This is a genomic window from Nitrosospira sp. Nl5, from assembly GCF_900102495.1.
In the GTDB taxonomy this organism is placed as follows: domain Bacteria; phylum Pseudomonadota; class Gammaproteobacteria; order Burkholderiales; family Nitrosomonadaceae; genus Nitrosospira.
In genome coordinates this window covers 57,672-114,720 of the sequence record NZ_FMVQ01000010.1, presented here as the reverse complement: position 1 = coordinate 114,720, position 57,049 = coordinate 57,672, and the positions used below count along the sequence as shown (strand labels likewise).

Here is a 57,049-nt window from a genome sequence, read left to right as displayed (position 1 = left end):
CCATCGAAGTCGTAAAGCCATGCTCCTTCGCCCCGGGCAATCGGAATGAGTGGCACTATCTCATGCTGTTTCATTTGGGTGCATGGGTGCCATACCGCCCTCAGGCTGCGTTCCTGGAGGGGAACTGACGCCAGTAGAATTTCAGAATCGATACCAGACATAGAATATTTACCAGTACATACGCGTGAATTTAGTGCAATTGAGGTTGAGAGCCCGTCTCAAATAACGCGCAAATCTTTGTGCCGGGGAGAATTAATTGAAACTGCTTGGGAAAGGGCCATGACTCGCTTCACGATCCTGAGCTGAGGTGTAAGCAAGCTAAATCTGTAATCGGGAATTCTTGAGCAGTTGAATTATGAGTATTGTCACATTCTTTTACGCGCCACGATCACCCCATCACGGGTCGGATTGATAAAGGCGTCGAATTCGGGGTCGTTAAAAATCCGCTGATTGTGCTCAAGAATTGCTTCAGTCCAACCGGGGACGATATCAACATAATTTTCCACCGCCACCCGTCCATGCCAGAGTACATTATCAGCAATATAAAGACCGCCAGGGCGAATCCGGTCTTTTGCCATTTGCCAGACTTGCGGATAATCCCCTTTGTCGACGTCGTTGTAACAGATATCGAATGAACCTTGCGTCTGCGCAAATATCTCCTGGGCGAGTCCAATGCGAAAATCGACTCTCCCCGATAAGTCTGCGGAACCGAGATACCGCTCGGCCTTCTCCTTATTGAAAGGGTCTCCGTCGCTGCAGATCACCTGTCCATCGGCGCCTACCGCTTTTGCAAACCAGTAAGCGGAATAGCCGTAGCCGCTGCCGAACTCGAATATGCGTTGAGCATTTATCGTCTTCGCCAACGTTTCGAGAAAAACACCGACTAAACGGCCGACGATGGGAAAGTTGTTTTTCTCCGCGACAACTTCCATTTCTGTCAGCACCGGATGATCAGTTCGGCTTGTCAGACTGCGCATGTAATCTTCGATGGCTGGGTTGACCGGGGTTAAAACGGCAGGGTTTAGCATCGTTGGTGATTGCATAGTAGTCATTAGCTCCTCAAGAAAAAAGTCGGGAACCTCTCTCTATTTTCCGACTGTACGCCCATCGCGGTAGCGGGTCAATCCCAGCTGGCGCTTGGTGATGCCAGAGTAATATTCGCGTCGTTTAGTGTAAAATTGCACTTCTTCCTTTCCAACCGGCTTAGCTCTCACTTCTTATTGCAGGCTATACTGATCAAGGCTGCTCAAGTCACGCGCCTGCTCCCTGGCTGTTGCCGGCCCGACAAGCAGGCGGTGAGGAACGGAGCCGCATGGCTTTGAACTCTGGTATCGCGCTGGCATTAGGTTCGAGCGATATCGTTCTGTTCGCGGAATATTCATCCGGATTTAATCGAAAACTTGAAAACGAGGCTAAGATGAACAGCACACCGCAAATTATACTGACGTCCCAAGATCTGGACCGGCTTGAAGCTTTGCTCAAGTCGCTTCCGGCAAATGCTTTCCCTGGCAAGGAAGCACTGCGAGCGGAGCTTGACCGCGCTGAAATTGTCGAGCCCGAGCAGATCCCTCCATCCGTGGTCACCATGAATTCAACCGTCCGCTTCGGCATCGACTCCTCGGACGAAGATTTTTGCCTGACCTTGGTATATCCCAAGGATGTTGACGGTGCCGGAGATAAAATTTCCATTCTTGCACCAGTAGGTAGCGCGCTCCTTGGTCTCTCTACCGGAGATGAAATAGAATGGCCTCGTCCGGGTGGCGGCACTATAAAGGTGCGGATTGTGGAAATCGTCTCTCAACCAGAACGCGAAGGAAAATTTTACCGTTAGGAAAGAATCTTCGAGAAAGAGAACCGGATATCCGGAATCGAAGCAAAAGAGTGACTGGGTGAAGGCGATTCTAAGGTGCTCCGAGATTCAAAATTGGCATGATTCTGGTATAATTGCGGGCATTTTTTACCAGAAAACCCACAGGACTTAAGCCATGAATCCGCCCCGTCCCCTGCCTGCTCGCGCCATCAGTGCCCGCTGTCAAAATACACCTTCCGCACGGACGTGTGGATCACTATTAAAGTTATGCCTGGGGGCAGGGGCACTTGGCCTGGCGTTCCATGTTTTCGCGGCGGAACCCGCGCCTGGCGGCAACACCGCAGGAACTGCGGCGGGTGCAGCGGCTCCAAAGGCAGCCGCCCAATTTGACTGGTCAAAAGTTCCCCCCGTCACCGCTCCCTCCCGCCCCGGCATGTTTACCATCCCTCCATCGGGACCGGGATACTACTCCCTGTGGGATCATGTCACTGGCAATAAGCGCGAAGCGCCGCCGGTTTCCCCCAACGCGCCCTATGCCCTCATGACCACCCCCGCGTTTGAGGCTGATTACCGGTATCTTGAGAAACCGGGGCATGAAAAGGATGTGTTTGATCCCATCAAACGCATCCCCATGGGGGATGATTTTTTACTGTCTTTCGGCGGCAGCTTCTGGTATCGGTACATGCGGGAATCCGACGCCCGTTTAACCAACACCAGCGATAATTACCATTTAATCCGCAGCCGTTTCCACGCCGATCTGTGGTTTCGCGACAAGGTGCGGCTATTTGCGGAGTTTCTGGATGCACGCAGTTTCGGACAGGGTCTGACACCGGCCCCCACCGATGTCAACCACACTGATATGCTGAACCTCTTTGCGGATATCAAGCTGGCCAATATCAAGGATGGTCCGGCTTATCTGCGCATCGGCCGCCAGGAATTGCTCTACGGCTCGCAGCGTCTGATCTCCACCCTGGACTGGGTCAATACGCGGCGCACCTTCCAGGGCGCTAAAGCCTTCTGGCGCACCCCGACATTTGACCTGGATGCTTTCTGGGTACGCCCGATGATTACGGAAAAAGACAAATTCGATAACTGGGATCACAAGCAGGAATTCTTTGGTTTATGGGGAACTTACAAGCCCAGGAAAGGCCAGCTTGTCGACATGTATTTCCTAAGCCTGGACGACAATCGCAACCGGGCGTTAGGCAGCAACAATATCCTGGGCCATGCGATCACGCACACCATTGGTAGCCGGCTTGCCGGCGATTACAATCAATTCCTCTATGAATTGGAAGGGATGTACCAGTTCGGCCAGTTCTCCAATCAGGATCTCTCCGCCTTTGCGGTGGCCTCTGGTGCCGGATATCACTTCAAGGGGACGCCCATGAACCCCCAGTTCTGGCTCCGTTATGACTTTGCCTCCGGCGACAACAATGCGAATGATGGCAGCCGCAACACTTTCAACCAGCTCTTCCCCTTCGGAAACTATTACCTGGGCTGGATCGACCGCGTGGGAAGGCAGAATATCCACGACTTCAATGCCCAGATCAACCTTCATCCGCAACCATGGGCCACATTTACTGCCCAATACCACCGCTTCTATCTGGCGAATAAGCAGGACTTTCTATATAACGCCGCTGGTGCCGCTACCCTGCGGGATGCTACCGGCCAGGCAGGCAGTTATGTAGGTGACGAAATTGATTTCCGTTTGAACCTTCACGTCAACCGGCACCAGGATATCCTGGTCGGATACTCGAAGCTTTTTGCCGGCAGTTTCCTGAAGACCGCGGCGCCAGGAGTCTCGCCGGATCTCTTCTATGTCCAATACAACATGCGTTTTTGATGGCCGCTTTGGATAGGTTGTCAGGGGATGGGTGATCAGGGAAATACAAGCTGTTCGTTACTTCTGCTCCGGCTTTTTTCTGATCAATCACCAGAAAAGCGCATAATCCCGCCCGATTGTCCCGCAAGACGGTTTAACTGCCTTGCGTACAAGCACAAAACCCACACAAGCTCGTAGACGACCAGGGCGCTATCGTACCTGCAAAAGTTGCTGGAAAATCTATTCTGGTTTATCCTTTGCGCCCCTGGCGATTCCGGCAGGAAATTCTTCAGATGGAGAGATGGCCGAGTGGTTTAAGGTACACGCCTGGAAAGCGTGCGTACGGCTTCAACCGTACCGAGGGTTCGAATCCCTCTCTCTCCGCCAAAAAAGTTTGTAAGCGATTGATATATAAGGAGTTAAATAATATAACTTGTTTTGCATACGTTTTGACCTGCATTGACGATTTCTTAATCGAAGCCTCATGGAGTAATCAGAGAAATTTTGATCTGCCGGATTGGACTCAACTCGTATCGCTCATAAACGTTTCCAATCTCAATGCTCCACGCTAGCTTCCGATCTTCGCCTATCCTGAGCGATTAGTGGCGATATAGCAAAGCCTGATACGACCCCCAGCAATTTGCATTAGAACCCTCGGCCAACACTGGAGGATACCCCTAGCCTAGCAATACTGCCACGGAAAGACGATCTTTCCGTCAAGTCGAAGCCGTTATTCCTTCTTTCCTAATCAATACCGGGTGAAGTGGAAGCGATACGCAGGTTCGTTACCAGTAGGCCCCAATTGGTTTGCGTTCGTGTGTTAGGAGTACATGGTTTGATATCGCGTTAAACTACCGACTTTCCCATCACCAAGAACCTAGAGCCGTAAAAGCCTCAACACCAACCAACGATACGTCCTTACTATTGAAAAAATGCTAAGTGTTAGTCGTTATTTACCAGCTGGTAAAGCTCCGAACTGATGCGCCGAATAATACCCGCTCCGGTACTGTCTGTTTGCGTTGAAATAATCTCTCGCCGAGAAAGTCACGCCACTCTCGACAGTCTTTTCACTTATGCAGGCGCTACCGGTGATCCACCGCCAGGAAGTAAAGCGGTAAAGGCTTTAGAGTGGCTTCGAATAACAAATAAAGATCAATCTGTGCAGCCGCTCGACGTCTTGGGCCGATTGATAGAAAATTACATGGAAATCCAGTTCGACCGGAACGCCTCTTCTGATGAATCATTTTTCAAGGACCAAGAAAAAATAGCGAAGATTCTCGGCGAATATGAACTCCAATACCTCAGGGGCGGTAAGATTCTGGGGGTACTGGGCATACCTTCGAGAACGTTGGGAGAGTTTATCCGCGAGGGGAATATTACTGCCATCGACATTGAGTTTAACCGCGCGCTTTCAAATGTCGAATTGAGTCCGAGAGAAGCCGTATCGGCCGCGAGTAACATCTTGGAATCCTTGTGCAAGCTCTACATTGACGATGAACATCTAGTCAGTCCTGCTAAGCAAGACCTGAAGCCTGTCTGGCTCATCGTTCGTAAGCACTTGGGTTTCGACCCCAGCCAAGTTGAAGATCAAGACCTTCAAACCATTCTCACAGGACTGATCTCGATTGTTGATGGCGTCGGTGCACTGAGGACTCACGCCAGCTCAGCTCATGGCTCCGGGCGCAAGAGTTACAAATTGGAACCTCGCCATGCGCGCCTCGCAATCCATTCAGCTCATACAGTTGCACTATTTGTTCTTGAATCATGGAAAAAGAAGCAGCAACGTGGCTGATTTTTAATCCTCCACCTTGGACGCGAAGTAACTTTAATCAATCGTCGTTTACATTTGGACGGCGTCTATTTTCTTGGCCGAACACCGCCGTGTAAAAGCAAGCTGTTCCCTTCATTCGACTCCCGAGACTCAGTAACAACATTGGAAGAGGCAGGCTGCCAGAATTGTGGAAGGTAGTCGAGGTAACTGCAGTCACCTACCTATTCAACCTCATTCCATTTAAATTCGCTCCAAACACTCAGTAGATGAAAGGACCATCTATGCCGAAAAAAAGAACCCCGACAGCTAAATACCTGATGGCTGAGCCTCCCCAAAAAGAAGGAAAGCTTTCCGGTCGACATCTAGAAGTTTCACATACCGTTTTGTTCGACGATATATCTGACCTCGACGCTGAGCTAGAACGATTAATGGAGCTGGGAAGCAACTTAGCCAAACATCCAGATCTTTGGCAAGCTCTGGTCGAAGAACTGGATTATCTTAAGGGCCGGCTAATCCAAGCCTATATCGAGTACGAGAGGGATTGGCAAAAGCCGGAGTGGCAACCGGAAGAAGACCTTGATCTTATGGCGTGCCTGCAAAATCACCAGAAGATGCGTGTTCGCGTGAAATTTCACAATTTCAGAGCCCCTAGAGACGAGGATGGGAATTTTCGGAAGCGTCAACGTTACCTACGCTATTCACCGGCACAATTAGCGTGCGCCAACTGCCTTTACCTTCTACTTCTATTTGAGCAGTCACCGTGCACCAAGAAGGCAATTCATGCTCGACTCAAGAAATTGGAATTTCAACTCACCCGTTATACTGCTGCCTCGCTAGCCGACTACCTCAAACGATTAGCCGTTTTCGCCTCAAGCAAAGCCAAGGACTCTTCGAAAGGCTTGCGTAAGCTTATCGCAATGCTTATTCGTGAGCATGGGCTGTTGGACAATGAAACCTTATGGAAATGCCTGAAAAGGGAATCCAACCCGCGCGAGGCAATTATGAAAAATAGCCCAGTGAGAGTGCAATACGTAGATGATTACAGTGACGACGATGAGCCGCGAATCGACTATTGGAATGGCGAGAAGCAAATGAGCTTAACCAAGCGTAGAGTGCAGAACATACTCTCGCGCCTCTACACCGGCAGCAGGCATCCACCTTTACAATATTTGAAATCAGTCTTCTCCCGAGATCCATCAATGGAATTTCCTCAGTTTTGGGGGGCAATACAGGCCGAATGCGAGGAGCGCACAATTAGAGACTTTGCATCTGTTCAGCTGGTCTGTGCAGACGATGAACAGCTTGTTTATCGTTTCAGAGTTAAGGAGTTCCGCGTAGCGAAAAGGGTCGTCTGGCACAAATTTCGTATATTTAAACGAAAAAAATAAATTTTGCAGGGTATGCACGCCTCCGAAAACGTGCATACCGGCCCTGTTATCCTCCTTTACATCAATGCGTGCTGCCCTATGACACCGCATTGTGTTTTATTAATTTACGTAAAGGAGGCGGAATGAAAAACAATCCCCAAACGATCCCGACATATGAGATTTACCGGATGGGCGCAGTAACGCGGCTCACCGGCTTGTCACGCTCGTCTATTTACCGACTTGAGGCTGCCAATCTGTTCCCAGCCAGGATCAAGCTGTCTGCATCAGCAAGTGGCTGGCATAGTAAAGACGTGCATGAATGGATATCAGATCGCCCTCTGGCCGCCAAAGCAAAGGGGGCGAAATGAGAACCCTATTTTCCGCGCCCAGTGCGCTGCTTTTGATGCTTCCATCTGATAAAAGAATTGGAATCGACCATTGCCCCTGTTTGAGCCTGCTGCAAGAAATAAGGGAACGGGAGATACAATTATGAGCGAGTATGAAAAAGTGCCTCGGGGCAAGACGCTTCTGGAAGTGCTGGAGGAAAAGCACAAATTGCCCGTTACTATCTTCAAATATACCATCTGTGCTCCCTGCCTGAAGCCTCTTTCAAGGACGTTTCGGCCTTCCGTAGTGCTTCAGGCCGCGCGTGATAACTGGCGGCTCCCAGCCCTTTTCTTTTGCCCCCTGTGCAAGACCTGCGCGGCTAAATATCACCGCGGCGGACGAAACAAGTCCACGGTGGTAAACGCTTTTTGGGAATTCATAGAAAAGGAGGCGGCGCAATGAGCCCTTTTCTACCCACTGCACTGGTTGATTTCATGCACCAGCATCAGTATTGGCCAGAACCATTAAAGCAGAGTGGAGGCGGTTTTCTTCGTTTCCCGGCAGGCAAGGAAGCCAACGGAGATACTAGCGGTTATGTCAAACTTTCCCCCGATGGCAATAGCGCCGTCTTTGGCGACTTTATATCCGGAACACAGATCATCTGGAACGTCAGAGATGAAAAAACCATTTCCTCAGCCGATCGGGAGGCTTATCGGGATTGTCTCGACGAGACGCGCCAGCAGATAAAGGAAGAGCGCTGTCGGCGTCAGGCGATAGCAGCAGACAAAGGCGCGGAGATCTACAAAAGCGCAAAAGCTCCCCAAGCTCATCATCCCTACCTCGTACGGAAAGGCATACATCCTTGTGGCGGCATCCGGCAGTTGGGAAACCAACTGCTCGTACCCGTCTATATTGAGGGCAAGCTTACGAGCCTGCAATTCATTGACGAGAATGGGAACAAAAGATTCCTCAGTGGAGGTGAAATCAGCGGCGGATATTGCCTTTTGGGCGCGCCTGTCGACCTCGTTTGCATTGCTGAGGGTTATGCTACTGGTTGCAGCATTCACGCCTCCAGCGGCAACGCTGTGGCGGTGGCGTTCAATGCAGGCAACCTCATGCATGCGGCTCTGGCCATTCGCAGGCAATACAAGGAGGCCACCCTTATTCTGTGTGCCGATGATGACCAATGGACAGAGGGCAATCCGGGCCTGACCAAAGCTACGCAAGCAGCGCTAGCCGTGGAAGGACTACTAGCGCTGCCGGACTTCTCAGAATGTAATATGAGCAGCAGACCCACTGACTTCAATGATCTCCATACATTGTCGGGACAAGACGCGGTAACACACGCCGTCCGGGCGGCAAGGAAAGCGGGTAGCTGCAAGCCTACTTCAGAACTTCGATCTAGCCCATATCCGAAGCTAGACCAGAAGCTGCAATTAGTTGGCAGCCGAGTCGAGGCAGATGATCCAGACTTCAATCCCCACGCCAAAACAAACGTGCAAGCTGCGGCAACGCCAGTGGCAATGGAGATAGAAAGGACTGGTGAGGTACCAAAAGGCAGGATAAGCCAAGTCGACGGGAGCGGCCTCAAAGCCATCAAACGGGAAGATGCGCCTCGAAATAAGAAGTCGGACGCCCCGTTGGCCCCGCCTACCATGCCGGAGGTCGGGTTTCCTCCACTCATTCGTGACATTGTCGAGGTCGCCTGCAACAGCAGTGAAGCTCATCCTGTGGCAGTCGCAGCAAATGTCCTGGCTTATTTTAGCGCGACGATCGGGCGAGTCGTCTTTCAGCGTATCGGCGATGCCGTGATCCACTGCCGGCCCTTTCCGTTGATCGTCGGCAAGAGCGGAAAGGCACGCAAAGGCACAGCAGAATCAACCGTACGCAAGATCTTTAAGCGCGTTGATGCAATCACTAGCAAACGGCGAGGCGTCGAGGAACATTTACGCTGCCATACCGGTGGCCTCTCTACAGGGGAAGGCATCGCTTGGAATATCCGTGATCCGGTTGAAGCCGACGAAAAGGGGAGAGGTGGCGATCCTGGGGTAATGGATAAAAGATTGCTTGCCATCGAGAGTGAATTTGATAACGTCCTCTCCCAGTTGCGGCGCGACAACAACACTTTGTCCGCCACTATCCGCAATCTCTTTGATGGTCGCGACATAGAACCGCTGACGAAGAACAGTCCCACAAGGGCTACCCGGCCTCACGTGTCGGTGTTAGGGCACATTACGGGCTATGAACTTCGCGAAAAAGCCACTGCAACCGATGTGGCAAACGGACTGTTGAATCGTTTCCTCATGCTCTATGTTTATCGGCCCAAGCTCGTCGCTTTGCCTCGCCCTACTTCAGAGGCGAGGATTGAGGAGTTGGCGCAGCGGGTAGCCGATGCAATCATGGTTATCACCGATGGCAACCTCCACGCTGATAATATATATGAGGTTAACTTCAGCGATGCTGCCCGCGACCTGTGGGTCGAACAATACCCGTCCATCACGCGCGATCGCGAGGGCAAGGGCGGTAGCCTGTTGGCCCGCTCAGAGATGTATGCACGGATGCTTGCCATGATCTTCGCTGCAATGGATAGCAGACTCATCATTGAGGAGTGGGATCTTCATGCTGCTATTGCCTGGGTGGAATATTGGAATGCAAGCGTAAACTACATATTCAATTGCGGAGACGATGAGGGAACGCTTGATCCCGAAGCTGCAAAGGTGTTTGAAATTATTAAGGCCAAACCTGGCATCAGCCTGAGCGAACTGCAGTCACGCTGCAACAATAAGGCTAGCACGAAGGTGACGGACGCTTTAAAACTGTTGTTGGGCCTAGCTCCGCCGCTGATTGAGGAACATAAGCGGGAGACCGCGGGGAGGCCAGCCCTCACCTATTTCGTCCATGAAAAAAAGTAAGATAAGGTAGAAAAGCACATCCATGCGGGATGCAGCAGATGGTTAACGGTAGAAAAAGGGTGAGAAAAGGTAACTACAGAAAAGACCAACTTTTTATCCGTACCTTAACTCACCTTATCTTTACCTTTTCAATTGGGCTAGAAACCAATAGCCATGCCTTTCTTGCCTTATTTCCCTTTTCCGGCCGTATACATATATATCTTCACTTGGAGAGGAAATGAGTCACAGCTTTCGCAAGGGGGTGGGTGGGTCAAAAGTCATGACTTTTGAGATGGAACCCGATTGCTTAGGCAATAATAAGCGTGCGCGAAATTGGGAGGGGGGGTAGAGAATCGCGCAACTTAATCCCGGAAGTACGTGTAGCAGCTGTCATTCGGCTGGCATGTCGACTCCCCTGTAAGCTGTTTTTTTTCGGCGGAGGCAAGCCAGGGCTTAAGTTTGAATACAGGCGGAAGCGGACCAAGGACTGTACTTTTACCTGAGGAGGTCATAAAGTACATGAAAGTACACCCGTTAACTATTCTTCTGGTCGTTGGCATCATCGCCTCACGAGCGTTACGACGCTTGCCCGCATAATTCTTCAGGAAAACGTATTCAAGCCCCCGCTCATAGGTAAAACTAATGGAAAAATATCAAAGGACACTGGCTGAGCTGAGAACCAGCTCCGTTCTTCATTGGCCAACCGACATTCTCCTCGAGGCTGGTGAGACAAGCGTACTGCCGGTCTTGCTACAAACTCAGGAAGCGTTTATAAGCCTGTTAAAAATAGCTAATAAAGACCCTTCGGCATGGAAAAATGTACTTGATAGCAATACCGAGCTGACTGGGCCACGCTTTTTGAAGCATCTTATGGTATTGACTGACCTAGGCGGTGAAGCGCTGAATAAATTACCCCCTTTGTCTAATCATTTTCCTGATGGGATAATGAGATTTACGTGGAACGGTAAAGAACATGAGTATAAATTTACCGTAATTCAGGAGAAATGCGCTTTAGGCAATTCTTCCCTAAAGGTAGACGCAAAGAGTCTCCTTAAATCTAATAGTTTAACGGCCAAAATGGTCGACGTCGCCATGCTTCTAATGTTCGGATCCACGTCAACGGACGATGCTTTGCCGGTGGAAATTAAAGAGAAATGTTGCGTAGGTGCATTAATGTCCGCGGGCGCGGACCTTGACCAGTTCGTCAGAGAAAATTACCTGCGTGTGAGCAGGCAAACAGGGGGTGCTACATCAAACGCCCTTGGTCAGTTGGCTCAAAATTTCGTAGTCAAAAGATTAAAAAACGCCCTTCCAGCAACTTGGGAAGTGATACGCAATAGCACATTACCAGGGGTCGTCCACAAGGACCTTGGAGAGGGCACCAACTTCGATGTGGTCGTGAAGTCACCTAGCGCTAAGTACTTCGGAATCGAAGTAAGCTTCCAAGTAACGACAAACAGTACCATTGAAAGGAAAGCTCGCGCGGCGAGGGAGATGCATGCAGCAGTGAGCAAGGCTGGGCACAAGCTTTGCTATGTTATTGGCGGCGCGGGGAACATCAATATTAGGGTAAATGCATCAGAAACCCTTTGTACGTACAGCCATTGCACGGTATCTTTATCTGCCGAAGAAATGCGGGTGCTTGCGGAATTCTTTTTGAGGTGTGAAGAACCTGAGGGATTGGGATGCTGAAATTCGTCGATCTGTTTGCGGGGATAGGGGGAATTAGGGAAGGCCTTAAACTTGCATTTCAACGCCGCAGCATCGCATCTGAATGTGTCTTTTCTAGTGAAATTGACAAAAAGGCGCAGGAAACCTACGAGCTAAATTTCGGCGAGACCCCAGCGGGTGACATTCGGCTTGTTGAAGAGCTGCCCGACCACGATATCATGCTCGCAGGCTTTCCATGCCAAGCCTTTTCCTATGCAGGGAAACAGAAAGGATTTGCTGACACGCGTGGAACGTTGTTTTTTGAGATTGAGCGACTCCTTGGAAATGCAGAAAACAAACCGAGATTGTTGCTCCTTGAAAATGTGCGCGGCCTTACAACGCACGATGGGGGACGGACTTATGCCGCTATTCTGCTGAAGCTGGAAAGGCTTGGCTATGGTGTCTGCTCGTTGTTGCTCAATAGCTCGAATTTCGGCGTTCCACAGAATCGAGTGCGACTCTACCTAGTTTGCTCTCTAGGTCGGGTTCCTCGATTGTCGATTAAGTCCGATTTGGGTGCACCCGACTCCCATAAATTCAAACGGTCGCTGCTCCAGGACGGGTTGTTCCACAGCAATATAAAGTATCCGCGTGTTTCAAATATTTTGGAGGAGCATGTCGATAAAAAGTATTTATGTACCCCTCTTTTTGTTGAGAGGTTAACAAGGGCACTAAAGGGAAAGCCCTTAGAAAGCTTGCATGGCGTAAGGCTGATCGACTATAGAGGGGGGAACTCACTGCATTCGTGGAATTTAGGCATGAAAGGCATTTGTGCCGAAAACGAGATCGCTTTAATGGATGCCCTTATAGTGAACCGCCGGAAGAAGTACTTCGGGTCTCACCAAGATGGGAAGATGTTAACCATGGAGCAGATCAGAACGTTTTGGCCGCATCAAGATGTTGAGGAAACACTGGCCTCACTTGTCCAGAAGCGCTACTTAAAATCGGCGGGCGGCAAATACAACCCTGTGTGCGGAAATATGTCTTTCGAGGTGTTCAAATTTCTCGATCCTTCAAGTATTGCAATTACCGTGGTCTCAAGTGATGCACATCGTCTGGGTGTCGTTCAAAACGGTGTGCCCAGAAGGATCACACCTCGAGAATGTGCACGATTGCAAGGATTCCCAGATGAATTCGCTCTCCACCCTGACGATGCATCGGTGTACCGCCAACTTGGTAACTCTGTTTCAGTGCCTACGGTAGCGGCAATCTTTGAAGACTTGATTATGAATAATGAGCTCCCGTTTGATCGGCATCTACCCCGAAAATCTTCATGCAACCTATTATGTGAAGCAAGTTAATTCTCCCCCCAATAACATGGATGTTGTTGCAACTGCGGAACTTCACCTCAAGCAAGTGAGTTACCCCTTAAGCGAATACATCGAGGCTTTAGGCCCTTGTACGCTTAAGCCTAGTTCGTCGCCTTTTGATGTTCTAGTGCAGTCAATAATCGGGCAGCAGCTCTCACTCAAGGCTGCAAGCTCAATAGGCGCTCGGCTTAAGCTCGTGGTAGGTAACGAGGAGGCTTTTGTAGTTGAGGACTTCCTAGGAAGAAGCATTAATGAGATGACTTCCGCAGGTCTCTCAAGGGCCAAATCAATATGTCTGTCCGAGCTATCCCAATTTGCTTATGCCGGAAGACTTGACTTCGCTTCAATGAGCTACCTTAGCGACGAGGAGATTGTAACTAAACTGACCGAAGTGCGGGGCATTGGAAGATGGACTGCTGAAATGTTCTTAATTTTTGCACTCCATAGGCAGGATGTGTTTTCAAAATCGGACTCAGGATTAAAGCGAGGGATGCGAAAACTATACAATCTATCTGGTGAGCTGAATGATGAGTTAATCGAAGACCTTTCAAAAACGTGGCGTCCATATAGGTCTGTTGCTTGCTGGTATCTTTGGAAGTTAGTAGACGCCGCTTGACGAACTTTGGGAAGTAATTACCCCATCCGGAGGACATGGATGTCCAGAAGGAAATTTGATACTACCCCAGAGCGATCTGCTCTAATGTCGAATATCCGTTCTAAGGGCAATCGGTCGACAGAGATGGCCATGGTCAGGTTATTAAAGAAGCATAAAATCACGGGCTGGAGGCGTAATTCTTTATTACCCGGAAAGCCCGATTTTATTTTCCCGAAGCACCGTCTCGCCTTGTTTGTGGATGGGTGCTTTTGGCATGGCTGTAAAACATGTGGACACGTTCCCAAGCAAAACAGCGATTACTGGCATACGAAATTTCAAATGAACATTCGCCGAGATAGGAAAGTTTCTAGGTTGCTTAGGGCCAAAGGTTGGACGGTGTTGAGAGTATGGGAGCATTCGTTCAAATTACCCGAACAGCTAGCGGCGAGGCTGCGACGGTATCTCACGACTAGCGAACCTGACTCATCATCGCGCCCAAGCCAAGCCGGTAGTTGACCCCGTCGGACTCCGACCTTATCGTTGGAAAATCGCTCCTTGGGAAATTCAGAGCGGCTATCGCTCAAATAAGGCACTAGAAGGGCTTAGGGTGTCCGCCTTCTTCTTGCCTTGGATAACTTGGCATCAGTGAATACGGTGCGGCGTGACGATGGGCGTTAACCCCAGTGCGCTCCACTTAACCGGTTACAAATTGGTTACATCTAAAAAATATCGCAATTTCTTAAATACAGCCCCGGTGGCGAAAGCCTTATAAACACTGGGCGTCCTGAACACGAATCGAACGTGTGACCTACCCCTTAGGAGGGATGGGATGGGTAAATAGTCAACGACTTTTAAAAATCCAATGCGATTGCTTAGGGTGAAAAATACGTGCGCGAAATTGAGAGGGGGGGGTTAAGATCAGGTATAGTAGTTTCGATTTAATCTGACAGTAGGGCCTTGCCTTTGGTGGGGTTACCCGGTTTGATAGAGGTGCGAATCTTTATCAAATTAAGCGCGAAGCGCAAGGAGTAACCCCATAAGTAGTGTTCAGCAAAATATCATCAAGCACAAGGTAGGTTTGCTTAATCTTGCAGCCGAGCTTGGCAATGTATCCCGGGCCTGCAAGGTTATGGGCTTCTCACGCGACACCTTTTACCGTTATCGATCGGCGATGGAATCAGGCGGTATTGATGCACTGATTGATGCCAACCGCAGGAAGCCTAATCCCAGGAATCGAGTTGAAGAAGCAACTGAGATGGCGGTGGCTGCATTTGCATGGAGCAGCCTGCCTTTGGTCAGGTGCGAGTATCCAACGAGTTGCGCAAGAAGGGCATCTTTATTTCCCCCTCGGGGGTACGCTCAGTCTCGCTGTGCCGTGATCTTGAATCGTTCAAGAAGCGTTTGGCGGCATTAGAGCGGCATGTTGCGGAAACGGGAGGAGTGCTGACCGAAGCGCAGGTCAGTGCCCTGGAGAAAAAACAGGACGATGATGTGGCCCGTGGAGAGGTTGAAACAGCGCATCCCAGCTATCTGGGGTCTCAGGATACTTTCTATGTAGGGACCATCAAGGGCGTTGGTCGCATCTATCAGCAGACATTTGTCGATACCTACTCCAAGTGGGCTGCAGCCAAGCTCTATACGACCAAGACCCCGATTACAGGCGCGGATCTGCTCAATGATCGAGTGCTGCCTTTCCTGGCTGTCCAGGGCATAGGCCTCATCCGTCTCCTGACTGACAGAGGAACTGAATGCTGCGGTAAACTAGAGACCCATGATTACCAGCTCTACTTGGCATTAAATGTATTGAGCACTCCAGGACCAAGGCCAATCATCCGCAGACCAACGGGATCTGTGAGCGTTTCCACAAGACGATCCTGCAAGAGTTTTACCAGGTCGCGTTTCGGCGCAAGATATACAGGTCAATTGAGGAACTGCAAATTGATCTGGATGACTGGCTGCATCATTACAATGATGACCGTACCCATCAGGGAAAGATGTGCTGCGGTCGCACACCCATCCAAACATTAATTGACGGAAAGGAGGCATGGAACGATAAAATTACAGCACTGAACAATTGAATCTGATCTTACATACCGCGCCGGTTAAATCGGGTAACTGTCAGATGAAGTCGCGACTACTACAGATCAGGAAAGGCAGCGTTTTAAGTTCAAACTAGCTTAGAGCTACTGAAGACCGAGGCCTGCAACATTCGGTTATGCTCTGTTATGATAAGCTGAAGTGTGACAGGGGCTTATAAGTTGGTGTGACCTACTCCCCATAATTAGCTACACGGTGCAGTAGATTCTGGGTTAAAAATTGATGTTGGGTCGCAAATTCGCCTGGCGTGATATTGCCAAGCGAGCTATGCGGCCGTACTGAATTGTAATCTTTTCGCCATGCTTCGATCAGGACACGTGCTTCGTGCAGGGATAAGAACCAATGGTCGTTGAGGCACTCATCCCTGAATCGCCCATTGAAGCTTTCGATATATGCATTCTGCGTGGGCTTGCTCGGTTGGATGCTGACGTCATCCCCAAAAACTGGGGCAGTTCTAAATTAGAGTAAAGTCGCATCTGGCTCCCCTACTGAAGGAGTTTGAAGCGATGAAGAGATCCCAATTTACGGAAGTGCAAGTGGCATACGCATTGCGACAAGGAGGCCGGCATGCCAGTGATGGACGTGTGCCGCGGTCTTGGCATATCCGAAGCCACGTTTTATATATGGAAGAAGAAGTACGGCGATCTGGGCGCCAGCGAAGTCAGGCGGTTGCGCCAGCTTGAGGAAGAGAATACAAGGTTGAAGCGCGTAGTAGCTGATCTGACGCTGGACAAGAGCATCCTGCAGGAGGTCATCCGAAAAAAGGTCTGACGCCGACACGCCGCCGGGAAGTTGTTCAATGGATCATCGACATGTGCAAGGTGAGCGTTGAGCGGGCGTGTCGGCTAGGCAATTTCTCTCGCGGCGGTTGGTACCGCAAGAGTAGGGCCAGGGATCAGTCAGGATTGCGCATGCGCATTCGCGACATTGCCATGAGTCGTCCACGGTTTGGTTACGAGCGTATTCACGTCCTGCTTCGGCGCGAAGGCTGGCATGTCAATCTCGAGTCCACAGGTTGTATTGCCTGGAAGGTCTTCAAGTGCGCATGCGGGTACGCCGAAAGAAGCGTATGAGCCTGCACCGTGGGCCGGCACCGGCGCCTACAGGACCAGGACAGCGCTGGAGCATGGATTTCGTGCACGATCAACTGGTCAATGGGCAACCGTTTCGGGTTCTGACGGTCGTCGATAACTGGAGTCGCGAGAGTCCGGTATTAGAGGTGGGTTTTCGGTTAACCGGCAGCAGCGTGGTTGAGGCGCTCAGTCGGGTTGGCAAGACGGTTCGCCTGCCAGCATGCATCACAGTGGATCATGGCACCGAATTTACTTCCAGGGCACTGGACTTCTGGGCTTGGGAGAACAAGGTGCAGCTTGACTTCACGCGCCCCGGAAAGCCTACGGACAACGGGCTTTGCGAGTCATTCAATGGCCGGCTACGCGATGAATGTCTGAACACTCACGAATTCGAATCCCTGGAGCAGGCAAAGCATATCATCGAAGCGTGGAGACGCGACTATAATGATCACAGACCTCACGGTTCGCTTGGAAAACTGACCCCAGCGAATACGTTAAATCTAACCAGGTCAGACTGCCAGAAACGGCCAGATTCTAGTTTTGAATCCCACCAGAATTGGGGGGACGTCACCTGCCAGAAAGTTCTACTTTTTGCTTGTCTCTCAAAAGGGGAAGCTTACGAATGAATGCCAGCTTTACACCGCGAGCATAAGCCCAAGCATCGATTGCCAGACTGGTGAATTCAGGTCCGTGATCGACCCTGATCATCTTTGGTAGAGGCCGATACTCTGCAGTTCGGTCCAATACCCGTGCCACGCGCTCTCCCGAAATAGAGGTATCGACCTCGATGACGATGCTTTCCCGGGTACAGTCATCAACCACATTCAGGCAGCGAAGGCGTCTGCCATCGGCAAGGCCATCATGCACGAAATCCATTGACCAGGCATGATTGGGTGTTTCAGGAAGTAGCAAGGGAGCTCTTTCTGTCAGACCGATCCGCTTTCGCACTGCTAATCCCGCGTTGCGGTACAGTCGGTAGATCCGCTTAACATTGACACACCAGCCTTCGCGTCTGAGCAGAATATGGATACGCCGGTAGCCAAAGCGCCGCCTTTGTGCGGCAAGCGAAACAACGCGCTCATGTAATTGCCTGGATGTGTCTGGCTGGGCGCGATAGCGAAATACGGAAGTGGAAATGTTTACCGCCCACAAGCTCTGCGTTCAGAGAACTGTCGTTCTGTCTTCAGAGCCATAACAGCTTCCCGCCGCGCTTGTGGGTTTACCACTTTCGTGAAACGACATTTTTCAATGCCGCGTTGTCAAGTAGTGCGTCAGCCAGCGGTCGCTTGAGCTTGTTATTCTCCTCTTCCAAGGCCTTAAGCCGCTTGGCATCGGAGACGTCCATGCCGCCAAACTTCGCCTTCCACTTGTAATGGGAAGCATCGGAAAAACCATGCTTGCGGCACAACTCCACCACAGCCATGCCCGCATCCGCTTCCTTCAAAAATCCAATAATCTGCTCCACGCTAATTCGCTTCTTCATGGTCCACTCCTTTTTAAGAATCGGACTCTACTACGTTATGAAGCTAATGAAAGGGGCAGGTCATATCAGCTGCCGACCTATAAAGACGGTTAACCTGCATGCCAAGCTGGCTGAATGGAAGGCTTTCTATAACTCTCACAGGCCTAAGGGCAGCTTGGGCGGGAAAATACTGTGCGAGCGTCTAGTCGAAAAAATGCGATAGTTTTATCGGTCAGCCGAGGTTGTTATCATCACAACTAATTCACTGACCCGGCTGCTTTTAATTCTCGGAGCGATCCATCTGCACCTGCTATTGTCGTGTTGCCATTGTCTTTAATAATTGTGCGTCCGCAACGGCCCGCGCTTCTTGGCAAGACAGTGCCAACCTTCTCGACGCCGTATTGGTCAACACAACTGACGTCAGGCACCCACTTCTCTGTTGCCGAGACAGATGCCGAGACTTTTCCACTTGGGACATGGAGGACCCAGACCCCCTTTTTGCTAACAAAAGTAGCATACTTAAGATTTGGGGAGACAATAACAAATCTAAGATCGAACGAATTAGGGTCATTTCTGAAACCAGGAACAGTACCTATTCGTTTCTTCTCACGCTTATCAATATTTAAGAGCGATACTTCTCCGTTGTCGCTCCAAAGCAAGATGCGCTGACTATCAAGTGGTTGAATAGCAGCGAGTTGGTAAAATCCAGGAATCGATGTGCGGAAAACCCACTTAGTATCCTGTACTCGGTCATAAATCCACAACTCCTTAGCCTCACTTAGCACTGCCAGCAGACTGCTGGAATTATTAAATGCTACTTCTCCAGTGGCGGGGCTAGGGCCGGACCCGCCAGCATTACCTCCGCTAGCTGGAGTTTTCAGATTATCGAATGAAGTTAAACGGGTAACATCTATCAGATAAAATGTTTCATGGTCCATATAGCGGACGTCTTGAAGATAAAAATAACGTTGGTCAGGTGAGTTCAGCCAGGCACCTCCCTCTCCATGGTATAAACGGCCAAAACAATCGTTCTCTGGCCACTCGAGCTTACGGCGCGGATTAGACGCTTTCATGTTTTTTTGCTCATCGTCGTCTAAAGCCCACTCTGGTACACGACCTGGTCCACGGCAAAGCGCAAACACGCCATATTGTGCACCTCCACTGTATCTGCCCAACGTATACTGATAGGGCCCTATCTTGAATCGGAAGGCAATCTCATCAAGCTCTTGTGGAATTTCTGAGCCAATAGCATTGGAATGATGAGATTGCATAAACAGTATCGCTATCACCGCAAACGCTTGTCGGATGCTCATTTTCACTTTGTTTCTCCGTTTTTCTCTACGACAGCCAGAATTCTTTCCCCACAGGCAAGGGTAATACCTTTATCCGCAACGTCAAAAAACTCCATCCAGCGCCCTGGATACCGTGTCTGCCAAACGTAATTTAGCTTTCGATTCGAATTAAACTTAAACGTAAATTGCTTGATACGCTTAAGGTCTTGAGTAGCGATACCTAAGTGCATACAATCTGGACTTAGCAAAAGCCCCTCACCCCGTTTATCTTCCTCTAATTCATTCCAAGCAATACCGATATGCTTATTGACTGGATCAACTACGGCTATTGCATTCTCAGCACCACCAGCAGATGATGATTGCTTTACTAGTCCAATAACATAAATACTTGATGACATCCGAATGATAGGTCCCTCAAAATCGAACGTATATTCGTCTGCGATATCTACTTCCCCGAGAATCGCGTGCATCAGAGGGAGTTTGTACACTCCAATAACACTTTGATTGTCACGCCCTAAAACTATCACATGTTGATTTTCTATATCGACTGCGTAATTTACATCATCCAGTATGGCTGAATGTTGCAGACTCTCTTCCCATTTGATAAAACTTTTATCTTGCCATCGGATTACAGCATGAGATGGCGCATTACGGACCTTTTCTCCAAAGTCAATAATTTCATTCCGTCTTGGTTCAATCCCCGCGCTACTAAGCAAAATCTTATGCCCTTCTATTGTACGTTCTCTTTTCAGATATGACATTCCTGTGGTAAGGATAATGAGGCCCAATATAGTGAGCATTACGTATCTGATCTTTGAATTTTTCTTTCGAATGTTTTCGCGATTTCTCAATACACTAAAATCTACACCGAGAAGACCTGATATCAACCTAATCATCTCTTGCTGGCGATCTTTATTCGTAGTTCGTATATCTACTGCTAGCGGCTCATCCTCAAGTTGAAGCGATCGAGGAATTAGCGCACTGATGCGAGAAGATGGACTTAACTCTCCAGCCACAATTGCGCAATGGATCTTAGTTTCTCGGCCGAGAGACTTATAAAAGTGAATTTCCTTATTGACCCATTCCGAGTCGACCACATTAGGTGAGCAAACTACCAAAAGATATTGAGAATTTGAAAGCGCCTCCCGAATGGATTTCGTCAAACCGGAAGAAGAGGGCAATTCTTGACGATCAATAAAGATTGGGTAAAGACGTTTTGGAAGTAAATATCCATCGATAGACTTAAGACCTACTAATTCGGTCGGCACCTGATACTTCTCCAACCGATCATGCAATTTCGACGCCAATTCCCTGTCTCGGTGGCTATAGCTAATAAACGCCCAATACTTAAATGCTTTGTTTCTATCGTTGGTATCGGCAACCTTGGAAGAGATAGAAGAGTCAAAATTCATAAAATATCCTTGTTTAAGGCTTAGAAAATCGGACCCACTATGGTTTTTTGTAGCCGGTTTGAAAGTGAATCTCCAGGTCGCTTGATCCGCTTGGGTTTTCAGGGCCATTCCGAGCATTAGTTTTCGGCGTTAGTTAAACCGGGGCAGGGCTTGAAAGGCCCGCCCAGCGTACAAATTCAGCTGGCGCCAAGTCGTTGAGAGTCGAGTGAGGCCGACTCTCGTTGTAGTCCCGCCTCCACTCCTCGATGGTCGCTTTTGTCTCTTCCAGCGTTTCAAGCCAGTGCAAGTTCAGGCATCCATCGCGGAATGATCGATTAAACGTCTCAATGTGGCAATTTTCCGTTGGCTTTCCAAGCCGACTGAAGTCGATCTGTACCCGCTGATGGTACGCCCAAAGATCGAGCAACTGCCCGAGAATTCGCTGCCGTTATCGACAAAAAGATATTGGGGAGGACACCGGCGCGCCGCCAATCGGTTTAAAGCGGCGACCACATGTTCCTTCGCAAGCGTTGACTCACTTCGATCGCCAGCGCTTGCCTGCTGAAGACATCGACAATGGTCAACGTACGAAACTTCATGCCATTGGCCAACTGATCGGCCACGAAGTCCATACTCCATGCTTCGTTGGGTTTGCTCAGCTTTATCTTTGCTTGGCGTGTCACGACCATCTTGCGGCGCTTGGGCAGTTTCGAGCGAAGCTGCAGTTGCTCTTCGCTATAAAGCCGATACGCCTGGTTTTTACCTAGCTGCCAGCCTTCACGCTTGAGAAGCACGTGGATTCGCCGGTAGCCATAACGCGCTCGTGTCTTTGCAATCTCCCGCATACGCCCTCTTAATGCCTGCTTCCGATCCTTGACGCTCTGATAGTACTGGACGCTGCGCGATTGCTTCATCAACCTGCAGGCCCGCCGCATGTTCAAGTCATGGTGGCTCACGATGTAGTCCACCATCTGCAACGCGAGGAGGTGGTCAAGGCGAACGCCGGCAACCATATCTGGCGGACGGACCTCATTAAGACGCTTCTTAATCTAGCAGCCTTAAGACGCCGAGCGGAAACCGCAAGCTTGCGTAAGCGAGCATGTGAACACCTGATGATATTGGAAAGCAGGGGGACGCTTAAGGAACAAGGAGAGCTACCGTCATTAGAATGCGGCAAGTTCTGATCCAATACCTTTAGATTCATATCTGCATTATTTCCATATACATGTGATGTATGGGGAATTACAATGCATCGACACCCTAGTCTATCCACCAGAGTATTTCGACCGATTCGAAGTACTGTGATTCTTGCTTGGACCCTAAATGAGCGCTTGGAATTGGGTGAAACGATTTAGTTTACGACAAAGTGATTGTTGATCACTTTCGCTGCGTTGGAGAAAATATGGATAAAGCAAAGCCGCGCGCCAAGCGTGTTTTTGTAAGTGTTCCACGAGACCATAATCTCTTGGAGGCACAGAGGACGTTCAAGCACGCAATACTAAAAATTTACGCGACGCAGGCATCGAGCCTCAAGAATTTCAGGTGTCCGGATTACCACTGCGGTCGCCTTATACCTTTGATGCCGTAAGAAACATTATGGCTCGCTGCCACGGCGTTCTCATTCTGGCATTTGCTCGTTGGCATGATAAGTCAGCAATAGATGGTCCGGCCATCCCAACGGTTTGGCATCCAAGACGTGTCTTGGTGCCATAATGCTGCTGACAAAGGATGACGAGTTTTTCGGCGAGGAAAATTTCGCAGCACCTAGAGATAATGTGATATTCGAAATGGGTATGTTCATGGAGGCGAAGGGCCGGGAGCGTGTTCTCGTAGTGAGGGAAGCCGGAGCAAAAATGCCAGCGGATATCGGAGGAGGAATATACCTATCCCTACGAGATAGAAATGATATTACTTCTATTCACTTGCGCCTGCTCGATTTCATACAAAAACGGATTTGAATCTGGGGCGATCTGAAAGGTATTTTCTAACTTTTAACGACTCCAGTGGACAGTTTTGATAAATTGCGCTGTTTTCCCGGAATTGTCTCTAAATATATGCTCGCAAACAAACGGTTCCTGCAAACTGAAAAAATTTCCTTATGCTCGGTGCCAAGCCTCCTATGGTTAATGAAGGTTGAGATTGCCCAGGCCAAGCACTGCGCAGCACCCAAAACAAGGAGCGAGAGAATAGGTAGAAACTCACGCAAATTGACGTAGCTAGCCATTCCAAACAATCATATAACAGCCTGGCCCAAGACCTTCTCTCCATGAAACCCCACGCTTTTGTCGCCATGCCCTTTGGCAGCAAGCCCGGTCTGGACGGACGATTGATCGATTTCAATTCAGTATATTCGGCGTACATCCGTCCAGCGCTGGAAGCGGCGGATATGGAAGTCTTCCGCGCCGATGAGGAACAGCGCGCTGGCGACATCATCACCGACATGTTCCAGGAATTGCTGATCGCCGACCTGGTCGTTGCCGACCTCACCATCGACAATCCCAATGTCTGGTACGAACTTGGTGTGCGGCACGCCCTGCGAGCGCGCGGCATTATACTAGTCTGTGGCGGCCGAGTTACCACTGCTTTCGATCTCTACACTGAGCGCAAGCTGCGTTATAACCTGTTGGATGGCAAGCTCGACCCAGCGACCCTGGAGGCCGACAGGCTCAGCCTCGCGAAGATGGTCGAAGCCACCATGGCCTCCTGGCACGAGCGCAAGGAAAGTCCTGTTTATCACTTGCTTCCAAATCTGCAGGAACCGGACTGGAAGTCCCTGCGGGTAGGCAATGTACGGGAATTCTGGCAGCAGCATGATGCCTGGGAAAACCGTATCTCTCTCGCATGCTCGACCCGGCATATCGGTGATCTGCTCCTCCTGGCTGATGAAGCCCCCATTGCCGCCTTCCGTGCAGAAGCACGGATAAAGGCGGGAGAAGCCTTGCGCAAGGCAGGCCGGTTCTGCTTTGCGCTGGAACAGCTGGAGCGCGGGCTGGCGGTTGAGCCGGAAAACCTCAACGGTCTGCGGGAAAAGGGCCTGTGCCTGCAAAGGCTGGCGCTGGCGGGCGAGCCAAGCCATTCGCTGGATCGTGCAAGGCTTCATTATCGTCAGGTGTTGAAGAAATATCCCAATGATGCGGAGATTTGGGCATTGCTGGGGCGGATCGACAAGGATGGCTGGATCAAGAAATGGCGACGCCTCGGAAGAACTTCGGAACAAATGGTCGACGATGCCGCTTATGAGGATGCCCTGCTAAGCGCTGCCATCGACAGTTATGCGAGAGGCTTCAAACATGATCCGCGCCACTATTTCTCAGGTATCAATGCCCTTACCCTGATGCATCTCTACCGGCATTTGACCGGTGAGGATCGCTACGACCATACAATGCAGATAATGGCAGGGGCCGTGCGCTTCGCCGCGGAATGCGAGACCGACCCCGGCCAGTTGTATTGGGCGAAAGCGACACTCGGTGATCTTGATGTGCTGGAGGCCATGCCGGCATTGGTCCGGAAAGCCTACAAGGAAGCCATTGCTATAAGCGACAACAACTGGTTTTACCTCGACTCAGCTTGCGCGCAATTGAGAATGCTGAAGGATCTGGGCTTTCGCCTGGAGGCGGTGGATGCGGGCATTGCTACCTTTGAGCGTGTTTTGAGTGAGCTTGATGAGCCAGAAAAGAACTGGCAGCCACGGCAGGTGTTTCTCTTCAGCGGCCACAGGGTTGATGAGCCAGGACGTAAAACCGCGCGCTTTCCGCAAGCCAAGGCAGAGGTTGCGGCACAAAAAATCGATGAAGCACTCGATGAACTCGGAGCAGGACCGGATGACCTTGCTCTTGCCCAAGGGGCAAGCGGCGGGGACATCCTGTTCCTGGAAGCATGCAAAAAACGCGGGGTGCGCCTGCAACTTATGCTGCCCTTTCCGGAACCAGACTTCATCCGGAAATCGATTCTCCCTTCCGAGGAAGGCGAGGAATGGAGGAAGCGCTACTACGATCTGACATCAAGCCTAACACCACCTCCTCGCATCCTCCCCGACGAACTAGGGCCGCCGCCCAAGGGTGTAGACCCTTACGAGCGTTGCAACCTGTGGCTGCTCTACACCGCTCTCTCATACGGCATCAAGAAAGTGCAATTCATCTGCCTGTGGGATGGCAACAAAGGCGACGGACGTGGTGGAACCGCGCACATGTATGAAGAGGTCGAGAGCAGGACCGGGCAGACGACATGGATCAAAATGAAAGATCTCGGGTAACGCTATGGCCAAGATCTTCCTGAGCCACGCAAGCCAAAACAATCGCGAGGCACTTGCGATGAAGCTATGGCTAGAATCCCAAGGGTGGAAGGACGAGGTATTCCTCGATTTCGATCTGGAAACGGGCATCAAGCTTGGCAAGCGCTGGAAAGATGCCCTGGCGCAAGCCAACAAGCAAAGCCAGGCGCTTCTCTGCCTGACTTCAGCAGATTGGATCAGTTCTTCCGAATGCGTAGCTGAATATCGCACAGCAGAAAACTTTAACGTTCCTATCCTTGTCGCCCAGATCGGTCAATTCGACGTTACCGACAAAACCCGGGAATGGCAGGGTGTTCGTCTTTTTGGCGAAGGTTCGGTCACAGAGATTTCGCTGGGTCCCAAGGAGCCGCCGGTTCATTTTCTTGCTGACGGGTTGGCCCGCATTCGGCTGGGATTGTTGGATGCACGCATATCTGGCACCCTTCCGGAAACATTCCCATGGCCGCCCACCGACACCAGAGAACAGGATCGCGACCCTTATCGCGGCCTGGAGCCTTTGGATGTCATCGATGCAGGGATTTACTTCGGGCGCGACGCCGAAATACTGCAGGGCCTGGCGGAACTCGAGAAGCTGCGGCTTGCGGGGGACACGCCGCTTTTCGTGATCCTCGGTGCCTCCGGCACGGGCAAGTCATCCTTCCTCCGCGCAGGCCTAATCTCAAGATTGGAACGGGATGAGCGGCGTTTCTATCCTTTGACTGTAGTTCGTCCGGAATCCAGCCCCATCTTTGGGGATCGCGGGCTTGCGCAATCTATCCATTATGCCAACCAGGCCTTGGGCCTGACACCAAAGAATTTAGGCGAGATCAAGGCCGAGCTGGGCAAGGGCGCGCAAACGTTTAAGCAAATGCTGCGCCAAATCCAGGATAAAGCGCGTAAGGTACTGGTGGCTTTCCCAAAGGATGCGCCTTCTCCCACGCTGGTGCTGCCGATTGACCAGGCCGAGGAACTCTTCATTACCGAAAATAAGTCTGAGGCAGAGCAATTTTTAAACCTTATTGGCAATGTGCTGCATGCCGATATCCCCTCCGAAGATAGCAAACCCGAAGGTTCGGCACTGTCGCTGATTGTTGCCTTTACCATTCGCTCCGACCGGTATGCGCAGCTGCAAACTGCTAAGCAACTCACAGGGCTCAAAGCCGACTTGTTTGACTCGCTCAAACCCATGCCGTCAACGCAGTTCAAGGAAATTATCGAACGACCAGCCGAGCGGGCAACCCGAGGCGGCCATAGACTGGAGATCAGACAGGATCTGGTAAAAAAGCTGCTGGAAGACTACAAGGATGGTGCGGATACGCTACCCCTGTTAAGCCTCACCCTGTCGCGCCTTTACCGGGACTTCAGCGAAGACGGGGATCTGAAGCTCGATGAGTACGAGACCATGGGAGGACTCGAGAACGTCATCAACAGCGAAATCGAATCCATACTTGATGTCGATCCAGATCGACGGCAGAAGCAGCTTGAGGCGTTGCATGACGCTTTCATTCCCCACCTTGTCACGATCGACTCGGATACGAATCAACCGATTCGTAAAATCGCAAATTTGGCCGGATTTGACTCTGAAAGTTGCAAATTGATTCAAGCGCTCATCAATAAGCGCTTGCTCCTGATTGATAGCCGCGGAGGCCGAGATGTTGTGGAAATCGCGCATGAGAGCCTGCTGAGGCTTTGGAAAACCTTAAAAGATTGGCTTGCTGCAGAAAAAGAAGATCTTAGGACGCTACATACACTTGAGCGCGAAGCCCTTGCCTGGAAAAAAAACAATCGGGGTAACGCGTGGCTTATCAAGAGCGAGCGATTGGCGAATGCTGAGGCACTTTTTGAAAAACCGCGGTACAAGAACCATTTTGGGGAAGTTGCCGCCTTCTTGACCGCATCCCGCCTCGCCGAGAGACTGCAGCAAGAAAAAGAAGAGCGTCAGCGACAGGCTGAAATTGTGGCGGCACAGGAAAAACAAGTGGCAGCAGAAGAGCGCCAGCGCATTACCCAGCAGCTTGCCAAGGCGGAGCAAAGGAAGGCAGAAACTGAGCTGAAAGTTGCAAAGGAACGGGAAGATGCAGCAACAGCGCTGGCAGCCGAGCAAACCCAAGCAGCGCGGAAACTGCTAATAAGCAGACGGTATCTTCAGGGAGGGGTTTTCATCGTACTCGCCGCCCTCCTCGTTACTATTCGAGCATATTTAAATACTGAGGAGCAGCGAACAAAGGCGGTGGTAGCACAAACGCAAACAAATAGTCTCAGGCTGGTTGCTCAAAGTCAGGCCATTGCAAGTGGAGCACAGCTTGGTGGTGACGAGCGTGCCATCCTGCAACTGCTTGCCGCATGGCGCATAACGCCCGCAAGTGAAATAGAATCCGAACTGCTGACTATGCTGATAAGCAAACGAAACTCCCAGAAAATAATAACCACCCAAGAGCAGATTTCAGCTGTCGCCTTTAGCCCCGATGGCAACCGCATTGTCTCCGGCGGTGGGGCTAAGACTTTGCAGCTGTGGGATGCCAACACCGGCCGGCCCATCGGCGAGCCCCTTCGCGGTCATAAGGAGGGAGTAACGAGCGTGGCCTTCAGTCCGGATGGCAGCCGCATCGTCTCGGGCAGTAGTGATAGCACCCTGCGGCTGTGGGATGCCAAAACCGGCCGACCCCTCGGCGAGCCCCTTCGCGGTCATAAGGAGGGAGTAACAAGCGTGGCCTTCAGTCCGGATGGCAGCCGCATCGTCTCGGGCAGTAGTGATAGCACCCTGCGCCTGTGGGATGCCAGGACCGGCCAGCCCGTTGGTAAGCCCTTGCAGGGGCATAAGTTGTGGCTAGTGGCAAGTGTCGCCTTCAGTCCTGACGGTACATACCTGGTATCCGGTAGTTATGACAGGACCCTGCAGTTGTGGAACGCAAGCGCTGGACAGCCCATCGGTAAACCGCTGCATGGACACGAAAATACAGTGGAAAGCGTTGCTTTCAGCCCGGATGGTAGCCGCATCCTCTCGGGCAGTAGTGATAGAACCCTGCGCCTGTGGGATGCTAGGACCGGCCAGCCCGTCGGCGAACCCCTGCGCGGCCACAAGTATACAGTGGAAAGCGTTGCTTTCAGCCCGGATGGCAGCCGCATCGTCTCGGGCAGTAGTGATAGCACCCTGCGCCTGTGGGACGCTAGTAACGGCCGGCCCATCGGCGAGCCCCTGCGCGTGGATAAGAGTGTAGTGTCGAGTGTAGCCTTTAGTCCCGATGGCAGCCGCATCGTCTCCGGCAGCCGGGACGGAACCGTGCGCCTATGGGTCGCTGACATGGGACAACCCATCGGTGAGCCCTTGCATGGGCATGAGGGCTGGGTAACAAGTGTCGCCTTCAGTCGCGATGGGACCCGGATCGTTACAGGCAGTAGTGATGATACGTTACGACAGTGGAATGCCAACACTGGCCAACCCATCGGGGAGCCCCTGCGTAGAAATAGGGATAGGCAAGAGCTAATAAGAGGGGTGCTGGGTGTGGCGCTCAGCTACGACGGCATTATGATCGTCTCTGGAAATGGAGACACGACGCTGCAGCGATGGAATGCTCGGACAGGTCGACCCATCGGCGAGCCTCTGCATGGTCATAAGGGTTCAGTGGAAAGTGTGGCCTTCAGCCCGGATGGTGACCGCATCGTCTCCGGCAGTGGGGATAAGACTTTGCGGCTGTGGGATGCCAAAACCGGCCGACCCATAGGCGAGCCCCTGTGCGGGCATGAGGATAGAGTAATGGACGTGGCCTTCAGTCCGGATGGCAGCCGCATTATCTCGGGCAGTGAGGACAAGACCTTGCGTCTCTGGGACGCCAAAACCGGCAAGCCCATCGGGGAGCCCCTGCGCGGGCAGAGTGCAGTGTGGAGCGTGGCCTTTAGCCCGGATGGCAACCGCATCATCTCGGGCAGTAGTGATAGCACCCTACGGCTGTGGGACGCCAGGAGCGGCTCGCCCATTGGTAAGCCCTTGCAGGGGCATAAGCTTTGGGTGACGAGTGTCGCCTTCAGCCCGGACGGTACCTACCTGGTATCCGGTAGTTATGACAGAACCCTGCAGTTGTGGAATGCAAGCGCTGGACAGCCAATCGGCATACCCATACGCGGGCACGAGAACGAAGCAGTAAACATGGGTGCGGTGCTGAGTGTAGCATTCAGTCCGGATGGTACGCGTATAGCCTCGGGCGGCATGGACAAAATGCTGAGGCTTTGGCCTCGCACAGATATCTGGCCCGATGAGCTGTGTAGAAAACTCATGCGCAACATGAGCTATCAAGAATGGCGCGAATGGGTATCGCCCGACATTCCCTACGTGGAACAATGCCCGGGCCTGCCAGTTCCTCCTGACGACTCGCAACTTTCAGGCATTGGCTCGGCCTTGAAATAATGAATTTGGCACCATAACCTCATTTGCTTTATTGCTTTCAAGCTTCATCGTTCCATCGCACTGATCCGAAAAAAAATTCAAACTAATCACAAAGGGAGTTTCGCCACGAGTATCGTCACCCCAGCATCTGCCAACCACTTCCTGAACAACATAGACCTCCCTGAATCACCCGCAGGTTTCGAGGCCATTGACCGAGGTCCTGTCATCGACTTCGATGCGCAAAAGAATCAGGTAGTGGTGGTGGCCTCAGATATCGTCTCATTCGTTAAAGGCGTCTCGGCGGAGCGGCGGGCAGATATCGTCAACTCCAGTTGCTCGCCCAGCTAGCCGCCAATAAAAAGGTGCCCGACAAGACCCACGTCATCGACTGGTACAACGCCTACTTCGACGTGCTGGAGAATATCGGCTGGGTAATCCAGGACAGGAGGTTTTCCTCCTACAAGGAGCATGCCGACGGCCTGGAAGCGCATGAGGCGATCAAGGTCGCAACTGTCCTTCTGGGACCTGCCCCCACTGCGCTTGCCCTGGTAGTCTCCACCCTGGAAGAATGAAATCAATTGACCCCAACAAGCCTTGGATCACACTCTTCGACCGGGAAAGCAAAACCCGATTACCGTCCGCTTTCAGGTCTCCCTAGTGCAGCCCGGAGATAACGACAATTTTCTCATCACCCTCATGGCCTTCAGCCTGAAGGCCGAAGCGGTACTGACACAGGTGCTCTTCTTCAAAAATCCGCAAGGATTGGGTGGAGCTTGAGAATTGCTCCGGCAAAGTCACGATCAATGAACACGTCCTGCTCAGCAGACGTGACAAGATTAAGGACAAGGTCGTGGACTACACGAACAAATACATGGCCGCCTTGCCGGACCTTTGAAGCATTTCTGCTGTTTAATAAATATGATCTTCATCCCGCGATGTGGCTCACTTTACCGAAAAGCTCAGCTTACTGAAAGCCCCCATGGAAGCCGTCGAATTTCTGGCTGAACTCGCCTTGGCGTTGCGCGAGTATCGCTACGGCGATATTCGTGACCTCACCAATCGCATCGATCCTTTCGGTTTCAACCTCTCGCAGATTAAAAAGACCCTCTCCATAATGCGCCGCAAGCGGCGCTTCGCCGACATGGAGCGTACAGCCGGAATCTTTATCGCCTCAGGCCAAAACGATCCCGTAATCCGACGCGCGCCATCTCGGCCTATATTCTGGACTGGCAGAACCGCAGCGGCGATTACCGTTGGCAGGGAATAAACCTCGCAGCACTTGCTACCCGTGCACGGCGGGACCGCATTGCGCTGACCCATGATCTCGACCCTGCAATCATTGCACAGGAAATCCTGGCGGACATCGATGATAGAGGTGTCAGCGGCATCTGGGACTACGCGACCTCGATGGAGGCGTGTGTAGCGGTGGGGGACAAGGACGAGGCACTCACCTCTGCTGCGAAGTACGTGCGCCATCCGGACGCCGATGCATTCGAGCTGGGAAGCACGCTGCGGCAACTGAAGGAAGTGTGGCAGATGGAAAAGACGCCGTTGGGTGAAGTACTCCTGCCCCCGCTGGAATTTGCCACCCTGCAGAAAGAAGGGGTGACAGTGGAAAAGCCGCTCCAGTCCATGGACGGCGTGAAAACGGAAGGGTTCGAAGCCGTGTGGGGCGACGAGAGCGTTGTTTACCTGCAATGGCTGGACAGCCTGTATGAGCGCTGCAACGCGATTGCCCGCATCAGCAATGGTGTCACGGGCGCCCCAAAGGGGACTGGCTTCCTGGTCGCAGGCGGCCTGCTCAATCCCGCGTGGGCTGGCAAGATCGTGCTGCTCACCAATTCCGACGTCAACAGCGAAGACCCATCAGATCAGGCCCCGCTTCGCCCCGAGCAAGCCGTGGCCGAATTCACGCGGCTTCCCAGGCGACCCAAGGTAAAACTGGCTGGGGTGCTCTATAGCTCGCGGCGCTTTGCACTGGACGTCAGCATACTGGCAATCGATATGCCCGACACCTGCTACACGCTTGCTCCCTGTGCGGACTTACCGACAATAGATCCTGCCAATGTCGCCGATCAGCGCATCTATGTCATCGGGCATCCGAGCGGAGAGGAACTCGCGGTGTCCCTCTACGACAACAGTCTTGCGGAATATGAAAAGCATTTCATTCGCTATCGCAGCCCCACGACTGGCGGCAATTCCGGATCACCCGTCTTCACGCGGCAGCTCGACTCCATTGCGCTGCACCACCGCACCCATCAAGGAAAAGAAGCTCAATGAAGGCATCGTGTTGAACGAGATTCGCATTGCCATCGCAAGTCAGCAGGTCTCCGTAGTCTAATCTGGAATTGACATGTCCAATCTCTTTCTGAGCCGTTCCAGCGAATCGCTGCGGGTCGTCGTGAGCAAATGGAAGATGAATTTCCGGGACATCCCCTATCACGCGGAGAGAAGATCAAGTAATTAACAGTTTGACGGGATACTACTGCTAACGGACCTGGATAGGGCAGAGTTGCTTTTGAGTGGATTCTCTTTCTAAATTTACTGAACATGGGATCCGTTACATTAGCTCGCCGTGGTATATTATTAGTTGATAATGTGGCACTACTTGCACTTTGCTCGGGCACATCTCTGAATGCAACCATTCACGTTCTTTATCAGCTATCGGCGTCAGGACACGGCCCCTATCGCTCTCCTCCTTAAAAACGAAATAGAAAAGAGAATACAGTTCGTTCGGGTGTCGGTGGATGTGGGTGAAATTCGAGGAGGAGAGCATTTCCCCGATCGACTGCGGGCTCTAATTGGCGAGGCCCATGCAACGATCGCTCTTATTGGGAAGAACTGGCTGCCCAGGCGGGAGAACAATACTGTGCCGAGAGGTGATGACTGGGTAATTGCTGAATTAGAGCAGTCTGCTTCACTTCCTATTCTCCACAACGGGGACGACAGATATGGACGTTCGAACCGTTTTATACTCCCGCTCTTTGTCGACTGTGAACGTCGCTTTGATCAGTTTGAGATCCCCGAGGCGATTGGCTATTTAGCAGGCCTTCAAGCCGAGCATATCGATTATGCAAGTTGGCCGACAGAAATTGGTCCATTGATTGATCGTATCGCAGTTAGTCTCGGGTTGAAGAAGCGGCCTGATTCAGACGAATATCCGAAACCTTCTTTTGGTAAGGCGAGAACCCAACCCGTTGGAGATGTAGAGTTAACTTCAATACTGTCGTATGAAGATTACGAAGGTTGGTATGTTGATAACTTTGGCTATGCTGAGGTCCGGTATATCGTTAAAACGTTTAAGTTCCCGCAATTCAATGATGCAGCCGATTTCATGGCGCTTGTGGCCAATCATTGTCGCGTGCTGGATCATCATCCTGAGTGGCGAAACGTCTTTAATCATGTAACGGTATCATTGACAACTTGGGATGCTAGGAGGCGGGTTACCATCTACGATTTAAATTTGGCGTTGTACATGAATAAAGCTGCTAACTATATATCTAAGGCATGAATCGTGGAGGCCAACGATTTGTTATAAGGCGGTGCTCTCATCCAATTTCTAACCCTTGCCTTCCCGAATTCTGGTAGCAAGGCAACTTAAGCTGTTAAATCACTGCAATTCCTATTTATTGCTCAATATTTCAATGGAGAAAGCGTGAAGAATTCCAACGTAAGTGCCGAGAAGCTGAAAACCTTGATACAAGGAATCGGCCCCAAAAAGATTCTCGCGCTGGATGGGGGCGGCATACGAGGAATGATCACCGTTGAAATACTAGGTGAGATTGAAAAGCTGTTACGCAAAAAACTAGGCAAGGATGATAAGTTTCGGCTATCGGACTATTTTGACTTCGTTGCTGGGACTAGCACTGGCGCGATTATCGCAGCCTGCATTTCTGTTGGCATGAAAGTCTCGGAAATCAAGAGTTTCTATGTCGAGAGCGGCAGGGAAATGTTCGACAAGGCATCACTGCTGAAACGCATGCGGTACAGGTATGAAGACGAAAACCTTGCAAACAAGCTGCGCCAAGTCTTCAAGCATCCGCAGACAAAGGAAGAGCTCCTGTTGGGAAGCGATCAGCTAAAAACTGTTCTGATGATGGTCATGCGTAATGCCACTACCGATTCGCCCTGGCCCATCTCTAATAATCCCCATGCCATGTACAACCAGACAGTCCGCAAGGACGGAAGCTTGCGCGATAATTGCAACCTCTACATTCCTCTTTGGCAACTGGTGCGGGCAAGTACAGCCGCACCTGTCTATTTTCCACCGGAAGTCGTGAAACTCGGCAATCAGGAATTTGTGTTTGTCGATGGGGGCATCACCACCTACAACAATCCGGCTTTCCAAGCATTCCTGATGGCAACCATCAAACCTTACGAAATGAACTGGACAACCGGGGAGGATAAAATGCTTATTGTCTCGATTGGAACAGGTACCAGCCCCGGGGCCAATGCCGACCTGGATCCTGATCAGATGAATGTCCTGTACAACGCCAAATCGCTCCCTTCCGCATTGATGGCTGCTGCACTGAACGAGCAAGATTTCCTTTGCCGGGTATTTGGAAAGTGCTTGGTGGGCGATAGTTTGGATCGGGAAGTGGGGGATATGATTGGCGTGTCCGCACCAAGGGGATCGAATAAATTGTTTACTTATCTTCGCTTTAATGCCAACCTGACATCAGAAGGATTGAGAGAGCTAGGACTTCCAGACATCAAGCCCGAAAATGTTCAGAGACTCGATTCCATTGAACATATCGGAGCGCTTCAATCAATTGGGCAGGCGGTCGCAAAAAAAGTTAAACCTGAACAGTTTGAAGGGTTCGTTTGAGCTTTATGCGCGGAAGTCACAGTGCGGCCTTTTCCACGAGCAAGGCATCATGAACGATGAGGAGTACGGCCTTCAGTAAAGCACAATGCGAAAGCCGAATCTTAACGCGGCTCGGATGGCAACCAGAATGAAAATTAATCAGAAGATCATTGTGTCAATCGCCCGCAGAGGCATCGGCTAACTGAAAACGTGGAGTTATCTGAAGTTGGCAGTAGTGACGTGATCCCTAAAAACTGGGGCGGTTCTAAATTAGAGTAAAGTCCCGCATGGCTTTCCCTATTGAAGGAGTTTGAAGTGATGAAGAGATCCCGATTCACCAAGGTGCAGGTGGCATACGACAGGCGGGAAGCCGGCACGCCAGTGATGGAGGTGTGCCGTAGCCTTGGCATATCCGAAGCAACGTTTTATATCTGGAAGAAGAAGTACAGCGACCTGGGTACCAACGAGGTCAGGCGGTTGCGCAGCTTGCGGAAGAGAATGCCCGGTCGAAGCGCGTGTTGGCTGATCTGACGCTGGACAAGACATCCTGCAGGAGGTCATCCGAAAAACGGTTTTGACGCCGACACGCCTTGCGCTCCCGCTGTTGCTCTATATCTTCGAGATGGGCGGTTTTTTTTCTTCCATAGTCATCAGCACGAAGGGCTTTCACTAGGCGCCTGAATGACGCTTCGAATATTGCCTCATCACTTGAGGATTTGGTGAAGTCGGCGGTCACTCGGGATTTGACTTGTTCTGCCTTGCCGCTCCGCCATTTGTCACTAAAAAGATAGCCATCCAAATCAAGAGGGATAAGACTTAGTATCTTATAACCTCGCTGTTTCATAAGTAGGCGTTCCTTCTCAAACACCATATCGATCTCATTGTCAACCCACCAGCTCGTGCGCAAGCTGGACTCGACCATCTGCCCCTTGAAGTCTTCGAATGCCAGATATTGAGTCTGCGTGCGCGGTTAGCCGAAGAGGGGCGTTTCTTTGCCCCCACATATGAAGTTGGAAAATAAGGTCAATAGCGTCTGTAAGCCATTCGCGAGAAAGAAAAATTTCATGCCCACCATCACCTGATGATGCCCACACGGTCTCGCTAGGATTCCGATTCATGATATTATCAATGACAGTGTTGATGGCTTGAAGACGTTGCCCTTGTACCTCAACGCTTGAAAGGCTATGGGCTACGATATCGCAAGAAACAACTCCACAAATATTACTGTCCACAAATACTCCCCTCTTTACACCAGCACAAAGCTTGGGAGTTAGTGTTATGACCCGCCCCTAAAATTAGCACCGGTCTAAATGGAAAATTCCCGCTCCATTGATCCGCTTTGGTTCCAGGGGCCATTCCGAGAGTTAGTTTTCCGCCTTGGTTAAGCCAAGACAGGGCCTGGAAGGCCGACGGACGTACAAATTCAGTCGACGACGGATCGTTGAGAGTCGTGTGAGGCCGACTCTCGTTGTAATCCCGCCGCCAGTCGTCGATGATCACTTTGGCCTCTTCCAGCGTTTCAAGCCAGTGCAAGTTCAGGCACTCATCCCGGAATGATCGATTAAACGTCTCAATGTGGCAATTTTCCGTTGGCTTTCCAAGCCGACTGAAGTCGATCCGTGCCCAGTGGTGGTACGCCCAAAGATCGAGCAGCTGCCCCGAGAATTCAATTCCGTTTCGACAAAAAAATATTGAGGAGGACCCTGGTGCGCGACCAATTGATTTAAGCGACCACCTGTTCGTCTCAACTAGCGCTGGCCCATCTCTATCGCCAGCGCTTGCCTGCTGAAGACATCTACAATCGTCAGGGCGCGAAACTTCATCCCGTTAGCCAGTCGGTAGTCACAAAGTTATACTCCATACTCCATACTCCATACTCCATACTCCATAGCTCGTTAGGTTGGGCCGGCTTTATCTTTGCCTGCCGTGCCATAACCATCTTGCGGCGCCTAGCCGCTACGATTCAAAGGGGGCGATTCAATCAACGCCGCTACCAGCATCCCAGCCGTGGCTTTCTTCAATACCTCACGAATGTGCTCCATAGCGAAATGTTTTTTCTTGGTGCAAAACTACTTTATACAAAAAAAGTTTCGCCGAAAACTAGTATTTTCGCCGGCTAACTGGTTATAAATTAACCCCGTCTGGACGTCTCAGGTTGAGGCAATGCATTGCCCATTCTTCCATTAACCTCCGCCTTTTCTCGATGAGGTCACCCCTACGATACGCCGCTTCAGCTTGATTGGTTATTGTATGCGCAAGTGCCATCTCGCACACATCTCTTGGGAAGCTCGTGCATTCCGATGCCCAGTCGCGAAAAGATGAGCGAAAGCCGTGCACTGTCAGGCCGGTCCTGCCCATCCGCCTGAGCAACTCCAGCATGGCCATATTTGTTAGCGGCTTGTCTTCTTTCTGCCCTGGAAATACATAATCATTCTGCTTGATCCTGTTTAGCGCCTGAACGATCTCCAGTGCTCGCTCGGACAGAGGTACCCGATGTTCTGTGGCGGCTTTCATCCGCGAAGCTGGGATAGTCCAGACTCCCGCTTTCAAATTGAACTCCTCCCATCTTGCACCAATCGTCTCGCCGGTACGGGCTGCTGTCAGAATTAGGAATTCCAGTGCGCGGGCAGCAACGCCTTCCTGGATTTCAAGTGATTCCATGAACTCGCCCATCTGCTTGAAGGGAAGAGCCGGATGATGCTTTACCCTCAGCTTCTTTTTGAGCGAGGGAAGCAGATTCTCCAGATGCCCGCGCCAGCGCGCCGGATTCTCTCCCTCTCGATATCCACTAACTGTGGCCCAATCCACAACTGATTCAATACGGCCGCGCAAGCGGCTTGCCGTCTCAGGCTTTTCCGTCCAGATGGGCTCAAGCACTTTCATGATTAAACCTGTATCCACTTCTTGTACTGATAATGGTCCAATCACCGGCCCACAATAGGTCTTGATCGTGTTTGCCCACTGATCGGCATGTTTTTTGTTTTTCCAGCTGGAACGGTGGGTTTTGATATAGGCGGTGGCACACTCAGAGAAGGTCATCGATCTTGCAACTTCAAGTGATTGCCGGGCATGCTCAGCATCTCGCGCCGAGATAGGGTCGATCTTCTTCAGTAGCGACTGGCGGCAGAGGACGGCAGCGTGACGTGCATCAGCAAGGGACACGGTATGGAATGGCCCCAGCCCCATGTGTCGATTCTTGCCGTTCAAGGTATAGCGGAAGATCCATGACTTCGTACCTGAATCGCTCACCTGGAGATACAGCCCACCGCCATCACAGTAGTAGCCAGCTTCTTTCTTGTTAACCACTTCTTTTACTGATAACCTAGATATACGTCGTCTCATTTCTACCCTCGTTTTTACCTACATTTGAGACCGGGATAGTATGGGACAATCTGAAACACGTCAATACAAAAAATGAAGTGAAAGCTAAGCTGGGTAAGGGTTTACGAGACTTGCTGGGATATGAAAGAACAGCAGTCTGGAGGACTCTCTCTCCGCCAGTAATATCTGTAAGCATTGATTTCGAAGATTTTCGTTAATACCTCCTATTTACAACGTATCCCTGCATTGTTCCACCTCGATTTTTTCAATGTACGCCGCACCTATTCTTCTCCAAATCCACTGGAGTCATGAATCGTACTATTTTGTTTAGCTGATAATTCTGAAAAGAGTTGTTACAGTCTTTCACGCGTTAAATAAAGATGCGGCTCAGATTGACGCTGAGGCATGGTGTAAGCACCCTGGCGAGCAGTGGGGTATTGGAACTTCCCGGACTACCTCCGACTGGTGCAGGAGTAAACGAAAGCCCTTCCTGCTAAAGCACATTCGTCATTTTGTCCTGACCGGCTAGAAGAGCGATTAGTCGCACAGCCGGCCAGACCCGAAATAATCAAAAATATAACGACAAAAATTTTCACATGCATTTTTCATCTCATTATTACAAAGTACGGTAAGCCACGGACATTTGTGCGCAACCCATCTGTCCTGGAGTAGAGACTTGGTCACACAACATGCGTGAAGCTGGGTTAGTCCAGATTCCAACCTTAAAATCAACCTCCTCCCATCTTGCGCGATCGTCTCGCCGCGGCGAGCAACACGCGATAAGATTTATCAGCGCCTTACATCTACCGAGCATTGCCTTCTTCCTCAAGAGATTTTGCATTTCTCTTTTCTGCTGCCCGATATTGCAATAGAGGTAGATCGATCATGCGGATCGAAGTAGCAGGATAATAGCTTTTAAATTCCCCGCCGTTAATCCTGAATATCCGTGAAGCGCCCGATTCGGCGTCCAGAACGAGATTCATGATGTCCTGTGTCTCAATCCAGTAATGAATTAACGTGCCATCGCGGAAATGAATATGTGTATCCAGGATTCGCTCTGCGATCTTGGCCTCGTCATCAAACCCGTCTTCCTTCACGATCTCGTCGAGGATATTCCGCAGGGCCGCCGGGTAGGCGGCCTGGTATTGTTCGTCCAGTCCAAAGAACCGCTCCTCCAAGGCCCGGTAAATTTCTGGCGAGAGTCCTTGGTAGCCATCCCATGTGAGCTCCCAGTCGTCGTTCGGCTGTTCCGCATTATTGTCCAGCAGCCAGACACGCTTCATTGCCTGCATCGCGAATACTAGAAGCCTGTTGTTCAGCGTGGAGACAATAGTCCAGTCACCGCCGCCTTCTTCTTGACGAGCCCGAAGGCATCTTTCGATAAAATTTGCCGTATCTTGAGTGATAGGATACCAGCGCGTTTTCGTTTCATTTGGATAAAGCAAGCCGAGATGCCCCCAGAACCCGCCCATGTGGTCTAGGTAAACGGATTGCCGGTATCCTTTTTCTATCATTTTGGGAAATCTGTCAATTCCCAGTAACTCGTCTACCGAAGTGTTCAGGATCACTGCGAGGTCGCTTAATGCGGCAAGGTTCGGTTCGGCTTTTCCGGTTTCCCACCTGGCTATGGTTTGCTGCGTGACTTTCAGGATCCCTGCAAGTTCCTCTTGCGTTAGATCGAACATAACCCGAAATTCCCGTAGCCGTTTCATGATGGATTCAGATAGTTACTGTTAAGAATAAACACACTTCATGTGTTCTGATACTTGTCCGATGCTACGTAGCATTATGCTAGACACAACAATTACGAGTTTTCTACTCACATCGTGTGTATAGAATGCAGCCTCGCCGTAACATTAGAACGCATATCTGTTCTCGGTTCGATGAAAACTCTTGTTGTTAAAGGATTACGGCTAACGTCCTCCATTAACCCAAAATCCTTACCTGTAAGATTTTACAGCTATTTAAAGTTATCGTTTTGTAGTCTCATAGCTTCTATCAGCAATCATTGTCCACCCCAAAACAGGGCACTGATGATCGCACAGCATGTTTTTTGCGTCATTTCAGCCCACAAGGCTGGTTGCGCGACATCTCCCCTGCATTATTCAGGGAGTTATAGTCAGATCACGTATTACGTTATATCCGAGTAAATGGCTGATCAATACATTGTTTTCATTCTGGATGATCAGCGCTATGCCCTTCACCTGGAGGCTGTAGAGAAAGTAGTGCGTATGGTCCATATCACTCCGCTAGCAAGCGCGCCGGATATCGTACTTGGCGTAGTCAGCCTGCAGGGCCGACTCATCCCGGTCATCAACCTCCGGCAACGTTTTAATCTGCCGGAAAGAGAAATCGCCCTGACTGATCTGCTTATTTTTGCGCATATGGAACGTCGTCCTGTAGCGCTCGTGGCAGACGCCGTAACGGAGGTTGTCGAATGTCTTGAGCATAACCTGATCTCGGCAGAAGAAATTCTTCCGGAACTCAAATATCTGGAAGGCATTATCAAATTTAACGATGGACTGATTCTTATCCACAATCTCGATAAATTCCTTTCCCTGGAAGAAGAAGAGTCCTTGGATTTAGCGCTGGATGCTCCCTGAGACGACTATGCAAGCAACTCTCCCTCATCCACTTCTCTCACAGCTAAGCGAACGACTCACCCTGCAGATGGGCTTGCACTATCCGCCCACTCGCTGGGGCGATCTCGAACGGGGGATTACTGCCGCCGCGCCTGCACTTGGGACGGCGAACAAGGAAACGTGTGTCCGCCAACTCCTTTCCGCTCCCCTGACACACCGACAGATCGGGATACTCGCTTGCCATCTGACAGTCGGCGAAACCTATTTCTTCCGCGAGAAAAGATGCTTTGAGGTACTTGAGGAGCGTCTCTTTCCGGAATTGATGCGCGCATGCACCCGTGCTAATCGCCCGTTGCGTATCTGGAGCGCGGGCTGCTGCACGGGAGAAGAGCCCTATTCGATCGCTATGCTTCTCGACCGGTTGATCCGTCACTCCGGGGAATGGAACGCGACAATCCTGGCCACAGATATAAACCCCATATTCCTGCAGAAAGCAGCTGAAGGTCTATATAGCGAATGGTCATTTCGCAATACGCCACTCTGGGTCAAGGAACGATATTTTCAACGAAGAAGAAATGGAAAATTCGAGATATTGCCACATATTCGCAAGAGGGTGACTTTTTCCTCCCTTAATCTCGCTGAAGATGCCTATCCCTCTGGCATTAACGACACCAATGCGATGGACGTGATCTTCTGTCGCAATGTATTAATGTATTTCAGCCCGGAATGGATAAAGAAGACTGGACAGAATTTCCACCGGTCCCTCGTCAGCGGCGGGTGGCTCGTCGTAAGTCCCGCGGAAATCTCGAACAGCCTATTTCCACAGTTCAAAGCCACAGCCTTTCCTGGAGCAGTTCTCTACCACAAGACGGAGAACCCAAAGTCGCAGATAAGCACAGCCGAATATTCCGTGCCGGTCTCGCACCCGCCACCAAACGCCTTATGCATGTCAGCACCGGCTTTACCACAAGCTTCCGAGGATGAAGAAGTAGACCGTTCACTACAAAACACACGAACGGAAATATCCCCAGAAGCAACAAATGGGCCGGTTCAACCCGTAAAGGTGCACTGCGTTGCAAGCGCAGCCAACCTTGAAGAGATTGATGCACTCTGCCGCATATCGCGTTTTCATGCCAATCGCGGGGAGCTCGTCGAAGCAGTCAAGTGGTGTGAGAAAGCAATTGCCGCCAACAAACTGAACCCGGCAGCACATTTTCTATTGGCCACAGTCCACGAAGAGTTAGGGCAAAGCGAAATTGCAACACAATCGCTAATACGCACACTTTATCTCGATCCGGGTTTTGTACTCGCCCACTTCGCATTAGGCAATCTCTGCCTGTCGCAAGGCCGGCGTGCCGAGGCGAGTCGGCACTTCGACAATGCGCTGGCGCTGTTGCGTGCCTACCCATATGACAAGCTTCTGCCTGAGTCAGGTGGGCTGACCGCTGGGCGGCTTGTGCAGATTATTGCATCCGTGCAATCAAACCTGTCGCACCGGCCTCGGGAATATAAAGAAAAGAACTCTAGATGAATATTAACGCGCCAGCCTCGCAACAAAAGAAGAAACAGGTACGCACTAATTTCCGCGAGATCACGCAGCGTCTCGAGAATGCGCGGGCCCTTGTCGAACGCGCCTGGGCGCCGACTGGCGGAGAGACACAACGCATCCTGCAGGCACGGGCCCTGGCACTGGCGCAGGAACGTCCACTGGAAGAGACGAGCGATGAAAGCATTGAGGTCGTGGAATTTACCCTTGCCTATGAACGCTACGCGGTTGAATCCCGCCATGTCCGCCAGGTTGCTTCCCTGGAAAGCCTGACGCCGCTGCCCTGCACGCCCGCCTTTCTGCTTGGTATCGTCAATCTACGGGGAGAGATATTTCCGGTTATCGACCTGAAGAAAGTCTTCGAGCTGCCGGAAAAAGGACTGACTGACCTCAACAAAGTTATCGTACTGCAATCCGGGAAAGTCATTTTCAGCATTGTGGCCGACGCCATTGTCGGCGTACGCCGTATTTCGGTGACACGCATCCAGCCTTCCCTGCCTACGCTGACAGGCGTTCGCGAGAATTATCTGAAGGGGGTGACTCCCGAGCGGTTGGTGGTCCTCGACGCGGAAAAACTCCTGGCGGACGAAAACCTGGTCGTGGAGGAGCAAGTCGCGGACTAGAGGCTCTGACAAGAAGATGAATGATCGCAAGTTAAAAGGGTAATCGAGAAAAAGAGAATGCAATGCAGTAGCTGCTCAAGTTCGCGATAACAGAAGACCGAGTTCGACGGGGAAACCATGACCATCAGCAGGAAAATAATCGGAGGGTATGCGATCATATTGGCGCTACTCGCGCTCGTAACCAGCATTGCCTTTTATGCAATCAGCCAGACGCAGGGGACATATAACCATTTCCTTAATGTAGATGAGCGGCTGCTGGAAAGCGCCAACGAACTTCGCACTGCCGCATTTGCTCAGCAGACTTACGTCCGTGGTGTCCTGCTCTATCCGGAACTTCAGAAGCTGAACCAGTCCCTGCTGCAAACCAATGACCGGCAATTCAGGCAAATCTTCGAAAAAATGCGCCACCTGATAGAAGATGGCGAGGAACTCAGTCTGGTAAACGAAATGGCATCGTTGCATGAACAGCTCGAGCGGGCTCAGCATCATGCTGTCCGGCTCGCACTGGAGCAGAAACGTGAGGAAGCGCTGGCCCTCACGATCAAGGAGTTCCGCCCCATTAGTCTCGCGCTCATCGAAAAAGCCAGGTTTTTCTATGAGCGGCAATCCAGACTATTGGACAAAGGAAGGGTTGATCTCACGGAAAAAGTGGGACTTTTTACATTAACGTTAGCGGTCGTTTCGCTGTTTGCCGTTCTCGCCGGACTAATGATCGGATTCCATCTCAGCCGCATGATTACCCGGCAACTTCGGGAAAGCATCGCCCAGCTGTCGTCGTCCTCCGCGGAAATTCTTGCCACCACCAGCCAGGTTGCGTCCGGCGCGTCCGAGACCGCTGCCGCCGTGAGCGAAACCACCGCCACCGTGGAGGAAGTCAAGCAAACCGCACAGCTTACCAGTCAGAAGGCGAAATATGTTTCCGATAGCGCGCAGAAAGCGTCGAACGTTTCCCAGGCCGGCCGCAAGTCGGTGGAGGAAGCCATTCAGGGAATGCATCACATCCAGGAACAGATGGAATCCATCGCCGAGTGTATCGTGAAACTATCAGAGCAAAGCCACTCCATAGGCGAGATCATTGCTACCGTCAATGACCTGGCTGAGCAATCGAACCTGCTCGCGGTGAATGCCGCCATTGAAGCCGCCCGGGCGGGAGAACAAGGCAAGAGCTTTGGTGTCGTTGCCCAGGAAATCAGAAGCCTTGCCGAACAATCCAGGCAGGCCACCGGGCAGGTGCGCACCATCCTGGGCGACATTCAGAAAGCGACCAACGCCGCGGTACTCGCCACCGAGCAGGGCAATAAAGCGGTAGAAGCCGGCGTAAAACAATCCACCGACACCGATGAGGCTATCCGCATGCTATCCGCAAGCATCAGTGAGGCCGCGCAGGCAGCCACCCAAATAGCCGCTTCCAGCCAGCAGCAAATGGTGGGCATGGACCAGGTAGTGATGGCGATGAACAACATCAAACAGGCAACTGAGCAGAACGTCGCTGGTACCAAGCAGGCTGAACTGGCTGCGCAGGGGCTGTATGAGATGGGCGGAAGACTGAGGGCTCTCGTGGGGGGGAAGGCCGAACAGTAGCCTGGGCCGGAATAGATCCATGACAGATAAAGATGATGCGTTTTTAAAGAGGCTTCTTGCAACATTTCGCCTGGAGGCAGACGCGCATCTCCAGGCGATGTCGTCGGGACTGCTGGCGCTGAAAAAAAATCCTGCACCTGGACAACGGGCCGACATCGTCGAGACGATCTTTCGGGACGCACACAGCTTGAAAGGGGCTGCCCGGGCCGTAAATCTTACCCAGATCGAAGCGGTCTGCCAGTCCCTGGAAAATGTGTTCTCCGCATTGAAAAGCAAACGTTTGGCTGCGTCGCCACCGCTGATCGAGCTGTTGCTGCGGACGACCGATACTTTGGGTGGACTTCTCGCTATCGATAAGGATGTGGCCGGGGCACCAGAACCTCTGGTGGATACACTGATTCGACAGCTCGACGACACATTGAAGGGACAATTGTCTGGACATGCTGACCCAACCATGGCAACGCAAACGCCACCCCCAACACTTGCTGCCAATGCGCCAACCGAGTCTGGGACGGATGCTGCTATGCAAACGCTGGCCCAGGTTCCCAGTCTTGCATCCGCGACAGTCAGAGTTTCCGCCGCAAAACTCGACGCGGTAATGCGTCAGGTCGAGGAGTTGCTGCTCCCGCGCCTGTCGGCAGGTCAGCGCGCAAAAGAGTTGGGAGACGCCACCGCGACACTTGCTGTATGGAAAAAACAGCGGCTGCATATTCAGCCGGCATTGCGCCTGGTGGACCGCGGATACACGCGCGACGCCGTGGATAGCAATACCTCGCGAGAGAAACAGGAACTTCCCAGGCTGCTCAAATATCTGGATGCCGAGCAACTTCACATGAAATTGCTTGAAGACCGGCTGGCGAGGCTACAACGCGTAGCGGAACAGGATCAGCGCATGCTGGCCGGCATGACAGACAGCCTGCGCCAAGATGTCAAAGAGATGCAGTTACTGCCATTCTCCTCGCTGCTTGATATATTTCCAAGATTCTCTCGCGAGCTTGCCAGAGAGCAGGGCAAAAGCATAGAACTGGTGATTCAAGGAGGCGAAATCGAGATCGACCGGCATATTCTGGAAGAAATGAAAGATCCGCTTATCCACCTCGTGCGAAATTGCATTGATCACGGTATCGAGCAATCGGCAGTGCGCTTGCGCAAAGGGAAGCCGCCGCACGGAACAATCACGCTGGCATGTTCGCAGAAAGACAGCGGTACAGCTGAGGTATTGGTAGCCGATGATGGCGCGGGTTTCAATATTGCCATGATTAAAGCCGCAGCGCATAAGCTCGGCGTTGTTTCCGCCGAAGAAGCGGAACAACTGGGGGAACCGGAGTCGGTGACCCTCGCCTTTCAATCCGGTGTGACCACCAGTCCCATCATCACGGATATTTCAGGGCGCGGACTCGGGCTTGCGATTGTACGCGACAAGGTGGAACGACTAGGCGGCAGTATCACGGTCAAGTCAAATGCCGGTGGCGGAACGGTCTTCCATATCTTCCTGCCATTAACGCTTGCGAATTTCCGCGGCGTCCTGGTTCGCGCCGGCAGGCAGCTTTTTGTTATTCCGTCGTCTAACGTTGAACAGGTAATTCGGATCGCACATAAGGAAATCCAGACGGTGGAGAACCGTGAAACTGTCTTGGTGCATGAACACCCAGTTTCTCTGGTCCGGTTGAGCGACGTGCTGGAATTGCCACGCGAGGTCGCGGCGATTGAACCGTCGAATAAAGCGCCGGCGGTAGTTCTTGGTTCGGGCCTCGCCCGTGTCGCATTTTTGGTGGAAGAGATTCTTGGTGAGGAGGAGGTACTGGTCAAACCCCTCGTCCGCCCACTGACGCGAGTACGCAATGTCGCGGGGGTAAGCATTCTGGGCACTGGACAGGTGGTGCCGGTACTCAATGTACTGGATCTATTGAAATCCGCGGTGAAGCATCCGGTCCCTGAGCTCACAAGCGTGCACCGGTTATCCGCCGAAAAGCACAAAGGGGCGAGAAAACAGTCCATTTTGGTCGTGGAGGATTCCATCACCTCGCGAGCTCTACTCAAGAGTATTCTGGAATCAGCGGGCTACCGTGTTGATACCGCCGTGGATGGCGTTGACGGGTACACCAGGCTTAAAACAGAAGCGTTTGATTTAGTCGTGTCAGATGTTGAAATGCCACGTATGGATGGTTTTGGCCTCACAACCAAAATACGTGGCGACAAACAATTTGCGAGGCTGCCAGTCGTGCTGGTAACAGCGTTGGGGTCACGCGAACACCGCGAGCGCGGCATTGATTCAGGTGCTAATGCCTACATTGTAAAGAGCAGCTTCGATCAGAGCAATCTGCTGGAGATTATCCGGCGTCTTATTGGCCTTCCATCCTGAGGATACTTCCATGATTAACGTTCTCGTGGTGGAAGACTCGCCGGTCGTGCGTGAATTCCTTGTTCACTTTCTCAGCCTTGATCCGGATATCACGGTGATGGCTACTGCGCGTGACGGCGAGGAGGCGCTCGACTTTGTGCGACACCGGCGGCCTGATGTGATTACGATGGACATCCACATGCCGAAGCTGAACGGGCTGGAAGCAACGCGCCGCATCATGGAAACTAATCCGACACCCATTGTCATCGTCAGCGGCAGCGAGGATCCCCATGAGATCTTTACAACGTTCGATGCGATGGATGCTGGCGCATTAGCGGTACTTCGCCGCCCGGCTGGCGTAGGTCATCCGGATCATGAAGCCACGATTCGGGATATGCTTGAGACGATAAAACTGATGTCGGAAGTAAAGGTGGTACGGCGCTGGCCGCGCTTGCGAAGCGCGACGCCAATTTTGCGTCCGGCTATCCGCGAACCGGTGAGCAAATCCGTGCAAATCCGGATCGTTATCATTGGCGCGTCGACCGGTGGGCCATCTGCGATCGAAGCTATCCTTGCGGCGCTTCCAAAGAATTTTCCGGTGCCGATCCTGATCGTGCAGCACATATCGCCAGGATTCATAGGAGGGTTTGTTCAGTGGCTGGCGAATTCCTCCGATCTACCTGTCCATGTCGCCACCCATGGCGAACTCCTGCTGCCTGGCCATGTCTATGTCGCGCCCGACGACTACCAGATGAAGGTAGAGCGCAAAGGAAAGATTGCCTTGACGAAGGATGAACCGGAGCATGGGTTAAGGCCTTCGATTTCATATCTTTTCCGCGCGGTCGCCGAGGTGTACGGTTGCGAGACCGTCGCCGGCCTGCTGACAGGCATGGGACGCGATGGCGCCGCAGAATTGCTGCTGCTAAGGGAAAAGGGCGCGATCACTTTCGCGCAGGATAAGGACAGTTCTATCGTGCACGGCATGCCGGGGGAGGCTATCAAGCTAGACGCGGCGATGCTGGTCTTACCTCTGGAGAAAATCGCCGCAGCGCTAACGGATCTGGTAAACGCCGACGAAAAGAAGAGAGCATAAATCCATGACATTCGGGAAATCCATGACATCCAGGAAATATAGCGTCGGCAACATCGAGATCCTCCTCGCGGAGGATAGTCCCACCCAGGCGGAAAGGTTGCGATACCTGCTTGAGGAACACGGTTATAAGGTGGTAGCCGTGACCAATGGCAAACAAGCTCTCGCGGCTGCGCGGCTCCAAAAGCCGACATTGATTATCAGTGATGTGATGATGCCCGAGATGGATGGGTTTGTGCTATGCGGCGAAATCAAGCGTGATCAGCAGCTCAAGGATATTCCAATGATCCTTCTCACTTCGCTCTCCGATATCCGGGACATTATGAAAGGACTGGAATCCGGCGCCGACAATTTCATCCGCAAGCCGTATGAAGATCAGTACCTGCTCTCCCGCATCGACTACCTTCTGGTAAACCAGGAGATGCGCAAGAACCAGAAGATGCAGATGGGCATGGAGATTTATCTGGGGGGACAAAAACACTTTATCACTTCCGAGCGTCAGCAGATCGTGGATTTACTGATCTCGATCTATGAGAACGCGATCCACCTCAACGAAGAACTCCATGCCCGTCAACGTGAGTTGACACACTCGAATCGCATGCTGAACGGGCTTTACCGGATCGCGGAAAGCCTGAACCAGGCGGTAACCGAGCGCGACGTATGCGAGAAAGCGCTTGAGTATGCGATGGAACTGCCGGGGGTAGAAGCTGGATGGCTCTATCTCTGGGAGAATAACAACTTTCGGGTAGCGGCTGTGCGTAATATCTCTCCATCATTGCTGACCGCGGAGGCAATGGGGGGACTATGCGAATGCCAGCGCCTTTTTCTGGGCGGAGGTCTAGGCCGCGTTACCAACATCTGCAACTGCAAGCAGCTTGTCGGAGACAGAGGCCGTACATCGAATCCCGGCTGCCATGCCAGTGTGCCGTTATGGATCGGCAGTCAGAACCGCGGCATCATGAATCTGATGCGGGTGAAACAAGACCAGTTCAAGGACAACGACCTGGAAATGTTTTATGGGATTGGACATCAGGTAGGGATTGCGCTGGAACGCGCCTGGCTGCATGAACACATGGAGCAACTGGTGGAAGAGCGCACGACAGCGCTTACTGCCGAGATCTGCCAGCGGAAGGAGTACGAGGCCCGGATTGTTCGGCTCAACCGGATCTACAGCGTGTTAAGCGGCATCAATACCACTATCGTGCGGGTCCGCGAGACGCAAGAACTTTTCGACAAAGCCTGCCGTATCGCAGTAGACCTGGGGCAGTTTGTATTTACATGGGTTGGAATGTACGACGCGGACACACAGAGTATCAAACCAATAGCGAAAGCTGGTCGCGACGATGGCTATCTGTCGCAGCTCAACTTGACGAATGTGATTGACTCTCCAGAAAGTTCCGAGTTGATAGCGGAGGCGATCACACAGGTCAAGCCGGCCATTTGCAATGACCTTGCAGCTAACGAGCGCATGCAAGTCTTGCATGCCACAGCGTTAGCCCGGGGTTATTATTCCATGGTGGTGCTCCCTCTAATCCTGGATAGCAAGTTGGTGGCCATATTCGTGCTCTATGCACCGGAAGCAGGGTTCTTCGACGAAGAGGAAATGAGTCTGTTGATCGAGATGGCGGGCGATATTTCATTTGCCATGGATCACCTGAAAAAAGAGGAACGCATCAAATACCTTGCTTTTTTCGATGCGGTGACAGATCTGCCAAACCGCGCGTTGTTTCTGGACCGAGTCGATCAGCGAATCGGCACCGTGCATCATGATCACAAGGTCCTTTCCGTCATTGTTCTCGACCTCGAGCGATTCAGCAGTATCAATGAATCTCTCGGTCACCAGGCGGGGGACAGCCTGTTGCGTCAGCTTGCAACACGGCTGCGCCAGGTACTTGGAGAAACAGATGTTCTTGCGCATCTTTCGGCGGATTATTTTGCTATCGCCATCACGCATGAGGAAGAAAGCACCGACATTGCCCATATTCTGGAGAAAATCCTGTTCGATATCCAGGATCGGCCTTTTCTGATCGGCATACAGGAGTTGCGTGTTTCCGCCAGAGCGGGAACATCATCCTATCCTACCGACGGCTCGGACACAGACACTCTCTTGCGAAACGCCGAAACCGCATTGAAAAAGGCAAAACTCTCGTGCGACAAACATCTCTTCTACGCTCCTGAATTCAATGCACGGGTTACGGAGAAGCTGAAGCTCGAGACCAAGCTGCGGCGAGCGCTTGAGCAGGAACAGTTAGTTCTGCACTACCAGCCCAAAATTGATCTGCAAAGTGGACAGATCAGCGGACTGGAGGCGCTGATGCGCTGGAAGGACCCGGATAATGGACTTGTACCGCCGCTGAGTTTTATTCCTCTGCTCGAAGAAACCAGAATGATTCTCGAGGCGGGGCGGTGGGCATTGGGCAAGGCAATAATGGATTCCAAGAAATGGCAGGCGATGGGCCTCAATCCACCGAAGGTGGCCGTAAATGTCTCGCCGATCCAGTTACGGCAGAAGGATTTTGTCAGCATGGTTGCGGACGTAATAAACGATGCCGAAAATTTGACAATCGGGCTGGAACTTGAGATTACCGAAAGTGTAATCATGCAGGACATAGAAGCCAATATCAAAAAACTTGGAATCATCCGCGATATGAATATCGAGGTCGCAATAGATGATTTCGGTACCGGCTATTCCTCGCTCAGCTATATCGCCAAGTTACCCGTCAACGTCTTGAAAATCGACCGTGCTTTTATTATCAACATGACTAGCAATCCCGACGATTTCACTATCGTCTCCGCCATCATCTCTCTGGCGCATTCCCTGAATCTCCGAGTGATCGCGGAAGGCGTGGAAACCAGCGCGCAGGCGGATCTTCTGCGGGAACTCAAATGTGATGAAATCCAGGGATATTTATTTAGTCCTGGTGTCCCTGCAGAGAAAATCGAAGAATTTTTACGCCAGAAAAAATCACTTCAGCACTAGTTCATCTTACCAGGGAATTGATTGATCGCGACATTTCGTTCACTGATAGCATTGAAAAACTGCGATGGAAGTGAATAACCGAAATCTGCGAAATCCCTTCTGGTACAAACCCGCACCGCTTCTCGGGGGTTCGCCTAAAGTACTGCCGCTCAGGCGTCGTGAATGTCTTTTTTAATTCTGTTACGGTCAAAATGGCGTATTTAATCGAACATTGACTTTTCCGGCATGACACCTAAACTGATTATATCGTCTCTTTCTTATCCATACCGAGAGAGGTATATGAAGAAACCAGATGTAGCATTGCAATGAATGCGATTCGTTAACGAGCGCGAGCTTCCTATACCGACCAGCGCTACCAGAGCATTTCATATGAGGATAAGGCCATGATCCGGAATCCTGTTGATATCGCCACACGCGTCAGTCCAAACTTGTCTGCACTGATAGAAAGCCAGGTCAATGACCCGGATGCCGAACAACCTGTAACGCTTGCTACGGTACGTAGTTTTATCACTGGCCTGCTACCTTCCGCACTCAGCGAGACGGAGCACCTGCACCACTTTGATATCGACGCATCACTGCTTGATGAACTGGAGGCGCTGATTGATGAGTTTGGCGAAGATGCCGTCGCCATTGACTTTGCGCAGCATATGGCCAGCGAGCCGCTTTCCCGGGTAATTGATGCTGTAATCAATGACGAGAACCGGGAAAATCCACCCACTCTTGAGACGGTAAAAAACGCCATTGCCGGCGGCTTGCCTGCCAAGCTGGTCGGTGACGGCGTTTTAGAAGATGACGAGGACGACGCCTTGCTTGCGGAGATCGAAGTACTGATCAGGCGTTATGGCGCCGACTCCTTGGCAGAAGAATTTCTACGTTACGAATAGGTGGGGGCCAATAATCAAATGACGTCGATCAACTATCAGTTGCGCTCCCGATAAGAAAAAAACAAGAACTTAGTGGTGTGCTTCGCAATTGATTGAACCTAAAAACGTGGCTTTTCGCGTCAGGCGTTGTTGCACATCCTCGCGATAGATTCAACTATCGCTGTGTTTACACTTAGCCTGACACAACAATCCATCGCTTTTATTAGTCCAACCAATTGCAAAGCGCATTACTAGTCCGCTTTCTTCATTCCCTGGCCGTGACAGCTAACAAAGAACGGAACGATGGGGGTGACAAAAGCCGAAATCCAGCGTCCCGGCGTCATCGGTTCTCCAAGGAGAAACGGGATTCCCTGATTAATTGCCAGAAGGCAGGAGCCGACGATAAGGGCAACCCCGAACGCCACAAATCGGGCATTTCGATCTTTAATCGAACACTTAATCGCACTTAAATGTCGCATCATCTCTCCTTTCGCTCTTTCTTTTTCACGTCCTTCAAATTGTTGAAAATATTTTATATCCTGAAAATGTTCACATTCAATAGGGCCGAACCATCAACAAGCGTCGACATTCCAGCTACGTACGCGGGCGGGAAAAACGCAAATGGCGGAGCGTGTACACCGGAATCGGAGGCAATCAGTTTCGGTACTGCAATCATAACGGAAACAAGCACAGTTTTTATTTCTCCGGATCAAGCGGCGTGTCCAGCATCCAGTTGGCTAGCCAACGCCTGCAATGCCGCGGAAATTACTACTGGATAAGCTGGGGCGGTCTCAAGAGTGGTCATTGGTTCCGGCAGGCGTGCATATTCCGCCAATGTCCGTTGGCGCGTTTGATCCAGCGTGACGTCCGTCTGGATACGCCGGCCGTCCTGCATGACCTGGATGAGGAGCGGCTGACCGTCATGAGAATCATTTTCCTCCAGCGCCACAATATCGCCAGACATGCGGCCATTAACGCCATAGCTGCGGTATACCTGTTTTTTCCCCGGCCAGGTAGCCTTGCCCTCCGAGCGTTTACGGCGTGGCTTGCCGCCATACTCCTGCAGCTTGTAGGCACAATCCAGCGAGGGCGCATCGCTCGACACATCCAGAGCAGTGCCCACGCCAAAGCCGTCTATGGGGGCAGCGGACGACAACAACGCATGCAGCCGGTATTCATCCAGGTTGCCGCTAGCAAAAATAGTCGTCTTTTCCAGGCCGCCTTCATCGAGTATCTGGCGCACGCGCAGCGCATGTGCTCCAAGATCGCCGCTATCCAGCCGTACGCCTTCGACGCTGATACCACCCGCATAAAGTTTTCGGTTCAAAGCGACAATCCTGGCTGCGGCGGCTTCCGTATCATAGGTGTCAATCAGCAAAACTGCATTATCCGGATAGCAGCGTGCGAAATGCTCAAAGGCGGTGGCTTCATCTTGGTGCGCCTGGATGTAGGAATGCGCCATCGTGCCAAACAATGGGATGCCATATAGCGCACCGGCCAAAACAGTGGCGGTGCCGGAGAATCCCGCCAGATAGCTCGCCCGCGCCGCAAGTAGCGCCGCTTCCGCCCCGTGTGCACGGCGCATGCCGAAATCCACCAGCAATTTACCCGGCGCCACCATTACGAAGCGAGCAGCCTTGGAGGCAACTAATGTTTCGAAATGCAGCAGATTCATGATCCGCGATTCGACCAGTTGGGCTTGGGGCAGCGCTGCCGTTATCCGCAGGATAGGCTGATCCGGAAAAAATATGGTTCCTTCCGGCATGGCATGAACGTCGCCATGAAAACGAAACTGCTCAAGGTACGTGATAAGCGAAGGGCGGAAACGCAGGGCGAGCCAAGCCAATTCTTCCGCCGAAAATTCCAGCTTTTCGAGGAAATCAAGAGCTTGTTCCAGCCCGGCCGCAACCATGAAATTTCGTCCAGGTGGCAGCTTGCGGACGAAGAATTCAAACACTGCGCGCTCTTCCATACCTTGCTCGATGTAGCTCTGCAACATTGTAAGCTGATAATGATCAGTCAGTAGAGGACTGGAAAGCGGATTCATGCTGCGAGCGATTCGAAGCGGATGGGAATCGCACCAAGACGCGTCATTTCTTCCAGCGCTTGCCTGCCATCATCTGTGCTTATATTCATCGCACGGACGGCATCCTCGAGTACAAACGTCACATAACGATACTCCAAGGCATCCTTTACGGTATTCAGCACGCAGTACTCCGTCGCGAGCCCACCGATAAATACACGACCAATGCCGGACCACTTCAGCAAGGGTTCAAGCTGGGTATCGTCAAAGCCGGAGTAGGCATCTTTCCCCCTATTCGTCGCTTTTGAAATAATTTGGGTATCGCAAGGAAATTCAAGACTGGCGGGGAAGGCTGCCCCTGGTGTTGCTGCAATACAGTGTGGGGGCCACGCGCCTCCTTGTTCCAGAAAAGAAGAGTGGTCCGGGGGATGCCAATCGCGGGTAGCGAAAATCCCCAGACCATGAGCATGGAAGAGTGAGATGTAACGATTGAGTATCGGAATAACTTCGTTACCCATAGGCACGGCAAGGCTGCCGCCCGGCAAAAAATCGTTCTGCACATCGACGAGAATCAGAGCATCACCGGAATCAAGTGTGACTATCATGAAAGACCATCGTTATTCGTAAACCTCATGCTGACCATTCGGCATAGAGATCGAGGCTGCGGAAGGGAGAGATTCACCTTCTCCCGACCTCCATCCTCCCCGATACTGCATGCCTTCCATCGCTCACCGGGCGGGCAAAAGGCGTTGCAGCGTTTTCCCCGAACATATCCGGCAAATCGAAAACCGGTGCTCGATCCCGCTTTTGCTCGTGCCGGTTCCCCGCGCTGCCTCCACTCCCGCGTCGCAAATCCCGCAGCATGTACCGCAAGAATCCCCGTTCGCCTTATAGGGGCGAAAATGGAAAGTCGGAATGGAGCAGAAATCTGAATCTGCCGTTGCTTATTCTGACCCTCCTCCTGCAGCGTGACGTTTTCCGGTACTCACACGTTTTGCCTGAAGGCCCTCGCTGCCGATATCCTCGAGAAACCGCACCTCGCTGCCTGCTGCCAATTTGTCAAAATTATTCTCCGCGAGATTATCGCGATGAAAGTATAGTTCCTGCCCGTCGGGCGTCTCGATGAAGCCATAACTTTCCTCGGCAATCACGCGCGTCACTCTGCCGCGCAATATCGGCGCGTGCGTCTTGATCTCGCCACGCTGGCGGCGGCCGTAGTCTTCGAGCTGTCGCTTGGCGGCGTTAAATGCGTCGCGCAGCGCGACATATACATCCTCATCCGCCTCACGGTTAACCACCAGTTCGTTGCCAGGCACGGTAATGTCGAGACGCACATTGAACGCACGGCCTTGGTGCTTGTGCTTGTGGGGAATCTCGACCACCACCCGGCATCCCATGATATTCGGATAGAACGTTTCCAGCTTTTCAGCTTTCTGGCGAATGTGGCTTTCCAGTGCTTCAGAATGAGGAACATCGCGTGTAGTGATTTGCAGCAGGGATTTCATGACTGTTTCCTCCCGATGTTTATGTTGCGCGGTCCATTAGCATGCAGCTGGACAGCACGGTTTCATAATAGAACTACGTTTGATGCCTGTGTGACCAAGTCAAGTCTAAATCTGTATGTCGCGGTACCATGCCTCGTTCGAGCCTTTCCCACCAGCGGATTCAGCCAGATAACAGGGCGGGCCCCCGCAAAAATCATCGTGCTTCTGGCAGCTCTTAAGAACAAGATAAACCAACCTGATTACAAAGGGAAGGATTTCTGCACCCGCCGGTCGATGCGGTCGAATCCGTTCCGTTTGCATCGATCGTAATGCTGAGTGCTCCCCATACTCAAACGGCTAAGCCTTAACGCAGTTACAATAGGACTTTTTCTTCTGGATGATTGCGTGCAATTCGCGTTATTGCCGGTTCTACCGCCAGTTGCGCTGTTCTGCGCATCGGCCGCTAGTTGAATCAATATGCTGGAACTGCGCGGTATTAACAAATCGTATGTGAACGGACGGCAAGTGCTGGCCGATCTTTCCTACACCCTGGGTGCTGGCGAGTATGTGGCGGTAATGGGCGAGTCCGGTGTCGGCAAATCGACATTGTTGAATCTGATCGCTGGTTTGGATACGCCAGATACGGGTGAGATACTGATCGGCGGCACTGCTATGTCGTCATTGGATGACGATGCTGCAACACGGCTGCGACGCAAAGAGTTCGGCTTTGTCTTCCAGGCGTTTCATATCCTGCCGCACCTGACACTGAGGCAGAACATAGCCCTACCTTTGCTGCTGAACGGCGCCTCCCGGAAACATACTGAAGATCGTACTGAGCAAATGCTGGGCGCGGTCGGCCTGCACGGCAGGGCGCAGCACTTCCCGCGCCAGCTGTCGGGCGGCGAATTGCAGCGCGTCGCGATCGCCAGGGCGTTAGTGCATTGCCCTAAATTGATCCTGGCCGACGAACCCACCGGCAACCTCGATCCAGATACCGCACATGATATCCTCATGTTAATGCGCGGGGAAATCAAGGCGAACGGCGCATCGGGCATTATCGTCACCCATTCCCATGCAGCTGCGGCGACCGCGGACAGGGTACTGGTCCTGACAAAAAATGGACTCCGTCCAGAGGATGCGGCACACCCGGCAAATTCGCTGCAACGCAGATGAGGAGCGGTATGCTGTCCCGCTGGCTATTATTGGGCGAATGGAAAGCGCATCTGGTGCAGGCTGCCGTGGCTATCATTGCCATCGCGCTCGGGGTAGCGCTCGGGTATACAATTCATCTGATCAACACTGCCGCGTTCAATGAATTTTCCGCCGCCGCCAGAAGTCTTTCCGGCCAGTCCGACTTGGAAGTGCGTGGCCCGCGAGCGACGTTTGACGAGTCCCTTTATCCCATGCTGGCGCAGCATGATCATGTTGAACTTGCCAATCCGGTACTGGAACTCGATGTCGCCATTCCAGGCAATTTGCATGAGCGAAGAGATGCCACCTTAAAAATTCTCGGGTTGGATATATTTCGCGCTTCAGTCATGGCACCGGACCTGATCGGGATTCCGGCTGAAGACAAGCTATTCGACATCCTAGGGGACGATGCCATTTTCCTCTCTCCCGCCGCAATGGAGTGGTTGGGGGTAAAGCAAGGCGACCCCTTGCAACTCCGCGTCGGCACGCAAACTATTACGCTGCGGATTGCAGGCAGTCTGCGGCGAGCGCGTGCCGGACAACGTATCGGAGTGATGGATGTCGGCGCTACCCAGTGGCGCTTCCAGCGAATCGGCCAACTGTCGCGCATTGAATTGAAATTGATGCCGGGCAGCGATCGTGCCGCATTCAAAGCGGCACTTGAACAGGAACTGGCGCAGCGCGGGCAATATTTGGTTACGGAAACCGCCGACCAGGAGGCGCGTATCGCCAATATGTCGCGCGCCTATCGCGTCAACCTGAACATGCTCGCCATGGTGGCTCTATTTACCGGTACGTTTCTGGTATTGTCGACCCAAGCTCTATCGGTCGTCCGGCGCCGCCATCAATTCGCGTTGTTGCGGGTGCTTGGATTAACGCGTGGGCAGTTGCTGAAGCAAATTTTATTCGAGGGAGCAGTCCTCGGCGCCATCGGCTCGCTCGCCGGACTTGCCCTTGGCTATGTCACCGCCGCTACCGCTCTGCATTATTTCGGCGGAGACCTCGGCGGCGGCTTCTTTACTGCGGTGAAACCTGAAGTGCGTTTTGA

General features: G+C 51.8%; 41 protein-coding genes, 1 tRNA gene and 6 pseudogenes (1 of these 48 running past the window's edge). 33 read left to right on the top strand and 15 right to left on the bottom strand.

The features are described from left to right. Window positions 1-161 (bottom strand): annotated as a pseudogene (locus BLP45_RS14990) (adenosylmethionine--8-amino-7-oxononanoate aminotransferase BioA); the annotation flags it as partial. A 204-nt stretch (window positions 162-365) separates the two neighbouring features. Continuing rightward, window positions 366-1,052, bottom strand: a complete 687-nt coding sequence (locus BLP45_RS10690) for an O-methyltransferase (protein ID WP_090372458.1) — start codon at window positions 1,050-1,052, stop codon at window positions 366-368. A 260-nt stretch (window positions 1,053-1,312) separates the two neighbouring features. On the opposite strand from BLP45_RS10690, the gene rnk reads away from it, so the two are divergent. The 13 genes and pseudogenes from rnk (at window position 1,313) to BLP45_RS10625 (ending at window position 15,681) form a co-directional block, all read left to right on the top strand. Continuing rightward, entirely contained in the window at window positions 1,313-1,831 is a 519-nt protein-coding gene (gene rnk, locus BLP45_RS10685) for a nucleoside diphosphate kinase regulator (RefSeq protein WP_371128752.1), read from the top strand. A gap of 154 nt (window positions 1,832-1,985) precedes the next feature. Then, window positions 1,986-3,653: an alginate export family protein gene (locus BLP45_RS10680; RefSeq protein ID WP_090372456.1), complete on the top strand. Its 1,668-nt coding sequence runs from the start codon at window positions 1,986-1,988 to the stop codon at window positions 3,651-3,653. Between the two features lie 274 nt (window positions 3,654-3,927). Next, window positions 3,928-4,019, top strand: a tRNA-Ser gene (locus BLP45_RS10675). An 814-nt stretch (window positions 4,020-4,833) separates the two neighbouring features. Beyond that, entirely contained in the window at window positions 4,834-5,424 is a 591-nt protein-coding gene (locus BLP45_RS10670; protein WP_218117987.1) for an abortive infection family protein, read from the top strand. Window positions 5,425-5,684: 260 nt separating this feature from the next. Continuing rightward, entirely contained in the window at window positions 5,685-6,791 is a 1,107-nt protein-coding gene (locus tag BLP45_RS10665) for a hypothetical protein (protein ID WP_090372452.1), read from the top strand. 122 nt (window positions 6,792-6,913) lie between these two features. After that, complete coding sequence (locus BLP45_RS10660) at window positions 6,914-7,138, top strand: helix-turn-helix transcriptional regulator (RefSeq protein WP_218117986.1); 225 nt, start codon at window positions 6,914-6,916, stop codon at window positions 7,136-7,138. A 121-nt stretch (window positions 7,139-7,259) separates the two neighbouring features. Beyond that, on the top strand, window positions 7,260-7,559 hold the full coding sequence (locus BLP45_RS10655; protein ID WP_090372451.1) for a hypothetical protein: 300 nt from the start codon (window positions 7,260-7,262) through the stop codon (window positions 7,557-7,559). After that, entirely contained in the window at window positions 7,556-10,009 is a 2,454-nt protein-coding gene (locus BLP45_RS10650) for a DUF3987 domain-containing protein (protein WP_090372449.1), read from the top strand. The genes BLP45_RS10655 and BLP45_RS10650 overlap by 4 nt, the downstream gene beginning before the upstream one ends. Before the next feature lie 621 nt (window positions 10,010-10,630). Beyond that, window positions 10,631-11,680, top strand: coding sequence for a hypothetical protein (locus BLP45_RS10645; RefSeq protein WP_090372447.1), 1,050 nt, complete (start codon window positions 10,631-10,633; stop codon window positions 11,678-11,680). Further along, window positions 11,674-12,999, top strand: a complete 1,326-nt coding sequence (gene dcm / locus BLP45_RS10640; protein WP_090372445.1) for a DNA (cytosine-5-)-methyltransferase — start codon at window positions 11,674-11,676, stop codon at window positions 12,997-12,999. Before BLP45_RS10645 ends, dcm begins: the two co-directional genes overlap by 7 nt. Continuing rightward, complete coding sequence (locus BLP45_RS10635; protein WP_176754727.1) at window positions 12,944-13,624, top strand: DNA-3-methyladenine glycosylase family protein; 681 nt, start codon at window positions 12,944-12,946, stop codon at window positions 13,622-13,624. The genes dcm and BLP45_RS10635 overlap by 56 nt, the downstream gene beginning before the upstream one ends. 39 nt (window positions 13,625-13,663) lie before the next feature. Next, entirely contained in the window at window positions 13,664-14,119 is a 456-nt protein-coding gene (locus BLP45_RS10630; protein WP_090372442.1) for a very short patch repair endonuclease, read from the top strand. Window positions 14,120-14,660: 541 nt separating this feature from the next. Next, window positions 14,661-15,681 (top strand): annotated as a pseudogene (locus BLP45_RS10625) (IS481 family transposase). Window positions 15,682-15,871: 190 nt separating this feature from the next. On the opposite strand, the pseudogene BLP45_RS10620 reads toward BLP45_RS10625, so the two are convergent. Then, window positions 15,872-16,123, bottom strand: a pseudogene (locus BLP45_RS10620) (transposase); the annotation flags it as partial. 83 nt (window positions 16,124-16,206) lie between these two features. Between BLP45_RS10620 and BLP45_RS10615 the strand changes: the two are divergent. Further along, window positions 16,207-17,270, top strand: a pseudogene (locus BLP45_RS10615) (IS3 family transposase); the annotation flags it as partial. Window positions 17,271-17,421: 151 nt separating this feature from the next. Here BLP45_RS10615 and BLP45_RS14985 read toward each other — a convergent pair. From BLP45_RS14985 to BLP45_RS14980, 4 genes and pseudogenes are all read right to left on the bottom strand, one after another. Next, window positions 17,422-18,256, bottom strand: a pseudogene (locus BLP45_RS14985) (IS3 family transposase); the annotation flags it as partial. Window positions 18,257-18,492: 236 nt separating this feature from the next. Next, window positions 18,493-19,554 (bottom strand): hypothetical protein, encoded by a 1,062-nt coding sequence (locus BLP45_RS10600; RefSeq protein WP_143002436.1) that lies wholly within the window; start codon window positions 19,552-19,554, stop codon window positions 18,493-18,495. Next, window positions 19,551-20,939, bottom strand: coding sequence for a toll/interleukin-1 receptor domain-containing protein (locus BLP45_RS10595; RefSeq protein WP_176754726.1), 1,389 nt, complete (start codon window positions 20,937-20,939; stop codon window positions 19,551-19,553). Before BLP45_RS10595 ends, BLP45_RS10600 begins: the two co-directional genes overlap by 4 nt. 133 nt (window positions 20,940-21,072) lie before the next feature. Continuing rightward, window positions 21,073-21,901, bottom strand: a pseudogene (locus BLP45_RS14980) (IS3 family transposase); the annotation flags it as partial. 699 nt (window positions 21,902-22,600) lie between these two features. Here BLP45_RS14980 and BLP45_RS10580 point away from each other — a divergent pair. The 9 genes from BLP45_RS10580 to BLP45_RS15120 all read left to right on the top strand — a co-directional run bounded on the left by BLP45_RS10580 (window position 22,601) and on the right by BLP45_RS15120 (window position 34,907). Then, window positions 22,601-22,876, top strand: a complete 276-nt coding sequence (locus BLP45_RS10580; RefSeq protein WP_256327785.1) for a TIR domain-containing protein — start codon at window positions 22,601-22,603, stop codon at window positions 22,874-22,876. Window positions 22,877-23,184: 308 nt separating this feature from the next. Then, entirely contained in the window at window positions 23,185-25,170 is a 1,986-nt protein-coding gene (locus BLP45_RS10575) for a TRAFs-binding domain-containing protein (RefSeq protein WP_090372426.1), read from the top strand. Window positions 25,171-25,174: 4 nt separating this feature from the next. Continuing rightward, complete coding sequence (locus BLP45_RS10570; RefSeq protein ID WP_090372424.1) at window positions 25,175-29,590, top strand: nSTAND1 domain-containing NTPase; 4,416 nt, start codon at window positions 25,175-25,177, stop codon at window positions 29,588-29,590. A 311-nt stretch (window positions 29,591-29,901) separates the two neighbouring features. Continuing rightward, a complete protein-coding gene (locus BLP45_RS10565) occupies window positions 29,902-30,141 on the top strand; it encodes a hypothetical protein (protein ID WP_090372422.1) in 240 nt (79 codons plus the stop codon). Between the two features lie 407 nt (window positions 30,142-30,548). Continuing rightward, on the top strand, window positions 30,549-30,836 hold the full coding sequence (locus BLP45_RS10560) for a hypothetical protein (RefSeq protein WP_090372420.1): 288 nt from the start codon (window positions 30,549-30,551) through the stop codon (window positions 30,834-30,836). 140 nt (window positions 30,837-30,976) lie between these two features. Further along, the gene (locus BLP45_RS10555; RefSeq protein WP_090372418.1) at window positions 30,977-31,849 is read left to right on the top strand and encodes a S1 family peptidase; all 873 of its coding nucleotides are present in this window, start codon (window positions 30,977-30,979) and stop codon (window positions 31,847-31,849) included. A gap of 355 nt (window positions 31,850-32,204) precedes the next feature. Beyond that, window positions 32,205-33,080, top strand: coding sequence for a 4a-hydroxytetrahydrobiopterin dehydratase (locus tag BLP45_RS10550; RefSeq protein ID WP_090372416.1), 876 nt, complete (start codon window positions 32,205-32,207; stop codon window positions 33,078-33,080). 144 nt (window positions 33,081-33,224) lie between these two features. Next, on the top strand, window positions 33,225-34,397 hold the full coding sequence (locus BLP45_RS10545) for a patatin-like phospholipase family protein (RefSeq protein WP_218117985.1): 1,173 nt from the start codon (window positions 33,225-33,227) through the stop codon (window positions 34,395-34,397). Between the two features lie 297 nt (window positions 34,398-34,694). Next, window positions 34,695-34,907 (top strand): transposase, encoded by a 213-nt coding sequence (locus tag BLP45_RS15120; protein WP_090372414.1) that lies wholly within the window; start codon window positions 34,695-34,697, stop codon window positions 34,905-34,907. On the opposite strand, the gene BLP45_RS14635 is transcribed toward BLP45_RS15120, so the two are convergent. The 4 genes from BLP45_RS14635 to BLP45_RS10525 form a co-directional block, all read right to left on the bottom strand. Continuing rightward, entirely contained in the window at window positions 34,846-35,220 is a 375-nt protein-coding gene (locus tag BLP45_RS14635; RefSeq protein ID WP_176754723.1) for a hypothetical protein, read from the bottom strand. The two genes, BLP45_RS15120 and BLP45_RS14635, sit on opposite strands and share 62 nt — an antisense overlap. A gap of 377 nt (window positions 35,221-35,597) precedes the next feature. Continuing rightward, a complete protein-coding gene (locus BLP45_RS15115) occupies window positions 35,598-35,993 on the bottom strand; it encodes an integrase core domain-containing protein (protein ID WP_371128753.1) in 396 nt (131 codons plus the stop codon). A gap of 507 nt (window positions 35,994-36,500) precedes the next feature. Next, window positions 36,501-37,718 carry a tyrosine-type recombinase/integrase gene (locus tag BLP45_RS10530; protein WP_090372411.1) on the bottom strand — a complete coding sequence of 406 codons (1,218 nt, stop codon included), beginning with the start codon at window positions 37,716-37,718 and terminating at the stop codon, window positions 36,501-36,503. 782 nt (window positions 37,719-38,500) lie between these two features. After that, window positions 38,501-39,409 carry a helix-turn-helix transcriptional regulator gene (locus BLP45_RS10525; protein WP_090372409.1) on the bottom strand — a complete coding sequence of 303 codons (909 nt, stop codon included), beginning with the start codon at window positions 39,407-39,409 and terminating at the stop codon, window positions 38,501-38,503. Between the two features lie 438 nt (window positions 39,410-39,847). Here BLP45_RS10525 and BLP45_RS10520 point away from each other — a divergent pair, with 438 nt between their 5' ends. From BLP45_RS10520 to BLP45_RS10485, 8 genes are all read left to right on the top strand, one after another. After that, window positions 39,848-40,300, top strand: coding sequence for a chemotaxis protein CheW (locus BLP45_RS10520; protein WP_090372406.1), 453 nt, complete (start codon window positions 39,848-39,850; stop codon window positions 40,298-40,300). A 7-nt stretch (window positions 40,301-40,307) separates the two neighbouring features. Continuing rightward, entirely contained in the window at window positions 40,308-41,810 is a 1,503-nt protein-coding gene (locus tag BLP45_RS10515; protein ID WP_090372466.1) for a CheR family methyltransferase, read from the top strand. Beyond that, window positions 41,807-42,448 (top strand): chemotaxis protein CheW, encoded by a 642-nt coding sequence (locus BLP45_RS10510; RefSeq protein ID WP_090372403.1) that lies wholly within the window; start codon window positions 41,807-41,809, stop codon window positions 42,446-42,448. Before BLP45_RS10515 ends, BLP45_RS10510 begins: the two co-directional genes overlap by 4 nt. Before the next feature lie 117 nt (window positions 42,449-42,565). Further along, a complete protein-coding gene (locus BLP45_RS10505) occupies window positions 42,566-44,029 on the top strand; it encodes a HAMP domain-containing methyl-accepting chemotaxis protein (protein ID WP_090372402.1) in 1,464 nt (487 codons plus the stop codon). A 19-nt stretch (window positions 44,030-44,048) separates the two neighbouring features. Next, the gene (locus tag BLP45_RS10500) at window positions 44,049-46,391 is read left to right on the top strand and encodes a hybrid sensor histidine kinase/response regulator (RefSeq protein ID WP_090372400.1); all 2,343 of its coding nucleotides are present in this window, start codon (window positions 44,049-44,051) and stop codon (window positions 46,389-46,391) included. A gap of 10 nt (window positions 46,392-46,401) precedes the next feature. Next, window positions 46,402-47,463 (top strand): chemotaxis-specific protein-glutamate methyltransferase CheB, encoded by a 1,062-nt coding sequence (gene cheB / locus BLP45_RS10495; protein ID WP_090372398.1) that lies wholly within the window; start codon window positions 46,402-46,404, stop codon window positions 47,461-47,463. A 22-nt stretch (window positions 47,464-47,485) separates the two neighbouring features. Next, window positions 47,486-50,440, top strand: a complete 2,955-nt coding sequence (locus BLP45_RS10490) for an EAL domain-containing protein (protein WP_090372396.1) — start codon at window positions 47,486-47,488, stop codon at window positions 50,438-50,440. 383 nt (window positions 50,441-50,823) lie between these two features. Continuing rightward, window positions 50,824-51,324, top strand: coding sequence for a hypothetical protein (locus BLP45_RS10485; protein ID WP_090372394.1), 501 nt, complete (start codon window positions 50,824-50,826; stop codon window positions 51,322-51,324). 230 nt (window positions 51,325-51,554) lie between these two features. Here the strand turns inward: BLP45_RS10485 and nrtS are convergent, their stop codons facing one another. The 4 genes from nrtS to BLP45_RS10465 form a co-directional block, all read right to left on the bottom strand. Beyond that, window positions 51,555-51,785 (bottom strand): nitrate/nitrite transporter NrtS, encoded by a 231-nt coding sequence (gene nrtS / locus BLP45_RS10480; protein ID WP_218117984.1) that lies wholly within the window; start codon window positions 51,783-51,785, stop codon window positions 51,555-51,557. 227 nt (window positions 51,786-52,012) lie between these two features. Next, window positions 52,013-53,350 carry a nicotinate phosphoribosyltransferase gene (locus tag BLP45_RS10475; RefSeq protein ID WP_090372390.1) on the bottom strand — a complete coding sequence of 446 codons (1,338 nt, stop codon included), beginning with the start codon at window positions 53,348-53,350 and terminating at the stop codon, window positions 52,013-52,015. Further along, window positions 53,347-53,931, bottom strand: coding sequence for an isochorismatase family protein (locus BLP45_RS10470; RefSeq protein ID WP_090372388.1), 585 nt, complete (start codon window positions 53,929-53,931; stop codon window positions 53,347-53,349). The genes BLP45_RS10475 and BLP45_RS10470 overlap by 4 nt, the downstream gene beginning before the upstream one ends. A gap of 339 nt (window positions 53,932-54,270) precedes the next feature. Next, window positions 54,271-54,831: an HPF/RaiA family ribosome-associated protein gene (locus BLP45_RS10465; protein WP_090372387.1), complete on the bottom strand. Its 561-nt coding sequence runs from the start codon at window positions 54,829-54,831 to the stop codon at window positions 54,271-54,273. 456 nt (window positions 54,832-55,287) lie between these two features. Here BLP45_RS10465 and BLP45_RS10460 point away from each other — a divergent pair, with 456 nt between their 5' ends. Both BLP45_RS10460 and BLP45_RS10455 read left to right on the top strand, forming a co-directional pair. Beyond that, window positions 55,288-55,983 (top strand): ABC transporter ATP-binding protein, encoded by a 696-nt coding sequence (locus tag BLP45_RS10460; RefSeq protein WP_090372385.1) that lies wholly within the window; start codon window positions 55,288-55,290, stop codon window positions 55,981-55,983. An 8-nt stretch (window positions 55,984-55,991) separates the two neighbouring features. Next, window positions 55,992-57,049 carry the 5' portion of an FtsX-like permease family protein gene (locus BLP45_RS10455; RefSeq protein WP_256327784.1) on the top strand. 1,498 nt of this gene lie beyond the right edge of the window, so 1,058 of the gene's 2,556 nt are visible here — the first part of the coding sequence; its start codon is at window positions 55,992-55,994; its stop codon lies off the right edge, out of view.

Bases quoted from the DNA above. Each gene is read 5' to 3' on its own strand.
- cheB (WP_090372398.1), top strand. From the start codon at position 46,402: ATGATTAACGTTCTCGTGGTGGAAGACTCGCCGGTCGTGCGTGAATTC.
- BLP45_RS10550 (WP_090372416.1), top strand. From the start codon at position 32,205: ATGCAACCATTCACGTTCTTTATCAGCTATCGGCGTCAGGACACGGCC.
- BLP45_RS10655 (WP_090372451.1), top strand. From the start codon at position 7,260: ATGAGCGAGTATGAAAAAGTGCCTCGGGGCAAGACGCTTCTGGAAGTG.
- BLP45_RS10680 (WP_090372456.1), top strand. From the start codon at position 1,986: ATGAATCCGCCCCGTCCCCTGCCTGCTCGCGCCATCAGTGCCCGCTGT.
- BLP45_RS10500 (WP_090372400.1), top strand. From the start codon at position 44,049: ATGACAGATAAAGATGATGCGTTTTTAAAGAGGCTTCTTGCAACATTT.
- BLP45_RS10525 (WP_090372409.1), bottom strand. From the start codon at position 39,409: ATGAAACGGCTACGGGAATTTCGGGTTATGTTCGATCTAACGCAAGAG.
- dcm (WP_090372445.1), top strand. From the start codon at position 11,674: ATGCTGAAATTCGTCGATCTGTTTGCGGGGATAGGGGGAATTAGGGAA.
- BLP45_RS10660 (WP_218117986.1), top strand. From the start codon at position 6,914: ATGAAAAACAATCCCCAAACGATCCCGACATATGAGATTTACCGGATG.
- BLP45_RS10595 (WP_176754726.1), bottom strand. From the start codon at position 20,939: ATGAATTTTGACTCTTCTATCTCTTCCAAGGTTGCCGATACCAACGAT.
- rnk (WP_371128752.1), top strand. From the start codon at position 1,313: ATGGCTTTGAACTCTGGTATCGCGCTGGCATTAGGTTCGAGCGATATC.
- BLP45_RS10690 (WP_090372458.1), bottom strand. From the start codon at position 1,052: ATGACTACTATGCAATCACCAACGATGCTAAACCCTGCCGTTTTAACC.
- BLP45_RS10470 (WP_090372388.1), bottom strand. From the start codon at position 53,931: ATGATAGTCACACTTGATTCCGGTGATGCTCTGATTCTCGTCGATGTG.
- BLP45_RS10570 (WP_090372424.1), top strand. From the start codon at position 25,175: ATGGCCAAGATCTTCCTGAGCCACGCAAGCCAAAACAATCGCGAGGCA.
- BLP45_RS10645 (WP_090372447.1), top strand. From the start codon at position 10,631: ATGGAAAAATATCAAAGGACACTGGCTGAGCTGAGAACCAGCTCCGTT.
- BLP45_RS10465 (WP_090372387.1), bottom strand. From the start codon at position 54,831: ATGAAATCCCTGCTGCAAATCACTACACGCGATGTTCCTCATTCTGAA.
- BLP45_RS10670 (WP_218117987.1), top strand. From the start codon at position 4,834: ATGGAAATCCAGTTCGACCGGAACGCCTCTTCTGATGAATCATTTTTC.
- BLP45_RS14635 (WP_176754723.1), bottom strand. From the start codon at position 35,220: ATGAAACAGCGAGGTTATAAGATACTAAGTCTTATCCCTCTTGATTTG.
- BLP45_RS10530 (WP_090372411.1), bottom strand. From the start codon at position 37,718: ATGAGACGACGTATATCTAGGTTATCAGTAAAAGAAGTGGTTAACAAG.
- nrtS (WP_218117984.1), bottom strand. From the start codon at position 51,785: ATGATGCGACATTTAAGTGCGATTAAGTGTTCGATTAAAGATCGAAAT.
- BLP45_RS10555 (WP_090372418.1), top strand. From the start codon at position 30,977: ATGGAGGCGTGTGTAGCGGTGGGGGACAAGGACGAGGCACTCACCTCT.
- BLP45_RS10515 (WP_090372466.1), top strand. From the start codon at position 40,308: ATGCAAGCAACTCTCCCTCATCCACTTCTCTCACAGCTAAGCGAACGA.
- BLP45_RS10460 (WP_090372385.1), top strand. From the start codon at position 55,288: ATGCTGGAACTGCGCGGTATTAACAAATCGTATGTGAACGGACGGCAA.
- BLP45_RS10575 (WP_090372426.1), top strand. From the start codon at position 23,185: ATGAAACCCCACGCTTTTGTCGCCATGCCCTTTGGCAGCAAGCCCGGT.
- BLP45_RS10510 (WP_090372403.1), top strand. From the start codon at position 41,807: ATGAATATTAACGCGCCAGCCTCGCAACAAAAGAAGAAACAGGTACGC.
- BLP45_RS15120 (WP_090372414.1), top strand. From the start codon at position 34,695: ATGAAGAGATCCCGATTCACCAAGGTGCAGGTGGCATACGACAGGCGG.
- BLP45_RS10665 (WP_090372452.1), top strand. From the start codon at position 5,685: ATGCCGAAAAAAAGAACCCCGACAGCTAAATACCTGATGGCTGAGCCT.
- BLP45_RS10520 (WP_090372406.1), top strand. From the start codon at position 39,848: ATGGCTGATCAATACATTGTTTTCATTCTGGATGATCAGCGCTATGCC.
- BLP45_RS10560 (WP_090372420.1), top strand. From the start codon at position 30,549: ATGGAAGCCGTCGAATTTCTGGCTGAACTCGCCTTGGCGTTGCGCGAG.
- BLP45_RS10485 (WP_090372394.1), top strand. From the start codon at position 50,824: ATGATCCGGAATCCTGTTGATATCGCCACACGCGTCAGTCCAAACTTG.
- BLP45_RS10505 (WP_090372402.1), top strand. From the start codon at position 42,566: ATGACCATCAGCAGGAAAATAATCGGAGGGTATGCGATCATATTGGCG.
- BLP45_RS10475 (WP_090372390.1), bottom strand. From the start codon at position 53,350: ATGAATCCGCTTTCCAGTCCTCTACTGACTGATCATTATCAGCTTACA.
- BLP45_RS10650 (WP_090372449.1), top strand. From the start codon at position 7,556: ATGAGCCCTTTTCTACCCACTGCACTGGTTGATTTCATGCACCAGCAT.
- BLP45_RS10490 (WP_090372396.1), top strand. From the start codon at position 47,486: ATGACATCCAGGAAATATAGCGTCGGCAACATCGAGATCCTCCTCGCG.
- BLP45_RS10630 (WP_090372442.1), top strand. From the start codon at position 13,664: ATGTCCAGAAGGAAATTTGATACTACCCCAGAGCGATCTGCTCTAATG.